A 56,423-nucleotide genomic window follows, 5' to 3' on the forward strand; every position below is an offset into this window, starting at 1 on the left:
CGGGGGGGCTCGTTTTTGTTAATAATACACCCCCCCCCCCAAGCCCCCCCCCCGGGCCTGTTTTCGCACCCTCTGCGCCCCAAAACCCCCAACCCCGTTGCCCACAAAACCCGGGGGGGCCTGCCCCGCCGCTCTTTTTTACCGTCGAGATGGTTCCGTCTCAAGCCGCCTTCGCTTCCGCTTCGTGAAGGGCGAAGGACCGCCCGTCCGTATCGAAGATATGCAGGTCTTCGCCATTGGCGCTCAGCCGCAATGTCGAGCCGCGCTTGACCTCGACATTGCCGGGCAGCTTGGTCACCAGCGGCAGGTCGGCGCGGCCGATGTCGACATAGACAAGCTGGACCTCGCCGAGCTGCTCGACATAGTCGACCGTCCCTTCGAACAGATAGTCCGCACCGCTGGCAATGATCAGGTCCTCCGGCCGCACGCCAAAGCTCACCGCGGCGCCCTTTGCCGAAGCAGGGGTCGTGATCGGCACGGTTGCCTTGCGCCCGCCGACATGGCTGACGACAGTCGGGTTTCCGGTCCTTTCGATGGTCGCCGGCAGGATGTTCATGGCCGGCGAGCCGATGAACTGGGCAACGAACAGATTGCCGGGCTTCTTGTAGAGATCCATAGGCGTGCCGACCTGCTCGATATGGCCTTCCTTGAGCACAACGATGCGGTCGGCCAGCGTCATCGCCTCGACCTGGTCATGGGTGACGTAGATCATGGTCGTGGCGGGCATCGATTCCTTGAGCTTGGCGATTTCGATGCGGGTGGCGACGCGAAGTGCGGCGTCAAGGTTCGACAGCGGCTCGTCAAACAGGAACACCTTCGGATTGCGCACGATGGCGCGGCCAATGGCGACGCGCTGGCGCTGTCCGCCCGACATCGCCTTGGGCAAGCGGTCGAGATATTTCGTCAACTGCAGGATTTCCGCCGCCTGGCGTACGCGCCGGTCGATCTCGGCCTTGTTCTCTTTGCCGATCTTCATCGAGAACGCCATGTTGTCGTAGACGGTCATGTGGGGGTACAGCGCGTAGGACTGGAACACCATGGCGATGCCCCGCTTCGACGGCGGCACGTCGTTCACGACCTCGCCGGCTATTCTGAGCTCGCCGGAGGTGATTTCCTCGAGCCCGGCGATCGACCTCAGCAATGTCGACTTGCCGCAGCCCGACGGACCGACGAAGACGATGAATTCGCCCGACTTGATATCGAGGTCGATGCCGTGGAGAATGTTCAGATTGCCGTAGGACTTCTTCACTTGTCTTAGCGTGACATCGGCCATTGGTTTGCTCCAGTGATTTGAAATTCAGTCGACGCGCCCGAACCAGGCGCCGTAGCCGCCAAGCTCGATGGAACCGCTGCTTGCCTGCCCCGAAAATCCGTGCCCGGGCAAAGGTTGCAGCGATCGGCTGCCAAGGTCAACCTTGGTTGGCCCGGCTCCCAGATTGAAGACGCAGACGATCTGCTCGTTGCCTGCGCGGCGGGTGAAGGCGACGGTGTCGCCCTCGCTTTCGATGAAGGTGATGTCACCCTTGACAAGCGCCGGGTGGGCACGCCGGAAGGTGAGAAAGCGACGATAGTGCTCAAGCAGCGAATTCTCGTCGCCCTGCTGGACATTGACCGCTTGCGACAGATGCTTGGTCGGCACCGGCAGCCAGGGCTTTGCTGGGGAGAATCCGCCATTCTTGGCGCTGCCGTCCCACACCATCGGCGTGCGGCAGCCGTCGCGGCCTTTGAATTCCGGCCAGAAGCGGATGCCGTAGGGGTCCTGCAAGTCCTCGAAGCGCAGTTCCGCTTCGGCGAGCCCAAGCTCTTCGCCCTGGTAGATGCAGACCGAACCGCGCAATGACATCAAGAGCGCCGAGATGACCTTGAGGTAGGCGGTCGGATCGGCTTCGCCAGCCGCCCAGCGCGAGGCCGGGCGCATCACGTCGTGGTTGGAGAAGGCCCAGCACGACCAGCCGTCGCTGGCGACCTTGCCGAAGGATTCCAGCACCGAGCGGACCTTGGCCGCACTGATCTTTTCCGGCGCCAGGAAGTCGAACGAGTAGCACATGTGCACGCGCTTGCCGCCGGCCGTGTAGGCAGCCACAACGTCCAGTCCGCGCTGCGAATCGCCGACCTCGCCGACCGCCGCGGTCGCCGGATATTCGTCGAGCAGCGCGCGGAAGCGCTCGAGGAAGCCGAGGTTCTCAGGGCGGCTCTTGTCGTAGAGATGGTCCTGATAATTGTAGGGGTTGACCGCGGGTGCGGTCTGGTCGTTGCGCTCTTCCGGCGGCAGCGGCGGATTGTTTTCCAGGCCCTGGCTGTGGAAGTAAAAATTGATGGTGTCGAGCCGAAAACCGTCGACGCCACGCTCCAGCCAGAAGCGGGTGACGTCCAGCAACGCATCCTGGACTTGGCGGTTGTGGAAGTTGAGGTCGGGCTGCTCGGCCAGGAAATTATGCAGGTAATATTGCTGGCGGCTGGTGTCCCATTGCCAGGCCGAGCCGCCGAAGATCGACAGCCAATTATTGGGTGGCGTGCCGTCCGGGCTGGCGTCCGCCCAGACGTACCAGTCGGCCTTCGGGTTGGTGCGGTTCGACCGGCTTTCCTTGAACCATGGGTGGTTGTCGGCGGTGTGCGACAGCACCTCGTCGATCATCACCTTCAAGCCTAGCCTGTGTGCCTCGGCGGTCAGCGCGTCGAAGTCGGCCAGCGTACCGAACATCGGATCGACGTCGCAATAATCGGTGACATCGTAGCCGAAATCCTTCATCGGCGATTTGAAGAACGGCGAAATCCAGATGGCGTCCGCACCGAGTGCCGCAATGTAGGGGAGGCGGCCGATGATCCCCTTGAGGTCGCCGATACCGTCGCCGTTCGAGTCCTGATAGCTGCGCGGGTAGATCTGGTAGATCACAGCACCCCGCCACCAGTCGCGATCGATGGCGAGGTCAGGTTTCGAGCTGGCCTTCAAAGCGGATCGCATCGTTTCAGCCTCCTTTCACCGAGCCGGCAAGCAGCCCGCGGACAAAATAGCGCTGCAGCGAGAAGAAGACGATCAGCGGCACGATTATGGTCACGAAAGCCGATGTCGTCAGAATTTCCCAGTCGCCGCCGCGTGAGCCCAACAGCGCATTGAGCTTGGCGGTTAGCACGATCTGGTCTGCCTCTGTACCCAGGAAAACCATCGCCACCAGCAGATCGTTCCATACCCATAGGAACTGGAAGATGGCAAACGAAGCCAGCACTGGGAAGGACAGCGGCAAGACGATCTTGACGAAGATCTCGAAATCGCTGGCGCCGTCGATACGAGCCGATTCCATGATTTCGCGCGGCAGGCCGGCAATATAGCTGCGCAGCAGGTAGATGGCGAAGGGCAAGCCGAAGCCGGTATGCGCCAGCCAGATGCCGAGATAGGTTTTCGATGGCATGCCGAAGAAAGCGCCGACGCCGTTGTAGAGTTTCAGGAGCGGGATCAGCGACATCTGCAGCGGCACCACCAGCAGGCCGATGATGACGGCGATCAGCAGCGCCCGGCCGGGAAACCGCATCCAGGCCAGAGCGTAGGCGGCAAAGGCAGCGATCAGGATCGGGATGACGGTCGCCGGGATGGTGACGGTCAGCGAATTCATGAACGACCGTCCGATGCCCTCGGAAAACAAGACTGTCTTGTAGTTCTCGGTGGTGAATTTCGGCGGCGCCGACGACGCATAGTAGACGCGCTGGCCGCGATCGCCTTCGAATGCCTTGGGCGACTGCATGACGAAGCTGCCATCTTCATTCAGCTGCAAGATTTCGCCATCGCCGAGATCGGCCGAAGTGCCAGCGGGATATTGCGTTGGCGCCGCCGATTTAACACCGAAGGCGCTGATGTTGCGCTTGGCACCGTCGCCGAAGATGTTGCCCTCGAGAACGAACTTGCCGTCCTTTTCGACTTGCGTCGAGGCGGCCGGCAGTCGGCCGGCTTCGGTCTGAGTGGAACTGGCGAACGAATTCCACCAGCCAGAGGCGATGATCTGGTTCTTGTCGCGCAGCGACGAGACCAGGATGCCGAGCGTCGGTATGGTCCAGATCGCGACGAAGACAAGCACGGCGATATGGACGCCGAAGCGGCTGGCGAAGGAATTTCCGGTCGCAACGGCCATCTCAATGTCCTCCCGTCTCTTTGTTCGCCTGGCGGATGTTCCAGACCATGATCGGAATGACCGCGATCATGATGATGATGGCGATGGTGGCGCCGCGGCCGAAATCGCCGCCGCCACGGAACATCCAGTCGAACATCAAATTGGCCAGGACCTGGCTGTTCCACTGGCCGTTGGTCATGGTCAGCACGATGTCGAACACTTTGAGCACCAGGATGGTGATGGTGGTCCAGACGACGGCGATGGTGCCCCATATCTGCGGCACCATGATCTTCCAGAAGATCTGGAATGGATTGGCGCCGTCTATGACGGCGGCTTCCAGCGTTTCTTCGGGAATGCCGCGCAGGGCGGAAGACAGGATCACCATGGCAAAGCCGGTCTGGATCCAGATCAGGATCACCATCAGGAAGAAATTGTTCCAGAACGGCAGCGATATCCAGACCTGCGGCTGGCCGCCGAAATGCTGGATGACGGCGTTGAGGATGCCGATCTGGGTCTGGCCCTCGCCGCGATACTCGTAGATGAATTTCCAGATTACGCTCGCGCCGACGAAGGAGATCGCCAGCGGCAGGAAGATCAGGCTCTTGGCGATAGTGCCCCACCATATCTTGTCGGTGAGCACGGCGATGATCAGCCCGAGGAAGGTGCAGGCGGCCGGCACCACCGCCAGCCAGACGATGTTGTTGAGGATCGAGTTGCGGAACTCGCGATCTCCGAAGGCCCATTCATAATTGGCCAGGCCGACGAAATTGACGCCGCCGCGATCGAGGAACGACAGCCGCAGCGTCTCGACCACCGGATAGATCAGATAGATGGTCAAGATGATCATCGCCGGACCGACGAACAGCCACGGCCGGACCAGCCCTTGCCGGCGCAGATTGTCGATAGCCGCGGCGCCAGCGACGCCACGCGAGGGAAATATCAGGTCGACCAGTTTGTTGGCGCCCCAGAAATAGGCGACGCAACCGCCGACCCCGACGATGATGACGAATATGGCCGAGAAAATCTGAGCCGCCATGGGTCCCTCCCCCTGCGCATCACTAGCCAAGGCCGAACGGTCAGGGCGGTGAGATGCGCCGATTCAGTTGTTCAGAGCGCCATCGCCAGGCAAGACAGGTCTTCCTCTTTGCTGGGTCGCGCTTCATGCCGGATGTCTGTGTGCTCATGATAGTCGCCGCGGCACGGGCCGCAGGTTGGATCCGGGCCCCCAGGGTCCGGATCCAGTCAGGATCGATAGGTCAAAACGTCCAGCCGAACAATCGGCGGCTTGCCTACTTTATGGCGTCCCAGCTTTTCTGAATGTCGGTGGCGACATCCTGAGCGGACTTGCCGCCGACCAGGTCGATCATGCCGGTCCAGAAGGCGCCGGCGCCGATCTTGCCGGGCATCAGGTCGGAGCCGTCGAAGCGGAAAGTCGAGGCGTTGGCGAGGATGTCGCCCTGCTTCTTCAGCGCGTCGCTGGCATAGGCCTCCTTGTTGACCGACTTGAGCGGCGTCACGAAACCGCCTTCGGCCATCCAGATCTCATGGGCGAGCGGCATCTTCAGGAATTCGATGAAAGCGCGGGCACTCTTGCTGTCTTTCGTGATCATCGCCAGCGTACCGGCACCGAGCACGGGCGTGCCCAGTTCAGGCTTGGAGGCATAGGGCGGGAAGTAGAAGAAGTCCGCGTCCTGGCCAATCTTGGTGCCTTCCGGGAAGAAGGTCGGGATGAACGACGCCTGGTGGTGCAGGTAGCATTTCGGCGGCACTGAGAAGAGGCCCTTCGGGCTGTCGCGGAAATCGGTCGCCGCAACTGCCTTGGCACCGCCATCGACCATCTTGTCGTCGGTCGCGATCTTGCCGAAGATGTCGATGGCGCTGACCACTGCCGGGTCGTTGAACGGGATCTCGTTCTTAACCCATTTGTCGTAGACTTCCGGCGGCTGGGTGCGCAGCATCAGGTCTTCGACCCAGTCGGTCGCCGGCCAGCCGGTGGCGCCGCCGGAGCCGAGGCCGATGCACCACGGTTTGCCACCGTCGGCGATGATCTTCTTTTCGAGATCGGCGAGCTCTTCCTGCGTCTTCGGCACCTTGTAGCCGGCTTCCTCGAAATTGTCCGGCGAGTACCAGACCAGCGATTTCACGTCGGCCTTGTAGGGGAAGGCGAAGAAGCCCGGCTTGCCGTCCTTGTCCTTGAACGTGCCGAGATCGACCCATGACTGGCCGGCGCCGTAATTGTCCTTGACCCATTTGGCGGTGTCGTCGCCGAGCGGCGTCAACAGGCCCTTCGATGCGAGATCCTGGATCAGGCCTGGCTGCGGCAGCACGGCGATGTTCGGCGGGCTGCCGGCCTGCGTGTCGATGACGATCTGCTGTTCGTAATTCTCCGAGGAGGAGTATTTGATCTCGACGCCGGTGGCTTCCGAGAAATAATCGAGAACGCCGCGCACCAGGCCTTCGTCCTCACCGCGCCACGGTCCGAAGATCGACAGCGTCTCACCCTTGAGGTCGACTTTCTTGAGCTCTTCATAGTTCGCCCAGTTGAAGCGCTTGTCCTCACCCGGCTTGAATTTCAGTTCGGCATGCGCGGGCGCGTTCAGGGCGAGCGTGGCAAACGCGGCACCCAGCAAAAGCATTTTCTTCATCGGTATTCCTCCCAGTGGATCATACACACCGGACGGAACCTCCATTCCGCCCGCCGACGCCGCAGGACTGTGACTCAGTCAGAAAGGAACCGCAACCTTTCGAACAGTCTTCCAAAGCGCTTTGGCCTTTTTGATCTCGCCATTGAATCGGCCGGAAGTCAAGAGGCAGCTGGGCTAATCGATTTAAACTGACGCGTTTGCGGCCTGGAAAGTGCGCTGCAACATGCTTTTATGGCAGTGCAGCAGCAATTTTTGTTTCAAACACCTCTGAACCACGCTTATGGTCCGATGTCGAATGGCCCAAGCCCGACGGCACTTGGGTCGATTCAATTTAAAAGCGCTTTGAGGGAGATGGAGAGTTTTCGTGAACCTCAAGCAGCTTGCCCATATGCTGGCACTGTCGCAGACTACGGTAAGCCGCGCGCTGAATGGCTATCCTGAGGTCAACGAGGAAACGCGAAGGCGTGTCATGGACGCCGCCAAGCGCCACGGCTACCGCCCCAATCCCAGCGCGCGCCGGCTGGCGACCGGCAAGACCGGGATGATCGGCTATGTCCTGCCGACCGGTGCATCCGTCGACATCGATCCGCATTTCGTCGAGTTCCTGTCCGGCCTAGGCGATTATGCCCGCTCGCACGAGCTCGATCTGGTGCTGTCGCCGGCCGACGCCGACGATCAGGAGACGACCTACCGGCGCATTGTCGCCAACCGCCAGGTCGACGCCGTCTACATCTCCTCGCCGAGGCCCGCCGACCGGCGCGTGGCGCTGGTCAACACGCTCGGCATACCCTTCATCGTTCATGGCCGCAGTGAAGGCTTCGATTTCGACTATGCCTTTACCGACATCGACAATGAGGGCGCCTTCCGCGAGGCGGCTAGGCTGCTGATCCAGCTCGGCCACCGGCGGCTGGCGCTGATCAATGGCGACAACCGCGAGACCTTTGCCATCCATCGCGAACGCGGCGTGCGCCGGGCGCTGGCCGCGAGCGGACTGGAACTGGACGAACGCCATGTCTGCTCGGTGGTCATGACCGAAGAGAACGGCTATCGCGCCACAAGGCGTTTGCTGGAAGAGGGCGATGCGCCCACCGCGATCGCCTGCTCCAGCCTGATCATGGCGCTGGGCGTCGTGCGTGCGGTGCGCGACCTCGGCTTGAGCATTCCGGGCGATGTGTCGCTGATCGCCCATGACGACGTCTTCCCCTGGCTGCGGCCGGAGAATTTTTCGGTGCCGCTGTCGACGACGCGTTCATCCATCCGCCTCGCCGGCGCCCGCGTCGCCGAGCGGCTGGCGGCCCGGATTTCGGGGCTGGAAGAGGGCGCCCGCGGCGAAGTCTGGCCCGTCGACCTGGTGGTCAGGGGATCGGTCGCCGGCGCGCCTGGCTAGAGGTCGAAAAACGCAATCACTCCGCGCGACCGAGTTGGCCCCACTCCGGTCGTTCGGTCGAATTTGATGCTTTTGCAAAAGCGGCCGATGAGCTCTGACCGCTCGAGGAAGGCAAGCCATTGCCTGCGACCTTCGCGAAGTACCGAAGCTACCTATTGATCATCCGCCTTCTCAATATCTCTAGTCTGGCATCGGCACTTCGAAATTTTCAGATGGCTTTAAAGATGCATCCCTTGACTAATCTTACGCCATCCCCTATATAATTGAGTACCTACTTACTCAATATCGTTGGGCAGAAATATGGCGCGTCCCCTCAGTGAAGAAAAGCGACAGGCGCTGCTGGATGCAGCGGCCGAGTTCGTCGCGCGCCTTGGCACGGGCGCGTCCACGGCCAAGATCGCAAAGGCTGCTGGCGTTTCCGAGGGGACGCTGTTCACCTACTTTCCAACCAAGGACGATCTGCTCAACCAGCTCTTTCTCGAGATCGAGGCCGACCTCACAGAGACGATGCTGGCGCCATATCCGGCCGACGCCTCCGCCAAAGACCTGCTATTCGCGGTTTGGAACCGTCTGATTGACTGGGGACTGGCTCACGCCACAGCGCGCAAGGCCCTTCGCCAGTTGAAGGTGTCGGATCGCGTCACAGCGGAAAGCCGGAACCGGTGCCACGCCATGCAGCGGGATGCGCGGACGATGGTGGAGGAGTGTCTCGCCGGCCATGCGGCGCCTGACAGGATCGCCTTCTACATCGATACCATTCTTTTCGACCTGGCCGACATCAGCAGCAACGCGGTCACAGCCAAACCTCGGGAAAGTGACGCCATCCGGCAGGCCGGGTTCGACCTGTTCTGGAAGGGGTCTGCCGCCTGAATTTTAACCCATAAATGAGTATGTAATTACTCACTCACAAGGAACGAAAATGTCTAATAGCAAGGGTTTCACCGAAGCCGACGTCCCCAAGCAGACGGGAAAAAGCTTCATCGTCACAGGCGCCAACGCGGGCGTCGGGTTCGAAATCGTGCGGGTGCTTGCCGCCAGGGGCGCGCGCGTCCTGCTTGGCTGCCGCGAGCAGACCCGGGCGCAGGATGCCATCGCGCGGATCAAGCGGATCACGCCGAACGCCGATCTCGTCTGGTTGCCGCTCGACCTCGGTGACCTGGACAGCGTTCGCACCGCAGCCGAGATCGCCGCGAAGGAGCCACGGATCGATGCGCTCATCAACAATGCCGGGATCATGAACCCGCCGCTGACGCGCACGAAGCAGGGGTTCGAATCGCAGTTCGGCGTCAATCATCTCGGCGTGTTCGCGCTCACCTCGCTGCTCCTGCCTAAGCTGGCGGAGACGCCGGGAGCGCGGGTGGTCGTAACCTCAAGCGTCGCGCATCTGAAGGCCAAGATCGATTGGGACGACCTCAATGCCGACAAGAGCTACATCAAGACCGATCGCTACGGCGCCAGCAAGCTGGCGAACGCGCTGTTCTTCTTCGAACTGGATCGTCGCCTGCGCGCCTTGAAGTCGCCCGTCACGGCAATCGGCGTTCACCCTGGCATCGCCAGCACAAGTCTTGGCCGTCACATGGGGATTGTCCAGTTCGCGGGCCCGATCGTCGGCCTGTTGCTCAACAGCGCCGACAAGGGCGCCTGGCCGGCACTTCTGGCCGCGACCGGCAAGGTGAAGCCGGGAGGCTATTACGGTCCCACCGGCTTTGGCGGAACCCGCGGTGCAGCCGGCGAAGCAAAGCGAACGCCCCATGCCGAAGATCCAGCGCTCGCGAAGCGACTCTGGGACGTCTCGATCGCCATGACCGGCATCGACCCAGGCTTGCCGGCCGCCTGATCTCATCACGACGTGGCAAGAGCGGTTTATCGACCCACGCGGCGCCCGAGACTGCTTTCCTGTGGAAACGCCGAAAAGCAGACCTTCGGCTTTCACCCAATCTCGGCCATTGGGGCAACCATCTGATTGAGTTTCGACATGCATAAAGCAGAAGCTTCTAAGCGTTAGACCTATTTCTTTGCCGCCTCTGCCGCCTTGATGTCCAGCAGCCCGTAGCCGAAATCATTGTCGCGCCCCTTGGGGCCGAGGTCTCTTGCCGTAGCCCCGAGCGCCTTTTCGATATCGTCGGCCGAGCGATCGGGCGCGGCGTGGATGAGATTGGCAATGGCGCCGCTGACGATCGCCGCCGCGAACGAGGTGCCGGTGACCACATCCGAGCCGGCGCCGCTCGGCGCCACCATCTCGACGCCAGGCGCCGAGATGAAGACATAGGCGCCGCGATTGGCCTGCGGCATCAGCCCGTCCTTGGCGTCGGTGGCAGTCACGGCGATGACGCCGTCGAAAGCGGCCGGATAGCCATAGGGTGCTTTCGGACCGTTATTGCCGGCGGCGGCGACCAGCACCACGCCCAGCGCTCGGGCATTGCGGCAGGCGACGCCGAGCAGGTCGTTCTTCGGCCCGACGAAGCTCATGTTGATGATGCGCACGTCCTGGTCCGCCGCCCAGTCGAGCGCCGCAAGGATCACATCCATGGTCGACTTGCCGCCCTCGAAGGCGCGGGCATGGTAGATCCTGGCACCCGGCGCCATGCCCTCCAGCGCGCCGACACCGGCGATCAGGCCGTCGACCGACGTGCCGTGGTCGCGCTTTTCGATCGGCACGCCCGGCATGGCGTCGAACTGTTCGGCGATGACGCCAGCCAGCGCCGGATTGGTGTCGTCGATGCCGGTGTCGATCACAGCGATGCGGACGTTTTCGCCACTGGCCTGTTTGGAATCAAGCGCGATGCGCTCGAAGGCATAGTTGACGATGCTGGCGGCCTGTTGCAACGAATAGACATGGTTGGGCTCGCGCCGCTGGGTGCGGCCGTCGGCGGCCAGTTGCGCCAGCACGACGCCGACGGGCCGGCCGTCGGGAATCCCAAAACGCACCAGCGTGGTGCCAAGCAGCCGCGACTGGCGCTGCGAGCGCACCTGGAGGCCGAAGGAAGCGGCGATCTGCTGCACGGCCCCGGCATCGCCGTCCACCGTCACCAGCGCCTCGTCCGGCACGAAATCGCCGACCACCGCGCGCGGCGGCTGAACGGCGACGAGATCGGTCGGAGAGACGATCGGGCCGCCAGGCGGAGGGCCGGCCTGACTACCGGCGGGAGGTGTCGCCGAAGCCGGCCGTGGAGTCGGCATCGGTGCCGGGGGCACCACCGGGTTGGGGAACAGGTCGACAATCAGGGCCGGCAAGAACACCGCGCCGGCCTGCGCTGTATCCGTCGCGCTCTTCGCGTCACCCTTGGCGCAGTCGGCTCCTGCCGCATTGGCCCCGTTGCGGCAGTCGATTTTCGTGGGGTCAGGCTTCGCGCTGGTCTGCGCCGACGCAGGCACGGCGGCGATTGTCACCGCCGCCGCAAGCATGGCCGCAAGTCGAATGACCGCCTCAGCCGCCATCAACCGGTTTCCTTCCCTCGATCAAAGTCTCCGTGAAAGGCTGGGCGGCAATAAGGCCGATTTGCCTTGTGTAGTCGGCAGTGGTCGTCGCGGGAATGCCAAGCCGGAAGACGCCGTCGGCGGTCGGCCCGCCGATGATCTTCAGCCCGTTGCTGCCGAGAAAGCCAGAAATATCCGACATCTTCGCATCCGGCTTGAACTTGACCAGGGCGAACGGCATTTTCGCCAGATCGTCTTGCGCGCCGGCTATCTCGAAATCACTGCCCTTGCCGCCCGGCTCGAAAAATGACTGCACCATGACCAGGGCCAGCAGAACTGCGGCCGCGGCCCAGGCGACGCCGACCGGCACCGCCATGAAGCGGCCCCAGGCCTGCGCCAGCCAGGACGATCCTGCCGGCGCTCGCGCCGGTCCGGCCTCGGCATCGAGCGCCCTGGCGAAGCGGCTCAGCGCATCGGCCGGCGGACGGATCGCTTCATTGGCAGCCGCAGTGCCGGAGAATTCGGCTTCCGCCTCGCCAAGGGCGGCAAGTGCCGCCGGATCGCTGGCCAGCCATTCCTCGACGGCTTCCAGGTCCGAGCCCTCCAGCGAGCCGTTCAGGTAGAACGGCAGCAGCATTTCCATTTCGTCGCGGCGCGACATTTTTTCAGCGGCGCTCATGGCCACCCCCTGTCGTAACCGGCGGCCTTGAGGGCCTCACCGAGTTTCTTGCGGGCGTAAAACATGCGGGTCTTGACGGTCGCGACCGGAATGTCGAGCACCTCGCCGATCTCGCTCACCGACTGTCCATGATAATAGGCAAGATCGATCACCACGCGGTGCTCTTCCGGCAAGGCGTCGACGAAGCGCCGCAAGGCGGCAGCCTTGTCTTCCTTCATGGTGACGACTTCCGGCGTGTCGGCACTGTCGGGCACCGCAGCGGCGGCCTCGTCGTCGATCCAGTCTTCCTTCTTCTTGCGCAGCAAGGACAGCGCCTTGAAACGGGCGATGCCGAGCAGCCATGTCGAGACTTCGGAGCGCCCTTCGAAGCCTGGCGCCTGGCGCCACAGCTCGAGGAACACTTCGTTGGCGATATCGTCAGCCATCATTTCCGATCCCGTCTGGCGCGCCACGAAGCGGTAGATCCGCGCGTGGTGACGCATGAACAGGAGCCGCACGGCGGCACGGTCGCCCTTCGCGACCCGGTCGACAAGCGCGCGATCGGTCTCCGTCGCTGCCGTCATGGCCGGTCGAGCCGCCTGGCTCCTGTCTGCTCTGTCGCTGATCGGCCCAAAAAGGTTCATCCTCCGCCAAGGAATTTTTGGGAGGCTAGCCGAAGAGCGAGGCGGTTGCCAGAGCATCCCTTCTGCCCGTCATTTACCGGAGAGGTGAGACGTGGTCCGCGCAGCGGACGAAAAGCCAATTGCTTGGCCCTTCGAACGACGAACGCCGGCAGGCGGGAGGGGGGCGCCAACGTCACGTCCACATCACCCCAAAAAGGACTTCGCCTTCATCGTCGCCGGAACCGGCACGCCGAGACGGCTTAGGATTGTCGGCGCCAGCTGCAACTGGTCGAGCAATGTCTCGGCCTGCGGTCCCTTGCCGGCTCCGAAATAATACAGCGCGAAATCCTGCATCTCGTCGCCATGGCCGCCATGATGGCCGCGGTCGGTCTGGCCGTGATCGGCGGTGACCATGACCTCGTAGCCGGCTTCGATCCAGCGCGGCAAGAAGGCGGCCAGCATGCCGTCCATTGCATAGACGGCATGGTCCATCTCATGGCAGTCATGGCCGAAGCGGTGGCCCATCGAATCCAGCGTGCAGGTGTGCAGGATGCCGTAGTCGATGCCGTGGCGTTTGGTCAGCATGGTCAGCGTCGCGAACAGGTCGACATCGCTCGGCGTCATCTGGTTGCAGCCATTGTAGCCGGTCATGGTGTGGAAGCGGCCATGCGTGATCGGCCCGCTTGGCTCGTCGAATTCCATGTCCTCGATTAGGTCGAACGGAAAGGCCCGGAAGAACTCGGACCAGTAGGAATGGGTCACGGCGCCGGTCTTGCCGCCGGCCTTGCTGACTTCGGAGAAGATGTCGGGCTGCGCGACGCGGAACCGGTTCTCATTGGACAAGATGCCGTGCACCTGGGGCGAAACTCCGGTATGGATCGAGGCATAGCAGCAGGCCGAGGTCGACGGCAGCACGGAACGCATCTTCCAGACCCGCGCCTCGCCCGATTGCACCCAGCCTTCGAGATTGCCCATCAGCCGGCGCCAGTTCCTGTAGGGAACGCCGTCGAGGATGATCAGCAACAGTTTTGTCGCGAGCGCCATGGGCGACTCCGGAAGGCTTTGTCGTTGAAGGATGGTTTCGCGGCTTATGCCACGAATTCCCTAGTTCCCCGCACTGGCCATGCGCCGCCCCTTGATCGCCTTTTCCAGCCAGCCGATCTCCATCTCGGGAACCGAGGAAAGCAGCAGGTCGGTATAGGCGTCGAAAGGCGGCGCCAGCACCTTGCTCTTCGGGCCGTAGCGCACCACCTCGCCGCGGTACATCACCGCGATCGAATCGGCGATCGACTTCACCGTGGCCAGGTCATGAGTGATGAAGAGATAGGCGACGTTCTCCTCCTTCTGCAGTTCGAGCAGCAGTTCGAGGATGCCGTGTGCCACCAGCGGATCGAGTGCCGAGGTCACCTCGTCGCAGATGATCAGCTTCGGCTTGGCGGCAAGTGAGCGGGCGATGCAGACGCGCTGTTTCTGGCCGCCGGAAAGCTCGGCCGGATAGCGGTCGGAGAAGCCTTTGCCCATCTCGATCTTGTCGAGCAGTTCGGCGACGCGTCTGTCGCGCTCGCGGCCGCGTATGCCGAAATAGAATTCGAGCGGCCGGCCGATGATGGTGCCGACGGTCTGACGTGGGTTCATCGCCACGTCGGCCATCTGATAGATCATCTGCAATTGCCGCAGGTCCTCCTTCGGCCGGTCGGCCAGCCGGTTTGCCAGCGGACGCCCGTCGAAGGTGACGGTCCCTTCTTCGGGTGGCAAGAGCCCGGTGATGGCGCGCGCCAGCGTCGACTTGCCGGAACCTGATTCGCCGACGACGGCAAGCGTCTGGCCCGGATAGATGTCGACCGAGACGTTCTTCAGCACCTTGATGTGGCTGCGGCCATAAGCGGCGGTGACGTTCTTCACCGACAGGAACGGCGTCGTGCCGGGCTTCTGTTCGGCGTGTTCGATCTCATGCACCGACACCAGCGCGTTGGTGTACTCCTGGCGCGGCTCCTTGATGATCTGCCTTGTGCCGCCCCATTCGACCAGTCGGCCATGGCGCAACACCATGATCTCGTCGGAGACTTGGGCGACGACGGCAAGGTCGTGCGTGATGTAGAGTGCCGCCACATGGGTGTCGCGAATGGCGTCCTTGATCGCCGCCAGCACGTCGATCTGGGTCGTCACGTCGAGCGCCGTGGTCGGCTCGTCGAAGACGATCAGGTCGGGCTCGGAGCAGAGCGCCATCGCCGTCATCACGCGCTGCAGCTGGCCGCCCGAGACCTGGTGGGGAAAGCGTTCGCCGATGGTTTCGGGGTTCGGCAGGCTGAGCTTCCTGAACAGCGCGACGGCGCGCTTTTCGGCCTCGGCGCGCGTCGCCGTGCCGTGCAGCAGCGTGGCTTCCACAACCTGGTCCATCAGCCTATGCGCCGGGTTGAAGGCCGCCGCCGCCGACTGCGCGACATAGCAGACCTCGCGGCCGCGCAGCTTGCGAAAACCGTCCTTGCCGCCCTTGAGGATGTCGCGGCCGTTCAGGATGACCTCGCCGCCGGTGATGCGCACACCACCGCGCCCATAGCCCATCGACGACAGGCCGATGGTCGACTTGCCGGCGCCGGATTCGCCGATCAGCCCAAGCACCTTGCCCTTCTCGAGCGTCAACGAGACATCGTGCACCAGCACTATATTCTTCGGCGGTTCGCCGGGTGGGAAGACGGTCGCCTCGATGCGCAGATTGCGGATGTCGAGCAGCACGCCGGGTTTCGCTTTGCTCTCTGCCATCACCCGCGTCCTCCCTTCAGGCTTGTCGTCCGGTTGAGCACCCAGTCCGCAACCAGGTTGACCGAAATCGCCAGCATGGCGATCGCTGCCGCCGGAATCAGCGCTGCCCCGATGCCGAAGACGATGCCGTCCTTGTTTTCCTTGACCATGCCGCCCCAGTCGGCGTCAGGCGGTTGCACGCCAAGGCCGAGGAAGGACAGCGTCGACAGGAACAGCACCGCATAGATGAAGCGCAGGCCGAGTTCCGAAACCAGCGGCGACAGTGCGTTGGGCAGGATCTCGCGGAAGATGATCCAGGCGCTGCCTTCGCCGCGCAGCTTCGCCGCCTCCACATAGTCCATGACGTTGATGTCGACGGCGACCGCGCGCGACAGGCGATAGACGCGGGTCGAGTCGAGAATGCCCATGACCAGGATCAGCGTCACCAGGTTGGTCGGCAGCACGGATAGCACGACAAGGCCCATGATCAGCGTCGGGATCGACATCAAGAGATCGACAAGGCGCGACAGCAGCGTATCGAACCAGCCGCCGAACACCGCCGCCGAGAAGCCAAGGATGGCGCCGAGCGAGAACGACAGCGCGGTGGCCAGCACTGCGATGAACAGCGTGATGCGCGCGCCGTAGATCATTCGCGACAGCAGATCGCGGCCGAGATTGTCGGTGCCCAGCCAATGCGCCGCCGACATAGGCTCCCAGACATCGCCGACGATCTCGCCATTGTCATGCGGTGAGATCCAGGGCGCGAAAATAGCCGCCAGAACGAACAGTGCGGTCAGGATTATGCCGACCAGCGCGGGAATGGGGATGCGTTTGATATCGAGCATGCCCGCCCCCTATTTCGGATGTCGGAGACGCGGATTGGCGACGATCGCCGCTATGTCCGCAATGATGTTCAGGCTTATGTAGACAGCGGCGAAGATCAGCCCGACCGCCTGCACCACCGGAACGTCACGTTTGGTGACGTGGTCGACGAGATATTGCCCCATGCCCGGATAGACGAAGATCACCTCGACAACGACGACGCCGACGATCAAATAGGCGAGGTTGAGCATGACGACGTTGATGATCGGCGCGATCGCGTTGGGGAACGCATGCTTGCGGATGACGTTGAAGGCCGACAGGCCCTTCAGTTCCGCCGTTTCGACATAGGCCGACTGCATGACATTGAGGATCGCCGCGCGGGTCATACGCATCATGTGGGCGAGCACGACCAGCGTCAACGCCGTCGCCGGCAGCGTGATCGCCTGCATCCGTTCCCCGAAGGGCATGCCGTCATAGACGGTCGAGATGCCGGGGAAGATCTGCCACTTCACCGCGAAGAAGTAGACGAGCACATAGCCGATGAAGAATTCAGGGAAGGAGGTCGAGGCGAGCGCCAATCCGGAGATCAGCTTGTCGACCCAGCCATTGCGGTAGCGGACCGCGATAAGGCCGAGGATGATCGCCAGCGGTACGGCGACAATCGCCGCCCAGAAGGCTAGGAACAGCGTGTTCCAAAGCCGGCCCTTGATAGATGTCGCGATGTCCTGGCCGCTCGACATGGCCGTACCCAGGTCGCCCGTCATCACTCCGCCGAGCCAGTGGAAATACCTGATATAGGCCGGCTCGTTCAGCCCGAGCTGCTCACGCAGATTGGCTAGCGACTCCGGCGTCGCCGATTGCCCGAGAATGGCTTGCGCGACATCGCCGGGCAGAATCTGCGTGCCGGCGAAGATCAGGACCGAAACGGCCAACAAGAGGAGAATGCCCAGCGCAACGCGCTGGGCAATCAGTTTCAGGATGGGTGAAGACATATCCGCAAAGCCGGGCTCAGGCCTGCAGCCAGCACTTCGCCAAAGCGTAACCGTTCATCAGTTCCTGATGCGGATCGTCGATCCAGCCATCGACCTTGGCTCCGGTCGCGTCGATGAACTGGTTGAACATCGGCAAGATCAGGCCGCCTTCGTCGCGCACCATGACAGCCATATCGTGGTACATCTGCTTGCGCTTGGCCTCATCGAGCTCGGCGCGAGCCGCGAGCACCAGCTTGTCGAAATCGGGGCGCAGGAAACGCGTGTCGTTCCAGTCGGCGGTCGACAGATAGGCGGTCGAATACATCTGGTCCTGCGTCGAGCGGCCGCCCCAATAGGAAGCGCAGAAGGGCTGCTTGTTCCAAACCTCGTTCCAATAGCCGTCACCGGGCTCGCGCTTGAGCTCTATCTTGATGCCGGCCTTGGCCGCGCTCTGCTGGAAGAGCTGGGAAGCGTCGACGGCGCCCGGGAAGGCGACGTCGGAGGTCCTCAGCAACACGGTGCCGTCATGGCCCGACTTCTTGTAATGGAACTTGGCCTTGTCGGGGTCGTACTTGCGCTGCTCGATCTCGGTGAACAGCGGATAGGATGAATTGATTGGGAAGTCGTTGCCCAGCGAGCCGTAGCCGCGCAGCACTTTGTTCAGCATCTCCTCGCGGTCTATCGCCAGCTTCAGCGCCATGCGCAGATCGTTGTTGTCGAACGGCGCCGTGTTGCAATGCATGATGAACACGTAGTGGCCGGGACCGGCGTGATTGCGGATGGTGACGCCCGGCAGACGCTTGATCAGGTCGACGATCTTCGGCTCGACGCGGTTGATCATGTTGACCTGGCCGCCCTGCAGGGCCGCGGTGCGCGCCGTCGCATCGTTGATAACGATGACTTCTATCTGGTCGGCATGGCCCATCTTGTCGCCCTGCCAATAGTTGGCAAAGCGCTCGCCGCCATGGCGCACGCCAGGCTCGTTGGTCTTGACCACGTATGGGCCGGCCGAAATACCGGCATCGGGCTTATCCTTGCCGCCGTTCGGCTGGACGATCAGGTGATAGTCGCTGAGCAGGTAGGGAAGGTCGGCGTTCGCCTCCTTCAGCGTCAGCACCACTTCCTTGCCGCTGGCCTTGATGGTTTCGATGCCCTTCATGTAGCCGAGCGCGCCGGACTTCGACTTTTCGTCCGAATGGCGCTCCAGCGTGGCCGCGACGTCTTCGGCGGTCACGGTCTTGCCGTTGTGGAATTCGACGCCGTCGCGGATCTTCAGCGTCCACACCTTGGCGTCGTCCGAGGAGCCGATCTCCTCGGCGATGCGGTTCTCGAGTTTTCCCTCGGGGGACAGTTCGACGATCATTTCGCCCCAGCACTTACCGAAGGCGAACGGCACCTGCGTCATCATCAGCGCCGGATCGAGGCTGTTGGTGGATTCGCCGCCGACCAGGCCTGCCTTCAGCGTGCCGCCCTTGACGGGACCCGCAGCGCGCGCCGCACTTGAAAGCAGCGAGTTGGCGAAGGGCGCGGTGACGCCGAGCGCTGCCGCTCGGCCGAGAAAATCACGACGGCTCAGTTTGCCCGACGCAACGCGCCGGCTAAGATATTCCAGTTCATTCGACATTTTGAGTTCCTCACTCTGTTGGTTCGACTCTGCGGTCGTTTTTCTTGTTTCTTGTGAGGAGAATAATGACCGCAAGGGAAAGCGGTAAGCAAGACCGAATGCGACATGCCGTGGCGTAAATCGTACGTCGCAATTGGATCAACGAACTCGGCGTTCAAACAAGCGCGCGCGGTATCTTCTCGTCGAAATTGCGCTCGAAAACGAGCTTTTCGCCCTCATAGGCCTCGATTCTGGCGTTGATGATGAAGTTTTGCGCGTCCGATCGCAATTCGGCTGTTGTCTCGGTGCGCACCGACCATTCATTTCGCGACAGGGTCTGCGTCCAATGCGTTTTCCCCGAGGCCGACAGCGGATCGTCGGGATGGATCGTCCAGGTCTCGCGGGCGATGCTGCCAGTGGCAAGGCCGTGATCGAGATCGCGCACCTCGCCGAAATCATCAACGATGGAAAGGGTGACAATTCCGGTCTTCTCGTCGCGATCGACATGGCGCTCGGAATTGGTGGCGCGGATCGTTTCTGTCTCCCAGGGGGAGGCGCCTTCCGGCTCGGCGAACGTTACTTCGTCGCCCGTCGCCAACGGCCGCAGCGGCAGGGAAAGCGTCGCGGTCGACAAGGAGAGTTGGACCGGCTCCGGCGACGGCCAGATCATCGGCCAATAGGCGTTCGAAACGGCAACACGTAGGCGGTGGCCGGTCGGCACGCGGTAGGCGCATTGATCGAGCACGACGCGCGCCGACACCGTTTCACCCGGCACCAGCGCTTCCGGGAATTCGTGCGAATTGCGATGCGTCAGATTGAGTACGCCATAAGAGATCAGCTCGGAGGCACCGTCGGGATGCACGTCGCAAAGCCGGACCGCGACGTTGGCCTGGCGCCGGTCGGACGCCACCCGGATCAGGACTTCCGGCGCGCCGACAATATCGATCGCTTCGGTGAGCAAAGGCTGGTCGAAGCACACCGATAGCGCATCGTCGGCGCGCTGGTCGCCTGGCAGTTCCGGGCCGAAGGTGAACGGAAAATACTCGCCGCCGGCCAGGCCGCAGCTTTGCGGCGAGGCGACGATCGCGGGGTTGCCGCCCTCGGCGATAAGCTCGATCGATTGCGTCTCGATATTGGCCGATGGCCATTGCTGCTCCGCAATCCAGCGGCCCGGTCGCTCGGGATGCCAGCGTGCCGGACGGACGCTGTCCATGACATAGGCGCGGTAGGCGGGGTCGGCCTCGACGCCTGTGTCGATATCCTTCAGCCAGTGGTCCCACCAGCGCAACGCCTCCTGCAGGAAGCCGATGGCGGGCTTGGGCCCGGCGTAATGCGGGTATTTGTGCATCCACGGCCCGATGATGCCCTTGACCGGCGCTTCGATGTTGCTGGCCAGATGCGAAACCGTGTTGCGGTAGCCGTCATGCCAGCCGCCGATCGACAGCACCGCGGCCTTGACGGTGGAAAAGTCCTCGCAGATCGAGCCGCGCTTCCAGTAGGCGTCGCGGTGCTGGTGTCTCAGCCACAGCGGCGCCAGGAAGGGCTGGTTCTCCAGCCGGGTCAGCCACAGATCCCGCCACCTGTTGTCGCCGGCCAGCAGCGGATCCGGCGGCCGTGATGAATAGGAGAGCATGGTCGAAGCCCAGCCGAAATTCTCGATCAAAAGGCAGCCGCCCTTGTAATGGATGTCGTCGGCATAGCGATCGACGGTCGAGCACAGGCTGATCACCGCCTTCAGTGCCGGCGGCTGCTTGGCCGCGACCTGCAGGCAGTTGAAGCCGCCCCAGGAAATGCCCATCATGCCGACATTGCCGTTGCACCAGGGTTGGCTTGCAGCCCAGGCGATGACGTCGCATGCATCCTGCAATTCCTGCTCGGAATACTCGTCGTCCATCAGCCCTTCGGAATCGCCATTGCCACGCATGTCGACGCGGATCGAGGCATAGCCGTGGCCGGCGAAATAGGGATGCGTCAGCTGATCGCGAAAGATGGTGCCGTCGCGCTTGCGGTAGGGCAGGTGCTCGAGAATCGCCGGCACCGGATCGTCGCCGGCATCTTCCGGCATCCACACCCGCGCCGACAGCCGGCAGCCATCCGGCATGACGATGGTCATGTCCGGGAATTCGACGACCTTACGGGGAAATTCGGTGACGGTTTTCATGCGAGCTCTCCAGGATGTCAGTGACGCATGAAACGCGTACGTCACGAAGTCAAACGGGCGACGGCCCGTGTCGCCGACACGACGTTTGACGGGACCGTTCGACTTTCCATCTTGCGTTATCTCACTAATTTATGTATTACGTTTATTCGCTTAGGCTTGATGCATTGAGGACAATCTCGACTGAAGATCGTTTGGGATGAGCCAAAGCGCGTGACGAACCTCGAAAGCCGAGGTTGGACTTTGCCGAACTCGATATCGAGTTTTTTGCGACTTCAACCGTGCTCCCGGCCAAGGCCGGCCGACTCAAGGCGATTGGCGAATTCGGAGAGATCATTCTCGCTGTGATCTTTAAGCCGCTTGGTTCCGAAGCGATTTCGGTAATCTCGATGCCGAAAGGAAAGGTCAATATATGAGCAATCCTAAATCGCATGTTCGACCGCTTACCAATGAGGAGGAAGCGGAAATTCAAAGACAAATTGCCGCTGATCCCGATGATGCGGAGGCGACCGACGAAGAGGTGGCGCAAGCCAAGCCTTTCGCGGAAGTGTTTCCAGAACTTTTCGAGAGTATAAAGCGTTTTCGCGGCCGGCCGACCGTGGAGAAGCCGAAGCAAGTTGTGTCCATCCGCCTGGATCAGGATGTCGTCAGAAAATTCAAGGCCACCGGCAAGGGTTGGCAAGCCAGGATAAATGAAGTGCTGAAGAAAGCGAAAGTTGGCTAGGCATCCGCGTCAATTCAGCGGAATGTCGTTCTCATCCTTGCTCGCCTGGTAGGAACCTGACAACTCGTCATAACGGGCCGAGATATTGCCTATGCGCGTCTCCAGTCGCTGGCGCTCGACCTCGGGCAGCGATCGCACCAGTCGACGGATCGAAAAACTCTTCCAGTAGGCGTTCTCGGCATTGTAACCGCCGGGATCGAGGGTGAAGACCTCTTTCAGGATTTTCAGATCGTGCGGGATGGCGAAAGAGTCGCGCGAATCCTCGTGGCTGAACAGATAGTAGAAATTGTCGAAGCCGGTCCAGGTGATCGCCGACAAGCACAGCGAGCAGGGTTCGTGCGTGGCGATGAAGATGGCGTCTTTCGTATCGACGCGCTCTGCCTTCGGCATTTCGTAGAAGCGCTTCAGGCAGTGCACCTCGCCATGCCAGAGCGGGTTCTCCATCTCGTTGTTGGTTTCGGCCAGCACCAGCGAACGGTCGTCCTTCCTCAGGATTGCCGCGCCGAACAGCTTGTTGCCATGGGCGACACCTTCGGCCGTCTTCGGCACGATGTCGTGCTCGATAACGTCGAGCAGGCGGTCGATCAGCGAAATATCGGTCATTACGGGGTCTCCTGCTGCACATCGCCCAAAGGGGCCCCCGGTTTTGGGGTAGCGACATGCACAAAAAATCAAGGGAGATGGATCTCGTAGGCGTGCGAGAAATGGAATTCCTCGAGATTGGGGCCGTCGCCACCCCGGTCGACGATCAGGAAATCCTGCGCCTCGCCGAGCGGCGTCAGTACGCCATGCCAGAGATTGCGCCGGTAATTGATCCCTTGTCCGGGGGCAGTGATAAAGGCATGCGGCTCTCCCGGTCCCTCATCCCCGTCATGGCAGACAACGACCAGGAACGGGCGTGGCGACAAAGGAATGAAAGCCTGGCTGCCGAACGGGTGGCGCTCGACCATCGTAAGCTTCAAAGGCAATTCGTAGGGCGTGCCGCGCACCATCGAGATCAGCACGCGGGCGTTCGGCCCGGTCGCCTCGGCGGTAGCGAGATCGTGGTAGCGCTCGGCCCTGCCGCCATTGATCGGGTAATGGTTGTCGCCGCCCATGTCGATGACGTCGCCAAATGGGGCAAAGTTCTCGCGGGTCAGCGGCTGCGCGACGATACGGGTCACCGCGCGCGACCGCCAATATCAGCCCCGCCGAGCTTGGCATGGCGGTTGACGTCCTTGTAGAGCAGATAGCGGAATCTGCCTGGACCGCCGGCATAGCAGGCCTGCGGGCAGAAGGCGCGCAGCCACATATAGTCACCGGCCTCGACCTCGACCCAATCCTGATTGAGGCGATAGACCGCCTTGCCTTCCAGCACATAGAGACCGTGCTCCATGACATGGGTCTCGGCGAAGGGAATGACCGCGCCGGGCTCCAGCGTCACGATGGTCATGTGCATGTCGTGGCGCAGATCGGCCGGATCGACGAAACGTGTCGTCGCCCAGCGGCCTTCGGTGCCGGCCATCGGCGTTGGCGCGATCTCCTGCTCATTGGTGAAGAAGGCTTCGGGAGCATCGAGACCGTCGACCACCTCGTAGGCCTTGCGAATCCAATGGAAGCGGACATCGGCCTTGCTTTCGTTGCGAACCGTCCAGCCGCTGGCCGGCGGCAGGAAGGCAAATCCACCGGGCCGCAACACGTGCTTCTTGCCGGCAAGCAGAACCGTCAATTCGCCCTCGACCACGAACAGGGCACCTTCGGCGCCGGCATCGGGTTCCGGCCGGTCGCTGCCGCCGCCGGGCGCGACCTCGACAATGTACTGCGAGAACGTCTCGGCAAAACCGGACAGCGGTCGCGACAAGATCCAGACGCGGGTCTTGTCCCAGAACGGCAGGGCGCTGGTGACGATGTCCTGCATCACGCCCCGGGGGATGACGGCATAGGCCTCGGTGAAGACGGCGCGGCCGGTCAGCAGTTCGCTCTGGCCGGAGTGGCCGCCATGCGGTGCGTAATAGGTTCGCTCGGGCATCCTGATCGTATCCATGGGTTCAAACCTATTGCGGAAGCATGTCCTTGAGGCGGAGCAGCGCGATGCGCTCGACCTGTTTGCAGGCGGTCTCGAATTCGACGCCGCGGCTGTTGCCGATGCGCGTCTCGAATTCGGCGAGGATTTCCTCCTTGGTCTTGCCCTTCACCGCGATGATGAAGGGGAAGCCGAAGGTGGTGACGTAGGCGGCGTTGAGCTTGGAGAACAGCTCGCGCTCCTTGTCCGTCAGCGCGTCCAGCCCTGCAGAGGCCTGTTCCCTGGTTGACTCCGCCGTCAGCCGTTTGGCCTTGGCCAGCTTGCCGGCAAGGTCGGGATGGGCATTGAGCACGGAAAGCCGATCGGTCTCGCTGGCGGAGCGGAAGATACGGCAGAGCGCATTGTGCAGGCCACCGGCCGTGTCATGCGCCGGGCCCAGTTCCAGCTCGTGGGCGCGTTCTGCGATCCAGGGCGAATGCTCGAACACGCCACCGAACGTATGGACGAAGGTCTCGAATTCCATCTTGGATGGCCTGAGTGCCGCCGGCTTGTAGGGATGGTTCTCCTGCCAGTGCTTGGCGATATCGATGCGCCGCGCCAGCCAGACCTTGTCATGCGATTTGACATAATCGACGAAGCGCTTCAGCGCCGCCACCCGCCCCGGACGCCCGACGAGGCGGCAATGCAGGCCGATGTTCATCATGCGCGGCCGGCCGGCCTTGCCTTCAGCGTAGAGCGTGTCGAAGCTGTCCTTGAGATAGGCAAAGAACTGGTCGCCCGAATTGAACCCTTGCGGCGTCGCGAAGCGCATGTCGTTGGCGTCAAGCGTATAGGGGATGATGAGCTGCGTGCCGCCTGCATGCTCGAACCAGTAGGGCAGTTCGTCGTCATAGGTGTCCGACACGTAGTCGAAGCCACCCTCTTCCGCCACAATCCGCACCGTGTTGACCGATGTGCGGCCCGTGTACCAGCCGGTCGGTCGTTGCCCGGTCACCTCATAGTGCAGGCGGATCGCTGCTTCGAGGTCGCGACGCTCATCTTCGGCGCTGTGGTCGCGGTAGTCGATCCATTTCAGCCCGTGCGAGGCAATTTCCCAGCCGGCTTCCTGCATGGCCGTGACCTGGTCGGGCGAACGGGCGAGTGCGGTGGCGACACCGTAGCAGGTGATCGGTACCTCAGCCTCCGTGAACAGTCGGAGCAGCCGCCAGAAGCCGGCGCGAGCTCCATATTCATAGATTGATTCCATGTTCCAGTGACGCTGGCCCACCCAGGGCGCCGCGCCGACGATTTCCGACAGGAAGGCTTCCGACGCCTTGTCGCCATGCAGCACGCAGTTCTCGCCACCCTCTTCGTAGTTGACGACGAACTGCACGGCGACATGCGCACCATCAGGCCATTTCGGATCCGGCGGATTGGCCCCGTAGCCGCGCATGTCTCTGGTGTACCGCATCGTCCCTCCTGCCGGGCATGGCCCGAAGTGTGGTGAGAATATCGAAAGGGCTGCCTGGGCATTCCCCCGAAAATTTTTGAAAGTGTTTTTGTCGCACTCCGCTCGACCGGGACTTATGCATCGCCTTTAATTGGCGCACAATTCACTGTTGATACTCGATCGTACCGGGCCAAACTCGCTCGTACCGAAAATGGGAGGCGGCCAATGGCAGAAACGTCGAAAGCCGATGGCGGGCGTCTGACGACCCATGTCCTCGACACGGCGACCGGCAAGCCGGCGGCGGGACTGTCGATCGCGCTCTACCATCTCCATGGCGACACACGGACACATTTGAAGACTGTCATCACCAATGCCGACGGCCGTTGCGACGCCCCCCTGCTTGCCGGCGCGGAGTTCCGCACCGGCGAATACGAACTGGTCTTTGCCGCGGGCGACTATTTGCGCCAGCAGGGGCTGAGCCTGCCGAAGCCCGCCTTTCTCGATGTGATCCCGATCCGCTTCGGCATGGCCGAGCCGGTGCACTACCATGTACCGCTGCTCGTCTCGCCCTATGGTTATTCGACCTACAGAGGGAGCTGAGGCATGGTCAACATCCGAAACGAAATACGCTTCATCCTCAATGGCAGGGATGTCGTGCTTTCGACGGTGGCGCCCGATGCAACCTTGCTCGACTGGCTGCGGCTCGACCGCTCGCTGCGCGGCACCAAGGAAGGCTGCGCCGAAGGCGATTGTGGGGCCTGCACGGTGTTGGTCGGCAAACTATCCGCTGGTGGATTGGTCTACGAAACCGTCAATGCCTGCATACGCTTCCTCGGCTCGCTGGACGGCACCCATGTCGTGACCGTCGAGCATTTGCGCGGGTCACCCGGGCAGTTGCACCCGGTGCAGCAGGCGATGGTCGATTTCCACGGTTCGCAATGCGGCTTCTGCACGCCGGGTTTCGTCATGTCGCTCTATGGCCTGTGGATGAGATCATCAGATCCGTCAAACGCGGCAATCGAAAAGGCGTTGCAGGGCAACCTCTGCCGTTGCACCGGCTACGAGGCGATCATACGCGCGGCGCATGCCATCTCCAGCTACGGCAAGGTGGTGAAGGACCCGCTCGCCGCCGAGCGCAAGGCGATCACCGCAAGGCTCGAGGCCATGCATGACGGTGCGAGGGTCGAGATCGGCGCGGGCAAGGCACGGCTTGTCGTGCCGGCCAATGTCGACGATTTCGCCGCTGTGCTAGACGAGGAGCCCGGCGCCACCATTGTTGCCGGCTCGACCGATGTCGGCCTGTGGGTGACCAAGCACATGCGCGAAATTTCGCCGGCCATTTTCATCGGCAATCTCGACGGGCTTTGCACAATCTCGGAAGACAATGGCGTCATTTCGATCGGTGCCGGCGTCACCTACACCGAAGCATTCTCGACGCTCGCCAGACGCATCCCGGCGCTGGGACCGCTGTTCGACCGCATCGGTGGCGAGCAGGTGCGCAACATGGGCACTATCGGCGGCAACATCGCCAACGGCTCGCCGATCGGCGACACACCACCGCCCTTGATCGCTCTCGGCGCGCGGCTGACGCTGCGCAAGGGCAAGAAGCGGCGCACGATCCCGCTGGAAACCTTCTTCATTGCTTATGGCAAGCAGGACCGGCAGCCGGGCGAGTTCGTCGAGGCCGTGCATGTGCCGGTTCCTGCCAAGGGCACAAAATTCGCCGTCCACAAGATCACCAAGCGCCGCGACGAGGACATCACGGCAGCCCTCGGCGCTTTCTTCCTGACGCTGGCCGGGGATGGCACGGTCGCGGATGTGCGCATCGCCTATGGCGGCATGGCGGCGACGCCGAAGCGTGCGTCTTCTGTGGAAAAAGCACTGCTTGGCAAGCCGTGGACCGAACAGACGGTGGAAGTGGCGATGGCCGGATATGCCGAGGATTTCACGCCGCTGACCGATATGCGGGCGAGCGCAGAATACCGGGCGCTGGCGGCGAAGAACCTGCTGTTGCGCTTCTTTGCAGAGACGAGCGGCACCAAGTCGCCGGTCCAGGTTTCGAGGCACGAGGCGGCATGATGAACAAGCACGCAGCGCCCAACCCTAGGGCTGAAAAGATTGCCGGTGGCGTCGCCACCGATCAGCGCCATGATTCCGCGCACAAGCATGTCGCCGGCACCGCCGTCTACATTGACGACATGCCGGAACCAGCCGGTACGCTGCATGGTTGCCTGGGGCTTTCGGCTGCAACACATGCCACCATCATCAGCATGGATCTCTCGGCGGTGCGTGCGGCGCCCGGCGTTGTCGACGTGCTGACGGCCAAGGATGTGCCGGGCGAAAACGACATCTCGCCGACCGGCCGCCACGACGAGCCGGTGCTAGCCGACGGCAAGGTGCAATTCTACGGCCAGCCGATTTTCTGCGTCATTGCGGAGACGCGCGAGCAGGCGCGCCGCGCCACCAGGTTGGCCAAGGTCGAATACAAGGAGCTGCCTTTCGTCACCGACGTCGGCGCGCTCGATCCGAAGAAGGACAAGCTCGTCACGCCGCCGCTGACCCTGAAGCGTGGCGATGCCGCTAAAGCGATCGAAAAGGCGCCGCGCCAGCTCAAAGGGCAGATGCGCATCGGCGGCCAGGAGCATTTCTATCTCGAAGGCCACATTGCGATGGCCATTCCCGGCGAGGACCAGGACGTCACCATCTATTCCTCGACCCAGCATCCGAGCGAAATCCAGCACATGGTCAGCCACGCGCTCGGCGTGCCGAGCAACGCCGTTACGGTCGAAATCCGCCGCATGGGCGGCGGCTTCGGCGGCAAGGAGACGCAAGGCAACCAGTTTGCGGCATTGGCCGCGATCGCCGCGAAGAAGCACCATCGCGCCGTGAAGATCCGGCCCGACCGCGACGACGACATGATCGCCACCGGCAAGCGTCACGATTTCCTGGTCGACTATGAGGTCGGCTTCGACAATGAGGGCAACATCCTCGGTGTCGATTTCATGTTCGCGGCGCGTTGCGGCTTTTCGTCGGACCTTTCCGGCCCGGTGACCGATCGCGCGCTGTTCCACTGCGACAACACCTATTTCTGGCCGGCGGTGCATGCGCAGTCGGCGCCGCTCTACACCAACACCGTGTCGAACACTGCCTTCCGTGGTTTCGGCGGCCCGCAAGGCATGGTTGGCGCCGAGCGCGTCATCGACGAGGTGGCTTTTGCCGTCGGTAAGGACCCGCTCGAAATCCGCAAGAAGAATTTCTACGGCACATCAGACCGCAACGTCACGCCCTACCACCAGACGGTCGAGGACAACATCATCCAGCGCATCGTCGCCGAACTGGAGGAGAGCGCCAGCTATGCGCGGCGGCGGCGCGAAATATCGGCCTTCAACGCCAATAGCCGCTTCATCAAACGCGGCCTGGCGTTGACGCCGGTCAAGTTCGGCATTTCCTTCACTGCCACCCACTACAATCAGGCTGGCGCGCTGGTGCATGTCTACACCGACGGTTCGGTGCATCTGAACCATGGCGGCACTGAGATGGGGCAGGGCCTCTACGTCAAAGTGGCGCAAGTGGTGGCGGAAGAGTTCCAGATCGACCTCGACCAGGTAAAGATCACCGCGACGACGACCGGCAAGGTGCCGAACACCTCGGCCACGGCGGCGTCGTCTGGTTCCGACCTCAACGGCATGGCGGCGCGGAATGGCGCTCGCCAGATCAAGGATCGGCTGACCGATTTCGCCGCCGAAAAATATCAGGTACCGCGCGACCAGGTGCTGTTCCTGCCCAACCGGGTGCGCGTCGGCAACCAGGAGATCGCCTTCGCCGACCTCGTCAAGCAGGCCTATATGGCGCGCATCCAGCTTTCGGCGGCGGGGTTCTACAAGACGCCGAAAATCCACTGGAACCGCGACAAGGGCGAGGGCCGCCCCTTTTACTACTTCGCCTATGGCGCCTCGTGCTCGGAGGTCTCGGTCGACACGCTGACCGGTGAATACGTGGTCGAGCGCACCGACATTCTGCATGACTGTGGCCGGTCGCTGAACCGGGCCATCGACATCGGCCAGATCGAGGGCGGCTTCATCCAGGGCATGGGCTGGCTGACGACGGAAGAACTGTGGTGGGACGACAAAGGCCGGCTGCGCACCCATGCGCCGTCGACCTACAAGATTCCGCTCGCCTCCGATCGGCCGAAGATTTTCAACGTCACCCTGGCCGACTGGCCGGAAGCGGGTGAGCCGACCATCCACCGCTCCAAGGCGGTCGGCGAGCCGCCGTTCCCGCTCGGCATGTCGGTGCTGCACGCCCTGTCGGATGCGGTGGCGAGCGTCGCCGACAACAGGATCTGTCCGCGCCTCGACGCGCCGGCGACCCCGGAGCGGGTTCTAATGGCGATCGAGCGGCTTAAGACCGAGGCAAAGACCGGCGCTTGAATCCGGCAAAAACGTGCAATTCGGACCGAAAAACCCTATATTTCTCTATCGGGAATACAAGATATGAACTCGGAAATGCAAAGTCTGAAAGACTTCCTTGCTGGTCAGGGCCGCATCGCTTTGGTCGAGGTCGCCGGCACGAAAGGGTCGACGCCACGCGAGAAGGGCGCGCTCATGCTCGTCTCGCAATCGGCAATCCTGGGCACGATCGGCGGCGGTCAGCTCGAATACATGGCCATCGACAAGGCCCGGCAGATGCTTTTCTCCCCCCTCGAGGGGGAGATGGCTGCGAAGCGGCCAGAGGGGGTCGGCAGAGGCAGCGCGCGACCTAAGACAATGTCGAGCACTGCCGCGGCGACCCCACCCGACGGCTTCGCCGCCACCCTCCCCTCAAGGGGGAGGGATATTCGCGCCACGCTCGACGTGCCCTTAGGCCCCGAGATCGGCCAATGCTGCGGTGGGCGCGTCGAAGTGCTGATCCGGCTGGTCGATGCGGCGCTCGCTGCCGAGTTGGTTGCGACTGCGGAAGCCGAGGAGGCACAGCTGCCGCATGTCTATATCTTCGGCGGCGGTCATGTCGGCCAGGCGCTGGCCTCGGCGATTTCACTTCTTCCCGTGCATGGCATCGTCATCGAGACACGGGCCGAGGCGCTGGAAGGCATGCCGGAAACCGTCGAGACCCGGCTGACGCCGATACCGGAAGCTACGGTGCGCGATGCTCCTGCGGGGGCCGCCTTCGCCATCCTCACCCACGACCACGCGCTGGATTTCCTGATCGTGGCCGAAGCGCTGAAACGCGGCGACGCCGCCTATGTCGGCATGATCGGGTCGAAGACCAAGAAAGCGACGTTCAAGAACTGGTTCCTGAAATCGGCGGATGGCAGCGAGGCGGAATTTGCCCGCCTCATTTCGCCGATCGGCGGCGACGCCGTCAAGGACAAGCGGCCGCAAGTCATCGCGGCGCTTGCGGCGGCCGAGATCATGACGGCGCTGGTCATGCACGCCTCATCATCCAATGTCAGCTATCAGGTTTCGCACGACAAGGTGATTGCCGGCTAAGCTTGCGCCTCCACGCATTTCATGCAGGTCGCTTCAGCCCCAGATGGTCGCGCAGTGTGCGACCCTCATAGTCGGTGCGGAACAGGCCGCGCCGCTGCAGTTCCGGCACGACCAGCGTCGCAAAGGCATCGAGCTCTCCGGGGAAATACGAGGGCATGACGTTGAAGCCATCGGCCGCACCGCCCTCGAACCGTGCCTGCAACTCGTCGGCGATTTGGGCGGCTGTGCCGACGATGCGCCAATGGCCGCGGGCGCCGGCGAAATGGCGGGCAAGCTGGCGGATGGAAAGGTTGTCGCGGCGAGACTGCTCGATCACCAGTGCCTGCCGGCTCTTCATCCCCTCGCTCTCGGGCAGCTGCGGTAGCGGCCCGTCGATCGGATAGCGCCACAGATCGGAGATGCTGAGATAGCTGGAGAGCAGCGCCACGCCGACATCGTCGGGGATCAGCTCCTGCAATTCTGCGTATTTCTCCTGGGCCTCTGCATCGGTCTCCGCCACCACTGGCGCTACACCGGGCATGATCTTGATGTCGTCCGGCTCACGCTCATAGGCCGCCATGCGCCGCTTGAGATCGTCATAAAAGGCCCTCGCTTCCTCGAAGGTCTGCGCTGCGGTGAACACCACGTCTGCGGTGCGGGCGGCGAGGTCGCGGCCGACTTCAGAGGCGCCGGCCTGGACCATGACCGGCGCGCCCTGCGGCGAACGCGGCAGGTCGAGCGGATCCCGCACCGAGAAGCTTTGGCCGGCATGACGGGAAGCTTCATCGAGCTTGCCATGCCAAAGCCCGGCGACCACTTCGGCGAACTCACGCGCCCGTTCGTAGCGGTCGGCATGGGGTTTGAGGCCCGTCGAACCGAAATTGGCTGCTTCGATGGGACTGGCCGAGGTGACCAGATTCCAGCCGGCCCGGCCGCCACTTAGATGGTCGAGCGACAGAAAGGCCCTCGCCAGCCCGTATGGCTCGTTGTAGCTGGTCGACGCGGTCGAGACGAGGCCGATGCGGCTGGTCTGGGCGGCTAGCGCCGACAGCAGGCTGATCGGCTCGAAACCGATCGAGCGCGACGTTTGGCTGGCGATGTCGATATTTGCTTCGCGCAGGCCGGCAGCGTCCTCGCAGAACACCATGTCGAACTTCGCCGCCTCCGCCGTACGTGCCAGCTGGATGTAATGATCGATGTCGATTCCGGCGGTCACGTGGGCCTTGGGGTGGCGCCAGGCGGCGATGTGGTGCCCTGTCGCCCACAGGAAGGCGCCTAGCTTCATTTGGCGAGCGGTCATTGGTCACCTCCGCCGGCAAGCCCCAGATGCGAGCGCAAGGTTGCGCCGCGATAGCTCTGTCGAAAAAGGCCGCGCCGTCGCAAAGCCGGCAAGACCAGATCGAAGAAATCGTCGAGCGCGGAAAGCTGTGCCGGCATCTGGATGTTGAACCCGTCGCAGCTTGTTGCGCGGAATTCTTCTTCCAATCTGTCGATGACGGCAGCCGGCTTACTATCGGCGATAGACGCGACGTTCCTCAGCGCCTTCACGGCATCCGGGTCGCGTCCGCAGGCGGCAACACGGCACCTCAGTTCGTAATAGTGTGCTTTCGCACTCTCGATCGGTCCGTCGCCCAGCAGGATCACATCGGCGGCGCGAGCGACAATATCCAGATCGGGCTCCGACAGATCCGACAAGACAAGCACCGGCGTGTCCTGCGGCGACCGCGCGACGTTCAGCGGTCCGCGCACGGAGAAGAACTCGCCCTCGTGGTCGAGAAAGTGCATCTTTTCGGGGTCGTGAAAGCGGCCTCCGCTTTGGTCGAACAGCAGTGCGTCCGCATCCCAGCCCTGCCACAGGCCCTGAACGATGCCGATATATTCCTGCGTGCGACGGCGAAGATCGTCGCCGGAAAAGCCTTCGGGCCGGCTGAAATTGGCGGCCTCGCGTGGCGCTTGCGTCATGGTCGCGTTCCAGCCGGCTCGGCCATGGCTGATGATGTCGAGCGAGGCAAAACGGCGCGCCAGATTGTAGGGCTGGTGGGCAATTGTCGAGGCTGCGGCTACCAGCCCGATCCTGCTCGTCACTGTCGCCAGTGCGGCGATGAGCGTCGTCGCTTCGAAGGGACTGCTGGACGGCTCGCCGCTCGCCAATGAGTCGGAGATAACGACCATGTCGATACCTGCCGCCTCGGCCTTTCGCACGAAGCCGGCTATCTCACTGAATGTCGGGCCGGTCTGCCCTGCGGTGGAAGCGATGTTGAGCGAAACGGCGAGATGCATTCTGCTGTCCATTTGGCTATCAGCGATAGCGTGCAGCCATCCGGCTACCAACCTAGGCTGGCTTTCGCCCAGGGCAACTGCCCCGGATGGGCCACGAGGCCATCACTTGCCGGCCAGGAGATCGTTGATCAGCCGCTGGCAGCGTTCGGCCATGAAGTCGAGCAGGAGCCGCACTTTTGGATCCTGCAGCTTCTTGTGCGGATAAACGGCTGCGAACTGCACCGGCGTCGGCGGCGTGTTGCTCAGGATTACTTTCAGGCGCTGGTCGCGGATAAACGGCTCGACCTCGAAGCGCGGCTTGTTGATAATGCCGCGCCCCGACAGCGCCCAGCTGGTCAGCACGTCGCCATCGTCGGTATCGTAGGGCCCGTGCACTTCGAATTTCTGCGGGCCTGCGGGTGTCTGCAGCGTCCACACATATTCGCGCGCGCCGGAGTAGCGCAGCATCAGGCAGTCGTGTTTCTTGCCGATCAGCTCCTGTGGCTCCAACGGTTCGCCGCGCGCCTCTAGGTATTTCGGCGCCGCCACCAGCACGCGCTCGCATTCCATGATGCCACGCATTCTGAGGCTGGAATCCTCGATGATGCCGAGCCGGAAGGCGACGTCGATGCCCTCCTTCATGATGTCGACATTGTGGTCCGAAAGCCTGAGCCGCACCTCGATATCAGGGTATTTGTCGTGGAAATCGGGTATGCCCGAAGCCACCAGCCGGCGGCCGAGACCCAAAGGTGCCGTGACACGGATGGTACCGCGGGGCTGGCCGGAAAGGGCCGAGACAGCCGCTTCGGCCTCGGTGATCGCCTCCAGCACCTGCTTGGCACCTGAATAAAAAACCGTGCCGTGTTCGGTCGGCATCAATTGCCGCGTGGTGCGGTTGAAAAGCCGCACGCCAAGATGTTTCTCCAACTCCTTGATGCGGTTGGAGGCCACCGCCGGCGAAATGCGCATGTCGCGCCCGGCGGCCGACAGATTGCCGAGTTCGACGACGCGGACGAAGACGGCGATGTTGTCGAGATAGGCCATGCGGAGCACTTTCGCCGGTTTGCAGCGATAAGCCTAGTATTTTCCATTTTTTTTTGAAAGTCATCGTGCACCTCGCCCCTTTTCGTTTGCGCTCCAGCCCGTAAAGTCACCCAATCGGCAGGGACGACTTCAATGATGGATTTCGCGATTTTCTGGGACTGGCTGAGCTTCGCCGTGCGCTGGCTGCATGTCATCACCGGCATCGCCTGGATCGGCTCGTCGTTCTACTTCGTCGCGCTCGATCTCGGCCTGCGCCAGCGGCCGGGCATGCCTGCCGGTGCCTTCGGCGAGGAATGGCAGGTGCATGGCGGCGGCTTCTACCACATCCAGAAATACCTTGTGGCGCCGGCCGAGATGCCCGAGCACCTGACCTGGTTCAAATGGGAATCCTACGCCACCTGGCTGTCCGGTTTCGCCATGCTGTGCGTCGTCTATTATGCCGGAGCTGATCTGTTCCTGATCGATCCCAACGTGCTGCCGATGTCAGTGCCGGTCGGTATCCTGCTGTCGCTGGCAACCATCGGCGTCGGCTGGGTGGTCTATGATCTCCTGTGCCGCTCGCCGCTTGGCAAGAGCGACACCGGCCTGATGCTGGTGCTCTACTGCGTGCTGGTGTTCATCGCCTGGGGGCTGACGCATTTGTTCACCGGCCGCGCCGCCTTCCTGCATCTGGGCGCCATCACCGCGACGATCATGTCGGCCAATGTCTTCATGGTCATCATCCCCAACCAGAAGATCGTCGTCGCCGACCTCATCGCAGGCCGCAAGCCCGACCCTAAATACGGCAAGATCGCCAAGCAGCGTTCGCTCCACAACAATTATCTGACGCTGCCGGTGCTGTTCCTGATGCTGTCGAACCACTATCCCCTGGCGTTCGGCACTGAGTTCAACTGGGTCATCGCCTCGCTGGTGTTCATCATCGGCGTGCTGATCCGGCACTATTTCAACAGCGTCCATGCCCGCAAGGGCAACCCGACCTGGACCTGGATGGCAGCACTTGTCCTGTTCATCATCATCATCTGGCTGTCGACCGTGCCGAAGGTGCTGACCGGCGAACCCAGGCAATCGGCCGCCGCGCAGGTCTATGTCGCTTCGGTGCATTTCCCGGCCGTGCGCGACACCGTGCTCGGCCGCTGCTCGATGTGCCATGCGGCGGAGCCGGCCTACGAGGGCATCTATCATGCGCCGAAGGGCGTGATGCTGGATAACGATGCGGATATCGCCAACCACGCCCGTGAGATCTATCTTCAGGCCGGCCGCAGCCACGCCATGCCGCCCGCCAACGTTAGCCAGATCACCGACAAGGAACGCGCGCTGCTGGTGGCCTGGTTCGAAGGCGCAGGGAAATAGCATGATTTCGACACTTCTGCGTGGCCGCACGCTGTCCTTCGAGCGCTGGCCGCAAACCATCGACGACCACTCCGCCTGGCGCTACGAGGAGGATGGCGGTCTGCTGATCCGCGACGGCAGGATCGTTGCCACCGGTGCCTATGCCGAAGTTGAAAAGCAGGCTGGCGAAGCGGTGAAAAAAATAGATCATCGGCCGCATCTGCTGCTGCCGGGCTTCATCGACGCGCATGCGCATTTTCCGCAGATGCAGATCATCGCTTCCTATGGCGCAGAACTGCTCGACTGGCTGAACACCTACACTTTTCCGGAAGAAACGAAGTTCTCCAACGCCCAGCACGGCCGGCGCATAGCGCGGCTATTCCTCGACGAGGTGGTGCGCCACGGCACCACGACGGTCGCCGCCTACTGCTCGGTGCATAAGGCTTCTGCCGAAGCCTTCTTTGCAGAGTCGCATGACCGCAACATGCTCAACATAGCCGGCAAGGTTATGATGGACCGCAATGCGCCAGACGGCGTGCTCGACACTCCGCAATCCGGCTACGACGACACAAAGGCGCTGATCGCCGAGTGGCACGGCAAGGGACGGCAGCTTTATGCCATCACGCCGCGCTTCGCCATCACCTCGTCGCCGGAGCAGATGGAGATGGCCGGCGCGCTGTGCCGGGAATACCCCGACCTGCACATGCAGACGCACCTGTCGGAAAATCATGCCGAGATCGCCTTCACGAAAGAACTCTATCCGTGGTCGCGCGACTACACCGACGTCTACGAGCACTATGGGCTGTTGGGGAAAAAAAGCCTGTTCGGCCATTGCATCCATTTGTCGGAGCGCGAGGCGGACGCGCTTTCGGCCTCGGGTTCGGTGGCGGTGTTCTGTCCGACCTCGAACCTGTTCCTTGGTTCCGGCCTGTTCGACTATCAGCGCTTTCGCCGCCGCGACAGGCCGATCCGTATCGCCGCCGCCACCGATGTCGGCGGGGGCACCAACTATTCCATGCTGCGCACCATGGACGAGGGCTACAAGGTGATCGCGCTGAACGGCGAGAAGCTGAACCCATTCCAATCCTTCTGGCAGCTGACGCGCGGCAATGCCGAAGCGCTGTCGGTGGCGGAAAAGATCGGCACGCTGGACGCAGGAACCGACGCCGACATCGTCGTCCTGGATGCCAGGGCGACGCCGGCGATGCGGCTCAGGATGGAAACGGTCGAGACGTTGGCGCAGGAATTGTTCCTTCTGCAAACGCTAGGCGACGACCGCGCCGTACGCGAGGTCTACGTCGCCGGACGGGCCGCCAAGAACGATATGATCGCGGGGTAAGACCCCCTCACCCGGATTGCCAACCGAATTGCAAAGGGAATTCGGGGCAATCCGACCTCTCCCCGAGGGGAGAGGAGGAAGCCGAGGCCGTGCTCGTCTCTTCTCCCCTCGGGGAGAAGGTGGCCGCGAAGCGGCCGGATGAGGGGGCTGCCGCGACGCGCGCTTGACCGGGCGGAGCTTGTCGTACAAACGACGTGTGACGATTTTCGGAGAGAGAAAATGGCCGTTGCTGACGACATCGCTCTGATCAAGAGACAGGAAGAGACCCTTGTCTTCTCCGTCTTCGACGAGGCCGTGGCGTTCAAGATCGGCTCGGCCATCCGCAAACGGGCTTTGGCCGAGAACCTGCCTGTCATCGTCGAGATCAGGACCTTCGACCGGCCGCTGTTCTATGCCGCGATGCCCGGCTCGAACGCATCCAATCCCGATTGGGCGCGTCGCAAGATCAATGTCGTCAGGCGATTCCTGAAAAGCACCTACCGCATGGTGCTGGAACAGCAGCGCCCCGACCGCACCTTCAAGATCGGTGAGGGCCTCGACATTTCGGACTATGTGCTGGCCGGCGGTGGTTTTCCGGTGACCGTCAAGGGCGCCGGCGTCATCGGTGTGATCGCCGTCTCCGGACTGCCGGAGCGCCAGGATCACGGCGTCGTGGTCGATGCCCTGTGCGATCATTTGGGCGTCGACAAGCGCGGGCTGGCATTGCCTCGGGAAGCCGAATGACCGTGCTCGACCCCAAATCGTTCCTTACCTCGATCTTCAACGCGGCCGTCGCCGCCGCCGATCCGGAACGAACCATCCGGGGTCACTTGCCGGCCAGGCCCAGGGGTCGCACCATCGTCATTGGCGCGGGAAAAGGCTCGGCCCAGATGGCGGCGGCGTTCGAGAAAATGTGGAACGGTCCGATCGAAGGGCTGGTCGTCACCCGCTACGGCTACGGCGCGAAATGCGAGCGTATCGAGATCATCGAGGCCGCGCATCCGGTGCCGGATGCAGCCGGGCTTGAAGCCTCGCGCCGCCTGCTCGCCAAGGTCCAGGGGTTGACGGCGGACGACCTGGTCGTGGCGCTGATTTCGGGCGGCGGCTCGGCGCTCCTGCCGTCGCCGGCCGCCACCCTGACGCTGGCCGACGAGATCGCCGTCAACGAGGCGCTGCTCGCCTCCGGCGCGCCGATCGCAGCGATGAACACCATCCGCAAGCACCTTTCGACCATCAAGGGTGGCAGGCTGGCCGCCGCGGCGTATCCGGCCAAGGTGGTGTCGCTGGTCGTTTCCGATATTCCCGGCGACGACCCGGCGCTGGTCGCCTCCGGCCCGACGGTTCCGGATAAAGGCAGCCGCGCAGACGCTCTGGCATCGATATCAGCCTATGGCATGAAACTGCCGGCCTCGGTGATGGCGCATATCAATTCGCCGGCCGCCGATGCGCCAAGTCCTGAGGATGAACGTTTTTCGCGCAACGAGGTACATCTGATCGCCTCTGCCGGCGTATCGCTCGAGGCAGCGGCCGCGGAAGCGAAACGGCAAGGCGTCGAGGCCGTCATCCTCTCCGACTCGATCGAAGGCGAAGCGCGCGAGGTCGGCGGCGTCCACGCAGCGATCGCCCGCGAAGTGGCGACCCGCAACCGGCCATTTCCAAAGCCAGTGCTGATCCTGTCGGGTGGCGAAACAACGGTGACACTTCGTGCCAAGGGCAAGGGCGGCCGCAATTCGGAATTCCTGCTCGCGTTCGCCATCGGCATCAGCGGCGTCGAAGGCATTCATGCACTGGCCGCCGACACCGACGGTGTCGACGGTTCGGAAGACAATGCCGGCGCCTTTGCCGACGGTTCGACGGTGTCGCGCATGCGGGCAGCCGGGGTCGATGCCAAGGCTATGCTGGCCGGCAACAATGCCTGGACGGCCTTCAACGCGGTTGGCGATCTTTTCGTGCCGGGCCCGACCGGTACGAATGTCAACGATCTCAGGGCAATCCTCGTCGGATAATCCCAGCACCAGGTGATCTCAGGCGGCCATCAGCCGCTTCACCTTTCTCATATCGTCCAGGAACCGGCCTCGTTCGGCTTGCTTGTCCGCAGGCTCACGAATGCGCAGGATGAGGGAGGGATGAATAGTGACAAAGACGCGCAAACCGTCCTCGCGTTCGACCACCTGGCCGCGCATCTTCATCACCGGAATCGGCTTGCCCAGCAGCGACGTCGCCGCTGTCGCGCCGAGTGCCACGGCGATGTTTGGCTTGATCAGCTCGAACTCCTGGTCGAGCCACCAGCGGCAGGCCTGAATCTCGCCGGCATTCGGCTTGGAATGGATGCGCCGCTTGCCGCGCGGTTCGAATTTGAAGTGCTTGACCGCGTTGGTGACGTAAACTTTCTGACGGTCAACCCCGGCGTCATCAAGGATGGCGTCGAACACCCTGCCTGCAGGCCCGACGAAAGGCTTGCCGGCGAGATCCTCCTGATCGCCCGGCTGTTCGCCGACGAAGATCACCTTGGCATCGTCCGGGCCTTCGCCGAACACGGTCTGCGTCGCATGACGCCAAAGCGGGCAGCGACGGCAGCCCTCTGCGGCCTCGCGCAGGTTCGTGATCGAGCTGGCTTCGTCCGCTATCGGCTCCGCACGTGCAATAGAAACACGCCGGGCAGGGATCTTCGCCTCATGCGGAAGGCCCGTGGTCGCCATCATCTTGCCTCGTCCATTTCGATATTGAAATGAACGAGATCGGCGATGGTTCCTTTCCTTACACCTCGTGCAGATAGAGGTGGTAATCCAGTTCGCTGACCGTGCGCGCCACGCGCAGATATTCCGACTGCTTGATCGCCACGAAGGTCCGGTGCAGGTCCTCTCCGAGCGCGCCCTTCAGGAAGCTGGATGCTCGCGCGGCTTCGATCGCGGCGCGCCAGTCGACGGGCATGGTCGTGCGCGTGACTGCCGCTTCGTAGCCGTTGCCGGTGGTTTCGGGACCGGGATCGAGACCTTCGTCGAGCCCCTTGACTATAGCTGCCAGCACGGTCGCGGCTATCAAATAGGGGTTGGCGTCGACGCCGGACGGCCTGTGCTCGATGCGCCGGTTCTTGGCGTCGCCCGCCGGCACGCGCAGCGCCACCGAGCGGTTGTTCACACCCCAGGTCGGCGCCACCGGCGCATAGGACTGCGAGACGAATCGCCGCCAGGAATTGGCGTGCGGCGCAAACACCAGCATCGATTCCGCCATCGTCTGGATCAAGCCACCGAGCCCCTGCAGCAGCGGCAGCGACCAGCTCTCGCCGCCGGCTTCGGCAAAGACGTTTCGGCCCGCTCTGTCCTGCAGCGAGACATGGAAATGCATGCCGGAGCCGGCATATTTCTCGATCGGCTTGGCCATGAAACAGGCGGTGACGCCGTGGCGGCGCGCCTGCGCGCGGACCAGCCGCTTCAGCATGACGAGGTCGTCGGCCGCTCGCATCACGTCCTTGCGGTAGTTCAGCGTCAGTTCGTATTGGCCCGGCGCATATTCGGAAATCACCGTCTCGGCCGGGATGCCTTGTGCCTTGGCCGCGGCATAGATGTCGGAAAACAGCGGCTCCATGCCATGCAAGTGATCGACGGAATAGACCTCGGTCTTGCCTGAGACACGACCGTCGAGCACGGCGCGCGCCGGCTGCACCTTGCCGTCGGCATCGCGCTCATTGGCAAGAAGAAAAAATTCGAGTTCGAAGGCGCCGGCCGGATAGAGACCCTTGGCTGCCAATATGTCGACCTGTCGTGCCAGCGCGAGGCGCGGATCCGATGACATCGGCTGGCCGTCGAGCTGGTACATGGCCATCAGCAACTGGCCGCGTGGCGGATTCGTGCCGTAGAGCGGCACCAGCGTGCCGGGGATCGGCCATGCCCTGAGGTCGCCGTCGCCGGTCGTCCAGATCAGCCCGGTCTCATGCACATCCTCGCCGGTGATGTCGAGGCCGAGGATCGAGATCGGCATATGGCGGCCGCCCTCAAAAATGCTTTTCAGCTCATGCCGGCGCACGATCTTGCCGCGGCCGACGCCATTGGCATCGGTCAGCACGATATCGAAAGCCTCGATCTCGGGATGGGCGTCGAGAAAGGCTTGCGCCTCGGTGGGCGTCGAGCCCGAGGGTGAGGTCATCATGGCATTGGGGTGGTCCATCACCGCTTGTCTCATGCCGCAAGCTTTGCCGCAACCGCGCCGAAGGCGGCGATCAGCCGGTTGACCTGGGCTCCTGACGTCGCCGGCGAGATCAGCATCATGTTGTGGAAGGGTGCGATCAGCACGCCGCGATTGACCAGCGCGACATGAATAGCTGCCTCCAGTTCCGGCGCATGCGCTATCTCCGCCTCGGCGCCATTCCTCAAGGGGCCGGGCGCGCAGATGAACTCGACGCGCGCGCCGACGCGCGAAACATGCCAGGGCAGACGGTAGCGGTCGATCACGCCGGTCAGCCCGGCATCCAGCCGCTGCGCCAGATGGTCCATGCGGTCATAATTTTCCTGTGTCATCACCTCTTCGAGCGTGGCGCGCATCGCCGCGAATTGCAGCGGGTTGGCCGAGAGCGTCGTGCCCATGCCGGAATAGCCCGGCTCCTTGGTCCTGTTGTAATCTGCGTAGCGCGATGCGACGTCGTCGCTCATGCCCCACACACTGGCCGGCACGCCGCCGGCAATCGGCTTGCCCAGAACGAAGAAGTCCGGCTCCAGCCCGTATTTCCTGGTGTAGCCGCCCGGGCCGGTCGAGATCGTATGCGTCTCGTCGATCAAGAGCAGCGTGCCGGCTTCACGCGTCAGTCTGCGCAGCGCATCGTGGAAACCGGCATCGGCCAGCACCATGCAGGAATTGGTCAGCACCGGTTCGGCGATGACGCAGGCGACATCCTTGCCCTTGAGCGCGGCTTCGAGTGCTGAAACATCGTTGAACTCGATGACCTTGGCGGTGCGGGTCAGGTCGCGGAATTCGCCCGCCAGCCCCGGCCGATTGACCACGATACCATCGACAAGCCGCACCATCGTCTCGTCGACCGAGCCGTGATAGCAGCCGTTGAAGACGAGGATCTTCTCACGGCCTGTAACGGCGCGGGCGACGCGCAATGCAAAGCGGTTGGCGTCGGTCGCCGTTGTCGCGATCTGCCAGAACGGCAGGCCGAAACGCTGTTGTAGCAACGGCCCGATGGCGATCGCGTCTTCCGAAGGCAGCATATAGGTCAGGCCGCGCCCAGCCTGGCGGCGGATGGCGCGCGCCACCGGCGGCGGCGAATGGCCGAACATCGAGCCGGTGTCGCCAAGGCAGAAATCGTCGAGCCTGATACCGTCGATATCGGTGATGGTCGCGCCCTTGGCGCTGTCGACCAGGATCGGAAACGGCGTCGGCCAGTCATTCATCCAGTGCATCGGCACGCCGCCGAAGAAGCCGGGCAGGCCGTTGCCGACCTTGGCTTGCGACTTTGGCCGGGCCTTGCGGAAGGCCGCACCTTCGGTCTCGCGCAATTCGGCAATGCGGTCGCGGCTGATGCCGCCGATTGATGTCCTTGACGTGTCGCTGTGCATGAACCCCCCTCTGGTCCGTCACTCTTAGCCAATCGGTGTCCGCAAGCGCAATTGGCCGCGCATCTGTCCTGCATTGGCTCAGCCGGTATGGGCACCGCTTGACCCCGTTGACGATGTCAGCGCCAATACAAGCGACCATGAGGGACAGAAATGCGGGCGATTATCGGTGTGGCGACGCTGTTGTTATCGGCCAGCGCGGCCTTCGCCTCAGGTGGCATCTGGTGCAACGTTGACGATGATGCTGTGGCATTCGACGTCGGTGCCGGCGTCACCAGAGGCATGGGCGACCCGACCTTCAACTTTCGCGGCGATCTCGAAATCAAGACGAGGCCGGTCGGCGACGACCTGCGCAAGACCGTGTTCGAGGATCCCAATCTGACCCAGTACTGGCTGGACGGCAAGGAATTGCGGCTGAACATCTACCGCGAGCATCAGCTCGCAGATGCCTACAACTATGTCGAACTCACGATCCTGACCAAGACCAGCGACGAGGGCGTCTATGACGGTCAGTACACGCTCGCCGTCTATGACAAATCCGCTGACACGGACGAGGACGGCAAGACTGTTGAGTTGACGGGCAAGGTGTCGTGCGGGGCTGAGTAAATCCGAAACTAAGCCGTGATGTCGATGACGCCGCAGTCGCCTGCGGCACTGCCGAAGGCGACACGGCGCTCTTCCCTGTCCCACATCATCGAGGTTATTGCGCCCTTGCCCGGCCGCCGCAACAGCACTTCCTTGGCGTCTGCAAAGCGCACCGCCATCACCATGCCGTCATCATAGCCGACGGCGACGACGTCCTGGCTCGGGTGGCAGGCGACTGATGTCACCATGGCATTGCCGCGCGTGCCGAGCTCCAGCGGGGCCTTGCCCATGGGACCATCCTTGCTTGAAAATGGCCAGACGATCGCCGCCGGCGCGCCGGAACTCGCCAGCCACTTGCCCTTCACGCTCCACGACAGGCTTTTGACCTTGCCGGGATAACCGCTCATGCGCATGTGCTTGCCGTCGGCGAGCTTCCAGCCATGCAATGCATTTTCCTGCATGGTGGTGACCAGGAACACGCCATCGGGCGAGAAGATGATGCCGGTGTGGGCGCCGGCCCATTCGAGTTCCACCGGCTTTCCCTCGGCGGCCGGGAAATGCAGCGTCGCGCCATTGTAGCGAGCGACGCCGAAACGCATGCCCTTGGGCGAGAAGGCCAGTCCCTCGACCGAGCGCGGATGGACGAATTCCCGGGTCTTGCCGTCGGCAAAGCGCACGAAGGCGGTCTTGCCCGTCGCATAGGCGATGGCGCCTTGCGGCCCGGCAGCAACGCTGGTGATCCATTTCTTTCCGGCATTGGTCAGCTCGGTGGCCTCGCCGCCCGCCTTCACGGCAAACACCTTGCCGTCCTCGCCGCCGGTGATCAGCCGGTCGTTGGCCGCATCATGGAAGGCGGCCAGCAGCCCGTCATTGGCCTGTACCGTCTTGTGGCCAAGGTCGAGCCGATGGACGGCGCCATCGGCCATCGCGAAATGCGGCACGTCGCCGAGAAAGACGGCGGCGACGCAATGTCCGTCGAGATCAAGCGGGGCGACGGTCGGCATGGCAAGTCTCAACGGTCATTCGTTCGTTCCAGCGCAGGATCACGGTTTCCTCGATCGGAACCGGGCCGCCTTGATAGGTGAACACGAACCATTTGTCCCAGTTTTCGATCAACCAGGCTTTCGAAAGTCCAGGTTTTTTCTCGAACCGGCTTTCCTCCGGCAGCACTGCGAAGACCAGACCCGCCTTGTAGCCGGACGTCACCATGAGTCCAAGCCCGGCCTCATCCTCCTGAGGATCGAACACCATAAGATCGACGGTCCCAGAGCCGGGGCCGACATCGTAATTATCGGAAAGTTGAATGATGTCGCCGATGATCAGGAAATCATCGGCCAGATCGAGCAAACGCGCCATTGGTAACGGTCAGGCCGCCTGGCAGGCGTCAAAACTCTTCTTCAGCCTCTCGGCGTCGAGTTCGCGGCCGATGAAAACAAGCCGGCTCTCATGCTTTTCGCCATCCTTCCAGGCACGCTGGTGGTCGCCTTCGATGATCATGTGCACACCCTGGATGACATAGCGTTCATCGTCGCCCTTGAGCGCAATAATGCCCTTCAGCCGCAGGATGTTGGGGCCTTCCATCTGGGTGATCTTCTCGATCCACGGGAAGAATTTCTTCGGGTCCATCTCGCCGCCGCGCAGCGAAACTGACTGCACGGTCACGTCATGGATGTCGGAAGCATGCGCGTGATGATGGTGCCCGTCATGATCATGATGATCGTGCCCGTCATGATCGTGGTCATGATGGTCGTGAGCGTCATGCGCCTCGAGGAAATGCGGATCGTTTTCCAGTGCCCTGGACAGGTCGAAGGCGCCGCGGTCGAGCACTTCGGACAGGTCGACGCTGGCTCGCGCCGTGCGGTGGATCTTCGCCGCCGGATTGATGGCGCGGATCGTCGCCTCGACCTTGGCAAGCTCTTCGGGGGTCACGAGATCGGTCTTGTTGAGCACGACGACGTCGGCGAAGGCGATCTGGTCCTCGGCTTCCCTGGAATCCTTGAGCCGCAGCGGCAGATGCTTTGCGTCGACCAGCGCCACCACCGCGTCGAGCCTGGTCTTGGAACGCACGTCGTCGTCCATGAAGAACGTCTGCGCCACCGGCACCGGGTCGGCGAGCCCGGTGGTTTCAACGACGATGGCATCGAAGCGGCCGGGCCGGCGCATCAGGCCCTCGACGACGCGAATCAGGTCGCCGCGCACCGTGCAGCAGACGCAGCCATTGTTCATCTCGTAGATCTCCTCGTCGGATTCCACGATCAGGTCGTTGTCGATGCCGATTTCGCCGAACTCGTTGACGATGACGGCGTAGCGCTTGCCGTGGTTTTCCGACAGGATGCGATTGAGCAGCGTCGTCTTGCCGGCGCCGAGATAGCCGGTGAGAACGGTTACGGGAATCTGCGTCTGTGCGTCGCTCATGGGTTGCCTCGAACTATCTGGGCCGCGAAAGATACGGCGATCGAAATGAGATTGTCGGCTCCATATAGGATGTGCGCCGGCCTTTTGCACGAGGCAAACCGATGGGCCAAACCGGCTTGCCGACATTACCGAATTTCCATTGGCGAGAGCCGCTATGACTGCCTAGATCAGGATAGGGAGGCCAATTCGAGAGGCACGATATGTCCGGCAAGCCATCCTCCTTCTCATTGAACAGGCGCAAGGCGCTCGGCTTGATCGCGGTTACCGCTGGCGGTGGTGTCTTCCTACCGGCCGCGGCAATGGCCGCCCAATCTTCGGTTACCCAGGCCTCGCCCTATGCCGGACTGGCCCTTTTCGAGAGCGGCGCCGGTGTCTGCGCCATTACACCTGAAGTGACCGAGGGACCGTTCTATTTCGACCCGAAACTCGAACGTGCCGATGTCACCGAAGGCAAGAAGGGCATAGCCCTTGATGTCCGGTTGCAGGTCGTCGACGCGGCCTGCCGGCCGCTTGCCGGCGCACGTGTCGACATCTGGCATTGCGACGCGCAAGGTGCCTATTCGGGCTATCCGGGACAAGGTGACGGCAGGGACGTCGACACGTCGGGCCAGACCTTCCTGCGCGGCTGGCAGAAGACCGACGCAATGGGCATCGTTTCCTTTGCCACTATCTATCCCGGCTGGTATCGCGGCCGCACCACCCATATCCATTTCAAGGTCTTCCCCGACGACAGTTCGGTGATGACCGGCCAGTTGTTTTTCCCCGACAGTCTCAGCGAGCAGATATTCACCACGGTCGCGCCCTACAATGACCGGCCCGGCAAGCGCGACACCTCGAACGCCAGTGACGGCATCGCCAGGCAGGCCGGACCGCTGTCGCAGGCGGCACTGCGCGAGGTGGAGGATGCCTATCAGGCGCTGATGATCGTCGCGGTGAAGCCTGGCTGAGCGACATTCGCTCACGCGCCTTGCCCGTAACGAAAACTCCGGCCGCGAAAACTCGTTTGTCATCTAACTGAAATAAACATCTGGCATTAGCCACCGCGGACACCACAATGCTTGCCGGCAAAGCTGTTTGAAGCGCCGGAAATCTTTTTGATCGTCATTGCCAACCGGCCGGCTGCCTCTATGCTGCCCGCACCGGTACGGCCGAAGAGGGATGACCATGGCCAAGGCGGACAAGACTGCGACAATGAGCCGGCTGCATTCGGCGGCAAGGCTGGCAAGAACTGCGCTGGCGGCACGGCTTCTGGCGCACGGCTTCTATGCCGGCCAGGACCAGATCATGCTGGCGCTCGACCGCGAGGATGGCCAGACGCCCGGCAATCTTGCAGGGCGTCTCGGCGTGCGGCCGCCGACCATCACGAAGACCATCAACCGCTTGCAGGCCCAAGGATTCCTGGATAAACGCGCCTCCGAGGCCGATGCGCGCCAGGCGCATATCTTCCTCACCGATAGCGGGCGCGACATCATTCACGCTATCGAGAAGTCGGTGAAGAAGACGGAAAAGCAGGCGCTGAAAGGCCTCGACAAGAAGGACCAGAAGACGCTGTTCAAGCTGCTCGCCCGCATCGAGGCCAACCTCTCGAACGAAGAACTGGTGCTGCTCGACGACGACGCCGAGACGGACGACTGATCGTGCGTTAGAGCATTCCACCTTTCCACGGGAAACGGCGAACCGCTCCAACTCTTTGTTTTGACGCAATTCCGGACGGAAAACCGTGTCACACTTTTCCTGGAATTGCTCCAGGCGGCAGGCGTTCAAGCGGCCGCTGTAGAGCCTTGGATAAGCGACGACCAGCGTCCAGGCGTCATGCCGAACGCCTTCTTGAATTGCCTGATGAAATGGCTTTGGTCGCTGAAGCCGGCTTCGACCGCGATCTGCGCCAATGGCTCGCCGGCGGCGATCATCCGCCGCGCGCGCTGAAGCCGGCGCATCACCAGAAAGCGATGCGGGCTGGTCGAGAAGGCGGCTCGAAAATGCCGTGAAAGGGCATAGCGGTCGAGCCCGGTGACCGCTTCCAACTCGCTGGAACGCACCGGCCGGGTCAGGTTTTCCGAGAGATAGTCGCGCGCCAGTGCAGCCGCCCGCCACGCCGTCCTGGCCATCGGCTTTGCCGGCTGGCCGGCATGCCGGGTCAGGCTTTGCATCAACTGCGCGAGGAAGTCGTCGACGAACAACTCGTCGAGTTCCTGCTCCAGCGGCCCCAGTGCCGAAAGCAGCGTCGCGCAAAAGGCGGCGTCCGTCACCACGCCGTCCCTGACAAACGGCAGCGACGCGCCGCCAAGGCAATCGAGCATCAGCGACGGCTCCAGGTAAAGCATCCGGTAGCGAAGGCCGTCCTCCGTGCCGGCGCCGCCGTCATGCAGCTCGTCGGGATGCAGCACGATGATCTGGCCGGGCAGGCTGTGACGCGTTGCGCCGAGATAGCGAAACGTCTGTACCCCGTGCAGCGTCACGCCGATCGCATAGGTGTCGTGGCGATGCAGGTCGAAGGCGCTGCCGCGGAAGCGCGCCTCGATCCGCTCCATCCCGGCGGGGTCGGGGGCGGAGATAATGCAGTCTTCCGCCGCATCGACGCACAAACGTCCAAGACCCCTAAAGGCCTGGCTGTCTAGATCGTGAGACATCGTCTCCTTCAGTCCCGAAATCGGGGCGCAACCTCGAATGGTCTATCTCTCATGTTCGATACGAAATTTGCAATCGTGCTCAGGCAGGATTTGCCGGTCTGGCAGAAACTCAACGTCACCGCCTTCCTGACCAGTGGCATCGTCGCGCAATTTCCCGACATCATAGGCGAGCCCTATCGCGACCGGACCGGCAATCTCTACAACCCGCTATCGATCCAGCCGGTCATCGTGCTGTCGGCCGACCAGGCAACGCTTGGCAGGATCCACGGGCGCACGCTGGAGCGCGGCGTGACGACTTCGCTCTATGTCGAGGAGATGTTTTCGACTGGCTTTGACGCGGCCAACCGCGCCGTCTTCGCCGAATTCTCGCCTGAAGACGCCAAGGTGGTCGGCATAGCGCTTCGCGCCGACAAGAAGCTGGTCGACAAGATCACCAAGGGCGCCCGCATGCACGCCTAGCCTCAAAGGCATCGACCAAAGCCTGCCGGCTGCTCTTGTTTTGCCAGCCGGCCTTGGCGCCGCAGCGGGCGACAATTGGCTTGCCGGCAGCCGGCAGCAAAAAAACTTTGATTTGCCCTCGATCGGTGGCATAACGCCGCCTTTAAACTGTTTAGGTCAAGAACTCAGGTCGGTCGGGGAGCGCAGAGCGCTGGCACAAAAAATCAAGCTTTCGACGATCGCGGACGCGCTCGGCGTGTCCACGGCCACGGTCTCGCTGGCGCTGCGCGACAGCCCTCTGGTTGCCGGAATCACGCGCGACCGCATCAAGGAACACGCTCGCGCCATCGGCTATATCTACAACCGCCGCGCCGCCAGCCTGCGCACCTCGCGTTCGGGCATTGTCGGCGTCGTCGTCCACGACATCATGAACCCGTTCTTCGCCGAAATCCTGCGCTCGATTGAAAGCGAGCTCGACCGCAGCCGGCAGACCTTCATCCTGTCCAACCACTACGATCAGCTTGAAAAGCAGCGCACTTTCATCGACACGCTTTTGCAACTCGGCGCCGACGGCGTCATCATGTCGCCGGCCATCGGCACACCCGCTTCCGATATCGTGATGGCCGAGGAGAACGGTCTGCCGGCGGTGCTGATCGCGCGCACCGTCGAGGGCGCCGACGTGCCGGTCTTCCGCGGCGACGATGCTTATGGCACCGGGCTCGCCACCAACCATTTGATCTCGCTCGGCCACAAGCGCATCGCCATGATCGGCGGCACCGACCAGACCTCGACCGGCCGCGACCGCTACCAGGGCTATGTCAACGCCATGGAGGCGGCCGGGCTTGAAGTCAGGCCGTCCTGGCGCATCGCCGGCCCGCGCACCAAACAGGCCGGTTTCGAAGCCGCCGGGCAATTCCTGGCGCTGAAGGACAGACCGACGGCGGCCTGCTGCTGGAACGACCTTGTCGCCATCGGGCTCATGAACGGCATCGCGCGTGCCGGCCTCGTGCCTGGCCTGGACATCTCCGTCACCGGCTATGACGATCTCGAAGAGGCGGCGATTGCGACGCCGGCACTCACCACCGTCTGGAATGGCCAGCGCGAGGTTGGCCGCCGCGCCGCCAGCGCCCTGCTCGACAAGCTCAACGGGCAGATGGTGCGGCCCTCGCAGGAATTGATCAAACCGGAACTGCATGTACGTCAGTCGACCGGCAAGCCGGTGGAGCGTGGATGACCAAGGCCGAACAACTGCAAACCGTCACCATCCTGGTGCCGGGCGATTTCAACGATCATGCGGTCGACCGCATCGACCGCACATTCAGGCGTGTCACAATCGAACGTGCCGATCCGTCCCTGGTCACCGACGAGATGCGCAGCAACGTGCGGGGCATCGCTTCGTTCGCCGGCATCAACGCGGCGATGATGGATGCACTGCCCAATCTGGAACTCATCGCTTCCTTCGGCGTCGGCTATGATTCGGTCGATGTCGGCCATGCGGCGGCGAAGAACGTCATGGTCACCAACACGCCCGACGTGCTGACCGAGGAAGTTGCCGACACTGCCATCGGGCTGCTGATCAACACTGTCCGCGACCTGCCGCGAGCCGAAACCTGGCTGCGCGATGGCAGTTGGATGCGCAACGGCAACTATCCGCTGAGCCGGCTGACCTTGCGCGGGCGCAGTGTGGGTATTTTCGGCATGGGCCGCATCGGACAAGCTATCGCCCGGCGGCTCGAAGCTTTCGGCCTGCCGGTTTCCTACCACAATCGGCGTCGCGTCGAAGGGCTTTCCTACCAGTACCATCCGACGCTGAAAGGCCTTGCCGAATCCGTCGACACACTGATTTCGGTAGCGCCTGGCGGAGCCTCGACGGAGAAGGCGGTCAATGCCGAAATCCTGTCGGCGCTTGGCCCCAGCGGGGTCTTCGTCAACATCGGCCGCGGCAGCACGGTCGATGAGCCCGCGCTTGCGGCAGCACTCGCCAACGGCATCATCGCCGCTGCCGGCCTCGATGTCTTTGCCGACGAACCGAACGTGCCCAAGGCGTTGCTCGACGCGCCAAACACCTCGCTGTTGCCGCATGTCGGCTCGGCCTCGGATCACACCCGCCGTGCCATGGCGGACCTGTGCGTAGACAATCTGGTGTCCTGGTTCACCGAGCGCCGCCCGCTGACGCCGGTGCCGGAGACGGTCGGAGTCAGGGCTCGTGGCTGAGCTGCAGTTGCCGCGTTTATTAACGTCAGCTTAACCCTCAGGAATCATTCTTTATCCTGTCCGTGCGCGTGGATGAAGAACGATGAAAGCGCTTTCCGCATTGATCGCTGCCGCAGCCCTGTTTGGCGGCATTCAGCTGTTTCACGGTGGCAGCAGTGAAAGTGCCGCCGACGAAGTCGCGCCGTTCAACAGCTACAGGTTGGTCGCCAATGGCGACGAGGCGGCGTGTGCGGTCAGTCGCGGGACCGAAATCTCGGATGGCTTGTCCCTGCTTGCCGTCGCCCCGATCTGCCGCAAACTCTTGCCGGGCATAGAGCAGGCGAAGTTCTGGCGAGAGCAAGACGACGGCACGGTCGCCTTCAGCGCCAACGGTGTCGATCCGATCGTCACATTCGCGGCTGCCGACGGCAATGGCTACGAATCTTACGCCCCGGCGCTGCCGCTGCTGTCGCTGGCGGCCACCAGTGACTCTAAATCTGGCGACTGATTATTCTGCCGCAGCGCGCGCTCCGGCTTTCGCCGCGGCGTGCAGGCGAACAGCATCGCCGAAGGCGCGGAATATTTTCGCCGAGTTGCTGTCCGACTTGACCCAATATTCAGGGTGCCATTGGACGCCGACGGCGAAGGCGCGAGCATCCCTGACCGACACCGCTTCGACCGTGCCGTCGTTGGCGACGGCCTCGATCTGCAGCTTCGAGCCGAGCCGGTCGACCGCCTGGCGGTGTACGGAATTGACCATGATGTCGCCCTCGCCGAACACACCGGCCAGGCAGCTTCCGGGCTTGATCGTCACCGTCTGCCGGATACCGAAGCGTTCGTCCTGATTGTCGCTCACCGGGGCGCGGTGGTCGAGCGAACCCTCGCGCTCCTGGATCTCGGTGCCGAGCGTGCCGCCGAGCGCCACATTCAATTCCTGGATGCCGCGGCAGATCGCGAGCAGCGGCACGCCGCGCTCGATCGCCCGGCGAATCAGCGGCAGCGTCGTGGCGTCGCGCGCCGGGTCATAGGGCCCGTTGGCTTCGCTGGCGTCGCCGCCATAAAGCGAAGGATGCACATTGGATTTCGAGCCGGTGACCATCACGCCATCGACCGACGACAGAAGTTCGTCGAAGTCGAGCCGGTCACCAAACGACGGCACAAGCACCGGGAACACGCCGGCGCCGGTGATCGCCGCTTCCAGATATTGCTGCGGGACGGCATGCCAGGTGTAGTTGTCGAACTGACGGACGTCGGTTGATATGGCGACGAGCGGCTGATGCATTTTGGCTCTGTGTTCCATCTGAGCAAGGGATTCCTGCCTCCAAAATAGGCGATCCCTGGGGATTTTTCCATGCCAAGTTTCAACGTGTCACATAGGCCAAGAAACGGCCCGTTAGACTATAGTTGCAGGGCGGCTGGGCTTCGCCGTCAAATCGGGCCGCCGTGCTGGACTCGACTTCTTGCCCGTGTATTGTCTCGAACGAACCGACACGGAAATCGAGGATATCCCCGAACGTCGGTCTTTTGATCCAAAAGGGAGGAACTGCATGGATCGTCGTTCATTCATTCGCAAGGCTGGTGTCACAGGCGTCGGCGCCGCGGCGGCTGCGGCCACTCTGGCGGCGCCCGCAATAGCTCAGTCCAATCCAAAGGTGACGTGGCGGCTGGCGTCGTCCTTCCCGAAGTCCCTCGACACCATCTATGGCGGCGCCGAGGTGTTCTCGAAGATGCTGTCGGAAGCCACCGACGGCAATTTCCAGGTCCAGGTCTTCGCCGCCGGCGAACTGGTGCCGGGCCTCCAGGCCGCCGACGCCACCACTGCCGGCACGGTCGAAGCCTGCCACACGGTGGCATATTATTACTGGGGCAAGGACCCAACATGGGCACTCGGTGCGGCGGTTCCCTTCTCGCTCAACGCGCGCGGCATGAATGCCTGGCATTACCATGGCGGCGGCATCGACCTGTTCAACGAGTTTCTCGCCACGCAGGGCCTTTTCGGCCTGCCGGGGGGCAACACCGGCGTGCAGATGGGCGGCTGGTTCCGCAAGGAAATCAAAACGGTGGCCGACCTTTCCGGCCTCAAGATGCGCATCGGCGGTTTTGCCGGCAAGGTGGTGCAGAGGCTCGGCGTCGTGCCGCAGCAGATCGCCGGCGGCGACATCTATCCGGCGCTCGAAAAAGGCACCATCGACGCCGCCGAATGGGTTGGGCCCTATGACGACGAGAAGCTCGGCTTCTACAAGGTCGCGCCCTATTACTACTATCCCGGCTGGTGGGAAGGTGGCCCGACCGTCCACCTGATGTTCAACAAGGCGAAATACGACGAGCTTTCGCCGACTTACAAGTCGCTTCTGCGCACAGCGGCACAAGCCGCCGACGCCAACATGCTGCAGAAATACGATTATTTGAACCCTGCGGCGGTGAAGCGGCTGGTGGCCGGCGGCGCGAAACTGCGCCCGTTCAGCCAGGAGATCATGGCGGCCTGTTTCGAAAAAGCCAACGAGGTCTATGCCGAAATGGAAGCCTCCAACGCCCCGTTCAAGAAGATCTGGGAATCGATCAAGGGCTTCCGCAAAGAGCACTATCTCTGGGCGCAGGTGGCCGAATACAATTACGACACCTTCATGATGGTCCAGCAGCGCAACGGCAAGCTGTAGCCCCATCTGAGAGACCTCGGGCTTGCGCGGCAAAGGATTGAAGTTTGCGCCGCCCCTCATCCGCCTGCCGGCACCTTCTCCCCATCACTATACGAGGAGAAGTGCCTGGCAGGGCGATGAGGGCGGCGCAAACGCTCGTATAACAATCTGCGGTAGCCACTCAGCCCCGGCTGGGCACCACCAGCACCTTGACCTCGCCGGGCGCCGGTGGATTGGCGATCACCGCTGCCGCGTCTTCGAGCGGCACCTGCCTGGAGATCAGCCTGTCGATCTCGATTACACCCGATGCAATGAGTTCGGCGGCGCGGCGATGGGTGTGAGGATTGAGGAAGGAACCGAGCACCTTCAGTTCCCGGAACAGCAGGTCGAAGGGCTCGAATTCCGCTTTCATGCCTTGCGGCGTCACGCCGACGATGACGACCGTGCAGCCGGTGCGGGCCAGCCGCATCGATTGCTCGACGGTTTCTCGCACGCCCGCGCATTCGAACACCACGTCGGCTCCGCCCGGCACCAGACCGGCTGGTCCGGCGATGGCTTCGATGACATCGGCGGCGGTCGGATCGACCGTCGTCGTGGCGCCGAGTTCCTTGGCGAGCGCCCGCCGCGAGGCCTGCCTGGTCGACAGGACGATGGTCGTGGCCCCGGCCAGTCTAGCCAGTTGCACGGTGAGCAGGCCGATCACGCCGCCGCCCAACACGACCACCGAGCTGCCCGGCCTGATCCCGGCAAGGTCCACGCCATGCAGACAACAGCCGAGCGGCTCGCAGAATGCACCGTGCATTGGATCCAGGCCCACAGGCAGGACAAAAGCCTGCTTCTGCGGCAAGGCAAGATATTCGGCAAAACCGCCGTCGCGATGGATGCCGATGGCTTGCAGATTGCTGCAGAGGTTGACCCGCCCGGCATGACAATGCGCGCAACGCCCGCAGGCGATGTTGGGGTCGCCGGTGACACGATCGCCAATGGCAAAGCCGGATACGGATGCTCCGATCGCCTCGACGATGCCGGAGAACTCATGGCCGGGCGTCACCGGCGGCGTGCACGGAAATTCGCCGTGAAACAGATGCCGGTCTGTGCCGCAAACGCCACAGGCTTCGACACGCACCAGAAGCTCGTCCGGCCCGATATCGGGTTTGTCGACTTCGCGCAGCGCGATGCTGCCCACCGCTTCCAGCCGAACCGCCTTCATGATCTTGCCCATGCCAGGTTCAGTTGAAGCTTGGCGGCTGCGACAGATCCGGCTGCGGTGCCGCCGGTTGGGCCGGCGCCGGTTCGCCGAAGCTCGGCGGCTGCGACAGATCATCGGGCGCGGCGGGAGCGGCTGGTGCCGTGCCGCCGGCAGATGGTGTGCCCAGCGGTGACAGGCCGGGTGCCTCCGGCACTTTGTAATCGATCGTGCCCGGATCGACGGTCGTTCCCTTGTAGTGCATCACCATTTGCGGGAAGGCGATGGTCAGTCCGATCATGATCACCTGGATACAGACGAACGGCACCGCGCCCCAATAGATCTGTCCGGTGGTCACGGGTGCGATCTGTTTACCGGTGAGGCGGTCGAGATAGGGCACGCGGGCGGCCACCGAACGCAAGTAGAACAGCGCGAAGCCGAAGGGCGGGTGCATGAAGCTGGTCTGCATGTTGACGCCCAGAAGCACGCCAAACCAGATCAGGTCGATGCCGAGCTTGTCGGCGGCCGGCGCCAGCAGCGGCACGATGATGAAGGCGAGCTCGAAGAAGTCGAGGAAGAAGGCGAGGAAGAAGACGAGCAGGTTGACGCCGATCAGGAAGCCGACCTCGCCGCCCGGCAGCGAGATCAGCAGGTGTTCGACCCATATGTGGCCGTTGACGCCGTAGAAGGTCAGCGAGAACACCCGCGCGCCGATCAGGATGAACAGCACGAAGGACGACAGCCGCGTCGTCGAGGTCAGCGCCTGCTTGACCACGTCCAGCGACAGCCTGCCTTTTGCCGCCGCCATGATCAAGGCGCCGACCGAGCCCATGGCGCCACCTTCGGTCGGGGTGGCGATGCCGAGGAAGATGGTGCCCAGCACCAGGAAGATCAGCGCCAGCGGCGGGATCAGCACGATGATCACCTGCTGCGCGAGCCTCGACATCATGTTGAAGTTCAGGCCTTTGTCGGCAATGGCCACAATGTAGATAAAGAGCACTCCGGCGGTGGCGCCGAGAATGTCGGCATTGTCGCCATGCGTCGGCGCCAGATAGCGATACGCCGCGTAGGAAACCGCTGATGTGACCGCCAGCGCCACCAGCAAGGACATCACGCCATGGCCGAGCTTACGGGCCTCGAGCGGCAGCGCCGGCATCGAATTCGGCCGGATGAAGGACATGATCAGGATGTAGGACATATAGAGCCCGGTGAGCACGAGGCCCGGGATCAGCGCGCCTGCATACATGTCGCCGACCGAACGGCCGAGCTGGTCGGCGAGGACGATCAGCACGAGCGACGGCGGGATGATCTGGGCGAGCGTGCCAGACGCTGCGATGACGCCGGCCGCCACGCGCCGGTCATAGCCGTAACGCAGCATGATCGGCAGCGAGATCAGGCCCATGGCGATGACGGACGCGGCCACCACGCCGGTGGTCGCCGCCAAAAGGGCGCCGACGAAGATCACCGCATAGGCGAGGCCGCCGCGGATTGGCCCGAACAGCTGGCCGATCGTGTCGAGCAGATCTTCGGCCATGCCCGATCGTTCAAGCACGATGCCCATGAAGGTGAAGAACGGAATGGCCAGCAGCGTGTCGTTCGACATCACCCGGCTGCCGTAGAAATTATCCGGCAGTGCGTGCAGAAGCGGCCAGGCGAGGTTGATCGATCCACCGGAATAGGGCGAGAGGAGCACGCCGATGAAGAAGAACATCAAGCCGTTGGCGGCTAGCGAAAAGGCGACTGGATAGCCGATCAGCAGGAAGATGATCAGCGATGCGAACATGATCGGCGCCATGTTCTGGGCGATGAACTCCATCACGAGCGCACCTCGTCGGCCAGTGCCTTGGCTTCGAGTTCGGCCTGCTCATGCACAGATATGAACGGGTTGGGATCGTCCATGTCGCCGCGCATGATGGCGATCTTCTTGATGATCTCGGAGACGCCCTGCAGCGCGAGCAGGAAAAAGCCGATGAGCAGGATGGCCTTGGCCGGCCAGATGATCAGCCCGCCGGAATTGTTGGACATTTCGCCGCTGCGAAACGACAGCGACACATAGGGAACGAAATAGATCACCATCAGCGTCACGAACGGC

52 protein-coding genes and 1 pseudogene (1 of these 53 running past the window's edge) are annotated in these 56,423 nt (G+C 62.7%); 21 read left to right on the forward strand and 32 right to left on the reverse strand.

Annotation, left to right across the window (positions count from 1 at the left end; all coding sequences use genetic code 11):
* Positions 1-160 precede the first annotated feature (160 nt).
* The 5 genes from NKI20_RS14315 to NKI20_RS14335 all read right to left on the reverse strand — a co-directional run bounded on the left by NKI20_RS14315 (position 161) and on the right by NKI20_RS14335 (position 6,745).
* Positions 161-1,273, reverse strand: a complete 1,113-nt coding sequence (locus NKI20_RS14315; protein WP_352831401.1) for an ABC transporter ATP-binding protein — start codon at positions 1,271-1,273, stop codon at positions 161-163.
* A 24-nt stretch (positions 1,274-1,297) separates the two neighbouring features.
* Positions 1,298-2,962, reverse strand: coding sequence for a beta-galactosidase BglA (gene bglA / locus NKI20_RS14320; RefSeq protein ID WP_352831403.1), 1,665 nt, complete (start codon positions 2,960-2,962; stop codon positions 1,298-1,300).
* A gap of 4 nt (positions 2,963-2,966) precedes the next feature.
* Positions 2,967-4,121: a carbohydrate ABC transporter permease gene (locus NKI20_RS14325; protein WP_352603226.1), complete on the reverse strand. Its 1,155-nt coding sequence runs from the start codon at positions 4,119-4,121 to the stop codon at positions 2,967-2,969.
* A 1-nt stretch (position 4,122) separates the two neighbouring features.
* Positions 4,123-5,136 carry a carbohydrate ABC transporter permease gene (locus tag NKI20_RS14330; RefSeq protein WP_023761197.1) on the reverse strand — a complete coding sequence of 338 codons (1,014 nt, stop codon included), beginning with the start codon at positions 5,134-5,136 and terminating at the stop codon, positions 4,123-4,125.
* Positions 5,137-5,389: 253 nt separating this feature from the next.
* Positions 5,390-6,745 carry an ABC transporter substrate-binding protein gene (locus tag NKI20_RS14335; RefSeq protein WP_352603228.1) on the reverse strand — a complete coding sequence of 452 codons (1,356 nt, stop codon included), beginning with the start codon at positions 6,743-6,745 and terminating at the stop codon, positions 5,390-5,392.
* A gap of 364 nt (positions 6,746-7,109) precedes the next feature.
* On the opposite strand from NKI20_RS14335, the gene NKI20_RS14340 reads away from it, so the two are divergent.
* The 3 genes from NKI20_RS14340 to NKI20_RS14350 all read left to right on the forward strand — a co-directional run bounded on the left by NKI20_RS14340 (position 7,110) and on the right by NKI20_RS14350 (position 9,969).
* Positions 7,110-8,132 (forward strand): LacI family DNA-binding transcriptional regulator, encoded by a 1,023-nt coding sequence (locus NKI20_RS14340; RefSeq protein WP_023761199.1) that lies wholly within the window; start codon positions 7,110-7,112, stop codon positions 8,130-8,132.
* A 300-nt stretch (positions 8,133-8,432) separates the two neighbouring features.
* Positions 8,433-9,002, forward strand: coding sequence for a TetR/AcrR family transcriptional regulator (locus tag NKI20_RS14345; RefSeq protein WP_352831407.1), 570 nt, complete (start codon positions 8,433-8,435; stop codon positions 9,000-9,002).
* A 49-nt stretch (positions 9,003-9,051) separates the two neighbouring features.
* A complete protein-coding gene (locus tag NKI20_RS14350) occupies positions 9,052-9,969 on the forward strand; it encodes an oxidoreductase (RefSeq protein WP_352831409.1) in 918 nt (305 codons plus the stop codon).
* Positions 9,970-10,139: 170 nt separating this feature from the next.
* Here the strand turns inward: NKI20_RS14350 and NKI20_RS14355 are convergent, their stop codons facing one another.
* The 9 genes from NKI20_RS14355 to NKI20_RS14395 form a co-directional block, all read right to left on the reverse strand.
* Positions 10,140-11,570, reverse strand: coding sequence for a S8 family serine peptidase (locus tag NKI20_RS14355; protein ID WP_352831411.1), 1,431 nt, complete (start codon positions 11,568-11,570; stop codon positions 10,140-10,142).
* Positions 11,560-12,228 carry an anti-sigma factor gene (locus NKI20_RS14360; protein ID WP_352831413.1) on the reverse strand — a complete coding sequence of 223 codons (669 nt, stop codon included), beginning with the start codon at positions 12,226-12,228 and terminating at the stop codon, positions 11,560-11,562. The genes NKI20_RS14355 and NKI20_RS14360 overlap by 11 nt, the downstream gene beginning before the upstream one ends.
* Positions 12,225-12,791 carry a sigma-70 family RNA polymerase sigma factor gene (locus NKI20_RS14365; RefSeq protein WP_352831415.1) on the reverse strand — a complete coding sequence of 189 codons (567 nt, stop codon included), beginning with the start codon at positions 12,789-12,791 and terminating at the stop codon, positions 12,225-12,227. The genes NKI20_RS14360 and NKI20_RS14365 overlap by 4 nt, the downstream gene beginning before the upstream one ends.
* A 243-nt stretch (positions 12,792-13,034) precedes the next feature.
* Positions 13,035-13,874, reverse strand: coding sequence for an alkaline phosphatase family protein (locus NKI20_RS14370; protein WP_352831417.1), 840 nt, complete (start codon positions 13,872-13,874; stop codon positions 13,035-13,037).
* Positions 13,875-13,934: 60 nt separating this feature from the next.
* Entirely contained in the window at positions 13,935-15,590 is a 1,656-nt protein-coding gene (locus tag NKI20_RS14375) for an ABC transporter ATP-binding protein (protein ID WP_023761414.1), read from the reverse strand.
* Positions 15,590-16,414 carry an ABC transporter permease gene (locus tag NKI20_RS14380; protein WP_352487669.1) on the reverse strand — a complete coding sequence of 275 codons (825 nt, stop codon included), beginning with the start codon at positions 16,412-16,414 and terminating at the stop codon, positions 15,590-15,592. The genes NKI20_RS14375 and NKI20_RS14380 overlap by 1 nt, the downstream gene beginning before the upstream one ends.
* A gap of 9 nt (positions 16,415-16,423) precedes the next feature.
* On the reverse strand, positions 16,424-17,383 hold the full coding sequence (locus tag NKI20_RS14385; protein WP_352727204.1) for an ABC transporter permease: 960 nt from the start codon (positions 17,381-17,383) through the stop codon (positions 16,424-16,426).
* 16 nt (positions 17,384-17,399) lie between these two features.
* On the reverse strand, positions 17,400-18,986 hold the full coding sequence (locus tag NKI20_RS14390) for an ABC transporter substrate-binding protein (protein WP_023761417.1): 1,587 nt from the start codon (positions 18,984-18,986) through the stop codon (positions 17,400-17,402).
* Positions 18,987-19,140: 154 nt separating this feature from the next.
* Positions 19,141-21,126, reverse strand: a complete 1,986-nt coding sequence (locus NKI20_RS14395) for a CocE/NonD family hydrolase (protein WP_352831420.1) — start codon at positions 21,124-21,126, stop codon at positions 19,141-19,143.
* 180 nt (positions 21,127-21,306) lie between these two features.
* Here NKI20_RS14395 and NKI20_RS14400 point away from each other — a divergent pair.
* A pseudogene (locus NKI20_RS14400) lies at positions 21,307-21,539 on the forward strand (BrnT family toxin).
* Positions 21,536-21,847, forward strand: a complete 312-nt coding sequence (locus NKI20_RS14405) for a BrnA antitoxin family protein (protein WP_352831422.1) — start codon at positions 21,536-21,538, stop codon at positions 21,845-21,847. The pseudogene NKI20_RS14400 and the gene NKI20_RS14405 overlap by 4 nt, the downstream one beginning before the upstream one ends.
* A 9-nt stretch (positions 21,848-21,856) precedes the next feature.
* On the opposite strand, the gene NKI20_RS14410 is transcribed toward NKI20_RS14405, so the two are convergent.
* From NKI20_RS14410 to puuE, 4 genes are all read right to left on the reverse strand, one after another.
* Positions 21,857-22,450 (reverse strand): nucleoside deaminase, encoded by a 594-nt coding sequence (locus NKI20_RS14410; protein ID WP_352831424.1) that lies wholly within the window; start codon positions 22,448-22,450, stop codon positions 21,857-21,859.
* A gap of 68 nt (positions 22,451-22,518) precedes the next feature.
* Complete coding sequence (locus tag NKI20_RS14415; protein ID WP_352831426.1) at positions 22,519-23,010, reverse strand: ureidoglycolate lyase; 492 nt, start codon at positions 23,008-23,010, stop codon at positions 22,519-22,521.
* The gene (locus NKI20_RS14420; protein ID WP_352831428.1) at positions 23,007-23,870 is read right to left on the reverse strand and encodes a bifunctional allantoicase/(S)-ureidoglycine aminohydrolase; all 864 of its coding nucleotides are present in this window, start codon (positions 23,868-23,870) and stop codon (positions 23,007-23,009) included. The genes NKI20_RS14415 and NKI20_RS14420 overlap by 4 nt, the downstream gene beginning before the upstream one ends.
* Positions 23,871-23,880: 10 nt before the next feature.
* Complete coding sequence (puuE, locus tag NKI20_RS14425) at positions 23,881-25,299, reverse strand: allantoinase PuuE (RefSeq protein WP_352603260.1); 1,419 nt, start codon at positions 25,297-25,299, stop codon at positions 23,881-23,883.
* 204 nt (positions 25,300-25,503) lie between these two features.
* Here puuE and uraH point away from each other — a divergent pair, with 204 nt between their 5' ends.
* From uraH to xdhC, 4 genes are all read left to right on the forward strand, one after another.
* Entirely contained in the window at positions 25,504-25,878 is a 375-nt protein-coding gene (gene uraH / locus NKI20_RS14430; protein ID WP_352603262.1) for a hydroxyisourate hydrolase, read from the forward strand.
* A gap of 3 nt (positions 25,879-25,881) precedes the next feature.
* Complete coding sequence (gene xdhA / locus NKI20_RS14435) at positions 25,882-27,357, forward strand: xanthine dehydrogenase small subunit (protein ID WP_352831430.1); 1,476 nt, start codon at positions 25,882-25,884, stop codon at positions 27,355-27,357.
* Positions 27,357-29,708 (forward strand): xanthine dehydrogenase molybdopterin binding subunit, encoded by a 2,352-nt coding sequence (gene xdhB / locus NKI20_RS14440; RefSeq protein WP_352831503.1) that lies wholly within the window; start codon positions 27,357-27,359, stop codon positions 29,706-29,708. Before xdhA ends, xdhB begins: the two co-directional genes overlap by 1 nt.
* Positions 29,709-29,771: 63 nt before the next feature.
* Positions 29,772-30,767, forward strand: a complete 996-nt coding sequence (gene xdhC, locus NKI20_RS14445) for a xanthine dehydrogenase accessory protein XdhC (protein WP_352831432.1) — start codon at positions 29,772-29,774, stop codon at positions 30,765-30,767.
* Positions 30,768-30,786: 19 nt separating this feature from the next.
* Here xdhC and NKI20_RS14450 read toward each other — a convergent pair whose 3' ends face one another.
* The 3 genes from NKI20_RS14450 to NKI20_RS14460 all read right to left on the reverse strand — a co-directional run bounded on the left by NKI20_RS14450 (position 30,787) and on the right by NKI20_RS14460 (position 34,049).
* Positions 30,787-32,046, reverse strand: coding sequence for an LLM class flavin-dependent oxidoreductase (locus tag NKI20_RS14450; RefSeq protein ID WP_352831434.1), 1,260 nt, complete (start codon positions 32,044-32,046; stop codon positions 30,787-30,789).
* Positions 32,043-33,038 (reverse strand): LLM class flavin-dependent oxidoreductase, encoded by a 996-nt coding sequence (locus NKI20_RS14455; RefSeq protein ID WP_352831436.1) that lies wholly within the window; start codon positions 33,036-33,038, stop codon positions 32,043-32,045. The genes NKI20_RS14450 and NKI20_RS14455 overlap by 4 nt, the downstream gene beginning before the upstream one ends.
* 90 nt (positions 33,039-33,128) lie before the next feature.
* Positions 33,129-34,049: a LysR family transcriptional regulator gene (locus tag NKI20_RS14460; protein WP_023761430.1), complete on the reverse strand. Its 921-nt coding sequence runs from the start codon at positions 34,047-34,049 to the stop codon at positions 33,129-33,131.
* Positions 34,050-34,181: 132 nt separating this feature from the next.
* Between NKI20_RS14460 and NKI20_RS14465 the strand changes: the two genes are divergently transcribed.
* From NKI20_RS14465 to NKI20_RS14480, 4 genes are all read left to right on the forward strand, one after another.
* Positions 34,182-35,399 (forward strand): urate hydroxylase PuuD, encoded by a 1,218-nt coding sequence (locus NKI20_RS14465; RefSeq protein ID WP_023761431.1) that lies wholly within the window; start codon positions 34,182-34,184, stop codon positions 35,397-35,399.
* A gap of 1 nt (position 35,400) precedes the next feature.
* Complete coding sequence (guaD, locus tag NKI20_RS14470; protein ID WP_352831439.1) at positions 35,401-36,717, forward strand: guanine deaminase; 1,317 nt, start codon at positions 35,401-35,403, stop codon at positions 36,715-36,717.
* A 219-nt stretch (positions 36,718-36,936) separates the two neighbouring features.
* Positions 36,937-37,440 (forward strand): heme-degrading domain-containing protein, encoded by a 504-nt coding sequence (locus NKI20_RS14475; RefSeq protein ID WP_023761432.1) that lies wholly within the window; start codon positions 36,937-36,939, stop codon positions 37,438-37,440.
* On the forward strand, positions 37,437-38,702 hold the full coding sequence (locus NKI20_RS14480) for a glycerate kinase type-2 family protein (RefSeq protein ID WP_352831441.1): 1,266 nt from the start codon (positions 37,437-37,439) through the stop codon (positions 38,700-38,702). The genes NKI20_RS14475 and NKI20_RS14480 overlap by 4 nt, the downstream gene beginning before the upstream one ends.
* 18 nt (positions 38,703-38,720) lie before the next feature.
* On the opposite strand, the gene NKI20_RS14485 is transcribed toward NKI20_RS14480, so the two are convergent.
* From NKI20_RS14485 to NKI20_RS14495, 3 genes are read right to left on the reverse strand one after another with little or no spacing between them, the layout of a single operon-like run.
* The gene (locus NKI20_RS14485) at positions 38,721-39,395 is read right to left on the reverse strand and encodes a UdgX family uracil-DNA binding protein (protein WP_352727353.1); all 675 of its coding nucleotides are present in this window, start codon (positions 39,393-39,395) and stop codon (positions 38,721-38,723) included.
* Between the two features lie 58 nt (positions 39,396-39,453).
* Positions 39,454-40,839 carry a glutamine synthetase family protein gene (locus tag NKI20_RS14490; RefSeq protein ID WP_502898106.1) on the reverse strand — a complete coding sequence of 462 codons (1,386 nt, stop codon included), beginning with the start codon at positions 40,837-40,839 and terminating at the stop codon, positions 39,454-39,456.
* A 32-nt stretch (positions 40,840-40,871) separates the two neighbouring features.
* Positions 40,872-42,251: an aspartate aminotransferase family protein gene (locus NKI20_RS14495; RefSeq protein ID WP_352831445.1), complete on the reverse strand. Its 1,380-nt coding sequence runs from the start codon at positions 42,249-42,251 to the stop codon at positions 40,872-40,874.
* A gap of 150 nt (positions 42,252-42,401) precedes the next feature.
* Between NKI20_RS14495 and NKI20_RS14500 the strand changes: the two genes are divergently transcribed.
* Entirely contained in the window at positions 42,402-42,854 is a 453-nt protein-coding gene (locus tag NKI20_RS14500; RefSeq protein ID WP_352831447.1) for a hypothetical protein, read from the forward strand.
* Positions 42,855-42,862: 8 nt separating this feature from the next.
* On the opposite strand, the gene NKI20_RS14505 is transcribed toward NKI20_RS14500, so the two are convergent.
* From NKI20_RS14505 to NKI20_RS14515, 3 genes are read right to left on the reverse strand one after another with little or no spacing between them, the layout of a single operon-like run.
* Positions 42,863-43,837, reverse strand: coding sequence for a WD40 repeat domain-containing protein (locus NKI20_RS14505; RefSeq protein WP_352831449.1), 975 nt, complete (start codon positions 43,835-43,837; stop codon positions 42,863-42,865).
* Entirely contained in the window at positions 43,815-44,180 is a 366-nt protein-coding gene (gene imm45, locus NKI20_RS14510; RefSeq protein WP_198032263.1) for an Imm45 family immunity protein, read from the reverse strand. Before imm45 ends, NKI20_RS14505 begins: the two co-directional genes overlap by 23 nt.
* Before the next feature lie 18 nt (positions 44,181-44,198).
* The gene (locus tag NKI20_RS14515; RefSeq protein ID WP_352603285.1) at positions 44,199-45,248 is read right to left on the reverse strand and encodes a CobW family GTP-binding protein; all 1,050 of its coding nucleotides are present in this window, start codon (positions 45,246-45,248) and stop codon (positions 44,199-44,201) included.
* A 200-nt stretch (positions 45,249-45,448) separates the two neighbouring features.
* Between NKI20_RS14515 and NKI20_RS14520 the strand changes: the two genes are divergently transcribed.
* Together NKI20_RS14520 and NKI20_RS14525 are read left to right on the forward strand one after the other, a co-directional pair.
* Entirely contained in the window at positions 45,449-46,195 is a 747-nt protein-coding gene (locus NKI20_RS14520) for an intradiol ring-cleavage dioxygenase (RefSeq protein ID WP_352831452.1), read from the forward strand.
* 217 nt (positions 46,196-46,412) lie between these two features.
* On the forward strand, positions 46,413-46,883 hold the full coding sequence (locus NKI20_RS14525) for a MarR family winged helix-turn-helix transcriptional regulator (protein WP_352831454.1): 471 nt from the start codon (positions 46,413-46,415) through the stop codon (positions 46,881-46,883).
* 125 nt (positions 46,884-47,008) lie between these two features.
* Here NKI20_RS14525 and NKI20_RS14530 read toward each other — a convergent pair whose 3' ends face one another.
* Complete coding sequence (locus NKI20_RS14530; protein WP_352831456.1) at positions 47,009-47,878, reverse strand: AraC family transcriptional regulator; 870 nt, start codon at positions 47,876-47,878, stop codon at positions 47,009-47,011.
* Between the two features lie 51 nt (positions 47,879-47,929).
* Between NKI20_RS14530 and NKI20_RS14535 the strand changes: the two genes are divergently transcribed.
* The 4 genes from NKI20_RS14535 (at position 47,930) to NKI20_RS14550 (ending at position 51,017) form a co-directional block, all read left to right on the forward strand.
* Complete coding sequence (locus NKI20_RS14535) at positions 47,930-48,337, forward strand: DUF2000 family protein (RefSeq protein ID WP_352831458.1); 408 nt, start codon at positions 47,930-47,932, stop codon at positions 48,335-48,337.
* A 190-nt stretch (positions 48,338-48,527) separates the two neighbouring features.
* The gene (locus tag NKI20_RS14540; RefSeq protein WP_352603352.1) at positions 48,528-49,550 is read left to right on the forward strand and encodes a LacI family DNA-binding transcriptional regulator; all 1,023 of its coding nucleotides are present in this window, start codon (positions 48,528-48,530) and stop codon (positions 49,548-49,550) included.
* Entirely contained in the window at positions 49,547-50,530 is a 984-nt protein-coding gene (locus NKI20_RS14545; protein ID WP_352831460.1) for a 2-hydroxyacid dehydrogenase, read from the forward strand. Before NKI20_RS14540 ends, NKI20_RS14545 begins: the two co-directional genes overlap by 4 nt.
* A gap of 82 nt (positions 50,531-50,612) precedes the next feature.
* Positions 50,613-51,017 carry a hypothetical protein gene (locus NKI20_RS14550; RefSeq protein WP_352831461.1) on the forward strand — a complete coding sequence of 135 codons (405 nt, stop codon included), beginning with the start codon at positions 50,613-50,615 and terminating at the stop codon, positions 51,015-51,017.
* Here NKI20_RS14550 and NKI20_RS14555 read toward each other — a convergent pair whose 3' ends face one another.
* Positions 51,018-51,791 (reverse strand): gamma-glutamyl-gamma-aminobutyrate hydrolase family protein, encoded by a 774-nt coding sequence (locus NKI20_RS14555; RefSeq protein WP_023761450.1) that lies wholly within the window; start codon positions 51,789-51,791, stop codon positions 51,018-51,020.
* 265 nt (positions 51,792-52,056) lie between these two features.
* Here NKI20_RS14555 and NKI20_RS14560 point away from each other — a divergent pair, with 265 nt between their 5' ends.
* Positions 52,057-53,166, forward strand: coding sequence for a TRAP transporter substrate-binding protein (locus NKI20_RS14560; protein ID WP_023761451.1), 1,110 nt, complete (start codon positions 52,057-52,059; stop codon positions 53,164-53,166).
* A 160-nt stretch (positions 53,167-53,326) separates the two neighbouring features.
* Here the strand turns inward: NKI20_RS14560 and NKI20_RS14565 are convergent, their stop codons facing one another.
* The 3 genes in view from NKI20_RS14565 to NKI20_RS14575 are tightly spaced (at most 19 nt apart) and all read right to left on the reverse strand, a layout consistent with a single transcriptional unit that may run on beyond the window.
* Positions 53,327-54,355: a zinc-dependent alcohol dehydrogenase family protein gene (locus tag NKI20_RS14565; RefSeq protein WP_352831506.1), complete on the reverse strand. Its 1,029-nt coding sequence runs from the start codon at positions 54,353-54,355 to the stop codon at positions 53,327-53,329.
* Positions 54,356-54,374: 19 nt separating this feature from the next.
* Positions 54,375-56,147 carry a TRAP transporter large permease gene (locus NKI20_RS14570; protein ID WP_352485807.1) on the reverse strand — a complete coding sequence of 591 codons (1,773 nt, stop codon included), beginning with the start codon at positions 56,145-56,147 and terminating at the stop codon, positions 54,375-54,377.
* Positions 56,147-56,423: the 3' portion of a TRAP transporter small permease subunit gene (locus NKI20_RS14575; RefSeq protein WP_352831464.1), read on the reverse strand. The gene runs 308 nt beyond the window's last position; the window shows 277 of its 585 coding nt (coding positions 309-585); its start codon lies off the right edge, out of view; the stop codon is at positions 56,147-56,149. The genes NKI20_RS14570 and NKI20_RS14575 overlap by 1 nt, the downstream gene beginning before the upstream one ends.

The organism is Mesorhizobium sp. M0830, assembly GCF_040319965.1.
In the GTDB taxonomy this organism is placed as follows: Bacteria; Pseudomonadota; Alphaproteobacteria; order Rhizobiales; family Rhizobiaceae; genus Mesorhizobium.

Bases quoted from the DNA above. Each gene is read 5' to 3' on its own strand.
- puuE (WP_352603260.1), bottom strand. From the start codon at position 25,299: ATGCGGTACACCAGAGACATGCGCGGCTACGGGGCCAATCCGCCGGAT.
- NKI20_RS14550 (WP_352831461.1), top strand. From the start codon at position 50,613: ATGAAAGCGCTTTCCGCATTGATCGCTGCCGCAGCCCTGTTTGGCGGC.
- NKI20_RS14515 (WP_352603285.1), bottom strand. From the start codon at position 45,248: ATGAGCGACGCACAGACGCAGATTCCCGTAACCGTTCTCACCGGCTAT.
- NKI20_RS14530 (WP_352831456.1), bottom strand. From the start codon at position 47,878: ATGTCTCACGATCTAGACAGCCAGGCCTTTAGGGGTCTTGGACGTTTG.
- NKI20_RS14450 (WP_352831434.1), bottom strand. From the start codon at position 32,046: ATGACCGCTCGCCAAATGAAGCTAGGCGCCTTCCTGTGGGCGACAGGG.
- NKI20_RS14370 (WP_352831417.1), bottom strand. From the start codon at position 13,874: ATGGCGCTCGCGACAAAACTGTTGCTGATCATCCTCGACGGCGTTCCC.
- uraH (WP_352603262.1), top strand. From the start codon at position 25,504: ATGGCAGAAACGTCGAAAGCCGATGGCGGGCGTCTGACGACCCATGTC.
- NKI20_RS14345 (WP_352831407.1), top strand. From the start codon at position 8,433: ATGGCGCGTCCCCTCAGTGAAGAAAAGCGACAGGCGCTGCTGGATGCA.
- NKI20_RS14460 (WP_023761430.1), bottom strand. From the start codon at position 34,049: ATGGCCTATCTCGACAACATCGCCGTCTTCGTCCGCGTCGTCGAACTC.
- NKI20_RS14545 (WP_352831460.1), top strand. From the start codon at position 49,547: ATGACCAAGGCCGAACAACTGCAAACCGTCACCATCCTGGTGCCGGGC.
- xdhA (WP_352831430.1), top strand. From the start codon at position 25,882: ATGGTCAACATCCGAAACGAAATACGCTTCATCCTCAATGGCAGGGAT.
- xdhB (WP_352831503.1), top strand. From the start codon at position 27,357: ATGAACAAGCACGCAGCGCCCAACCCTAGGGCTGAAAAGATTGCCGGT.
- NKI20_RS14395 (WP_352831420.1), bottom strand. From the start codon at position 21,126: ATGAAAACCGTCACCGAATTTCCCCGTAAGGTCGTCGAATTCCCGGAC.
- NKI20_RS14380 (WP_352487669.1), bottom strand. From the start codon at position 16,414: ATGCTCGATATCAAACGCATCCCCATTCCCGCGCTGGTCGGCATAATC.
- bglA (WP_352831403.1), bottom strand. From the start codon at position 2,962: ATGCGATCCGCTTTGAAGGCCAGCTCGAAACCTGACCTCGCCATCGAT.
- NKI20_RS14505 (WP_352831449.1), bottom strand. From the start codon at position 43,837: ATGCCGACCGTCGCCCCGCTTGATCTCGACGGACATTGCGTCGCCGCC.
- NKI20_RS14500 (WP_352831447.1), top strand. From the start codon at position 42,402: ATGCGGGCGATTATCGGTGTGGCGACGCTGTTGTTATCGGCCAGCGCG.
- NKI20_RS14410 (WP_352831424.1), bottom strand. From the start codon at position 22,450: ATGACCGATATTTCGCTGATCGACCGCCTGCTCGACGTTATCGAGCAC.
- guaD (WP_352831439.1), top strand. From the start codon at position 35,401: ATGATTTCGACACTTCTGCGTGGCCGCACGCTGTCCTTCGAGCGCTGG.
- NKI20_RS14350 (WP_352831409.1), top strand. From the start codon at position 9,052: ATGTCTAATAGCAAGGGTTTCACCGAAGCCGACGTCCCCAAGCAGACG.
- NKI20_RS14355 (WP_352831411.1), bottom strand. From the start codon at position 11,570: ATGGCGGCTGAGGCGGTCATTCGACTTGCGGCCATGCTTGCGGCGGCG.
- NKI20_RS14490 (WP_502898106.1), bottom strand. From the start codon at position 40,839: ATGACCTCACCCTCGGGCTCGACGCCCACCGAGGCGCAAGCCTTTCTC.
- NKI20_RS14570 (WP_352485807.1), bottom strand. From the start codon at position 56,147: ATGGAGTTCATCGCCCAGAACATGGCGCCGATCATGTTCGCATCGCTG.
- NKI20_RS14375 (WP_023761414.1), bottom strand. From the start codon at position 15,590: ATGGCAGAGAGCAAAGCGAAACCCGGCGTGCTGCTCGACATCCGCAAT.
- NKI20_RS14405 (WP_352831422.1), top strand. From the start codon at position 21,536: ATGAGCAATCCTAAATCGCATGTTCGACCGCTTACCAATGAGGAGGAA.
- NKI20_RS14475 (WP_023761432.1), top strand. From the start codon at position 36,937: ATGGCCGTTGCTGACGACATCGCTCTGATCAAGAGACAGGAAGAGACC.
- xdhC (WP_352831432.1), top strand. From the start codon at position 29,772: ATGAACTCGGAAATGCAAAGTCTGAAAGACTTCCTTGCTGGTCAGGGC.
- NKI20_RS14465 (WP_023761431.1), top strand. From the start codon at position 34,182: ATGATGGATTTCGCGATTTTCTGGGACTGGCTGAGCTTCGCCGTGCGC.
- NKI20_RS14565 (WP_352831506.1), bottom strand. From the start codon at position 54,355: ATGAAGGCGGTTCGGCTGGAAGCGGTGGGCAGCATCGCGCTGCGCGAA.
- NKI20_RS14420 (WP_352831428.1), bottom strand. From the start codon at position 23,870: ATGGATACGATCAGGATGCCCGAGCGAACCTATTACGCACCGCATGGC.
- NKI20_RS14555 (WP_023761450.1), bottom strand. From the start codon at position 51,791: ATGCATCAGCCGCTCGTCGCCATATCAACCGACGTCCGTCAGTTCGAC.
- NKI20_RS14520 (WP_352831452.1), top strand. From the start codon at position 45,449: ATGTCCGGCAAGCCATCCTCCTTCTCATTGAACAGGCGCAAGGCGCTC.
- NKI20_RS14560 (WP_023761451.1), top strand. From the start codon at position 52,057: ATGGATCGTCGTTCATTCATTCGCAAGGCTGGTGTCACAGGCGTCGGC.
- NKI20_RS14330 (WP_023761197.1), bottom strand. From the start codon at position 5,136: ATGGCGGCTCAGATTTTCTCGGCCATATTCGTCATCATCGTCGGGGTC.
- NKI20_RS14325 (WP_352603226.1), bottom strand. From the start codon at position 4,121: ATGGCCGTTGCGACCGGAAATTCCTTCGCCAGCCGCTTCGGCGTCCAT.
- NKI20_RS14335 (WP_352603228.1), bottom strand. From the start codon at position 6,745: ATGAAGAAAATGCTTTTGCTGGGTGCCGCGTTTGCCACGCTCGCCCTG.
- NKI20_RS14480 (WP_352831441.1), top strand. From the start codon at position 37,437: ATGACCGTGCTCGACCCCAAATCGTTCCTTACCTCGATCTTCAACGCG.
- NKI20_RS14495 (WP_352831445.1), bottom strand. From the start codon at position 42,251: ATGCACAGCGACACGTCAAGGACATCAATCGGCGGCATCAGCCGCGAC.
- NKI20_RS14315 (WP_352831401.1), bottom strand. From the start codon at position 1,273: ATGGCCGATGTCACGCTAAGACAAGTGAAGAAGTCCTACGGCAATCTG.
- NKI20_RS14385 (WP_352727204.1), bottom strand. From the start codon at position 17,383: ATGTCTTCACCCATCCTGAAACTGATTGCCCAGCGCGTTGCGCTGGGC.
- NKI20_RS14360 (WP_352831413.1), bottom strand. From the start codon at position 12,228: ATGAGCGCCGCTGAAAAAATGTCGCGCCGCGACGAAATGGAAATGCTG.
- NKI20_RS14390 (WP_023761417.1), bottom strand. From the start codon at position 18,986: ATGTCGAATGAACTGGAATATCTTAGCCGGCGCGTTGCGTCGGGCAAA.
- NKI20_RS14535 (WP_352831458.1), top strand. From the start codon at position 47,930: ATGTTCGATACGAAATTTGCAATCGTGCTCAGGCAGGATTTGCCGGTC.
- NKI20_RS14455 (WP_352831436.1), bottom strand. From the start codon at position 33,038: ATGGACAGCAGAATGCATCTCGCCGTTTCGCTCAACATCGCTTCCACC.
- NKI20_RS14365 (WP_352831415.1), bottom strand. From the start codon at position 12,791: ATGACGGCAGCGACGGAGACCGATCGCGCGCTTGTCGACCGGGTCGCG.
- NKI20_RS14485 (WP_352727353.1), bottom strand. From the start codon at position 39,395: ATGGCGACCACGGGCCTTCCGCATGAGGCGAAGATCCCTGCCCGGCGT.
- NKI20_RS14525 (WP_352831454.1), top strand. From the start codon at position 46,413: ATGGCCAAGGCGGACAAGACTGCGACAATGAGCCGGCTGCATTCGGCG.